45 protein-coding genes, 1 tRNA gene and 2 pseudogenes (1 of these 48 running past the window's edge) are annotated in these 57671 nt (G+C 67.1%); 26 read left to right on the top strand and 22 right to left on the bottom strand.

The features are described 5' to 3' along the window. Both QA600_RS04725 and QA600_RS04720 read right to left on the bottom strand, forming a co-directional pair. Positions 1-455, bottom strand: the 5' portion of a protein-coding gene (locus QA600_RS04725; protein ID WP_278290810.1) for a DUF2071 domain-containing protein. It extends 235 nt beyond the left edge of the window; 455 of the gene's 690 nt are visible here — the first part of the coding sequence; its start codon is at positions 453-455; the stop codon falls past the left edge of the window. Between the two features lie 247 nt (positions 456-702). Further along, a complete protein-coding gene (locus QA600_RS04720; protein WP_278290809.1) occupies positions 703-1443 on the bottom strand; it encodes an SDR family NAD(P)-dependent oxidoreductase in 741 nt (246 codons plus the stop codon). A gap of 110 nt (positions 1444-1553) precedes the next feature. Between QA600_RS04720 and QA600_RS04715 the strand changes: the two genes are divergently transcribed. Both QA600_RS04715 and QA600_RS04710 read left to right on the top strand, forming a co-directional pair. After that, on the top strand, positions 1554-2021 hold the full coding sequence (locus QA600_RS04715; protein ID WP_278290808.1) for a universal stress protein: 468 nt from the start codon (positions 1554-1556) through the stop codon (positions 2019-2021). A gap of 156 nt (positions 2022-2177) precedes the next feature. Continuing rightward, complete coding sequence (locus QA600_RS04710) at positions 2178-2642, top strand: universal stress protein (RefSeq protein WP_278290807.1); 465 nt, start codon at positions 2178-2180, stop codon at positions 2640-2642. A 13-nt stretch (positions 2643-2655) separates the two neighbouring features. Here QA600_RS04710 and QA600_RS04705 read toward each other — a convergent pair whose 3' ends face one another. Continuing rightward, entirely contained in the window at positions 2656-3108 is a 453-nt protein-coding gene (locus tag QA600_RS04705; protein WP_278290806.1) for a hypothetical protein, read from the bottom strand. Positions 3109-3222: 114 nt separating this feature from the next. On the opposite strand from QA600_RS04705, the gene QA600_RS04700 reads away from it, so the two are divergent. The 10 genes from QA600_RS04700 to QA600_RS04655 all read left to right on the top strand — a co-directional run bounded on the left by QA600_RS04700 (position 3223) and on the right by QA600_RS04655 (position 10878). Beyond that, positions 3223-4200 (top strand): ROK family protein, encoded by a 978-nt coding sequence (locus QA600_RS04700; RefSeq protein ID WP_278290805.1) that lies wholly within the window; start codon positions 3223-3225, stop codon positions 4198-4200. 349 nt (positions 4201-4549) lie between these two features. Then, positions 4550-4912 (top strand): NifU family protein, encoded by a 363-nt coding sequence (locus QA600_RS04695; RefSeq protein ID WP_049891344.1) that lies wholly within the window; start codon positions 4550-4552, stop codon positions 4910-4912. Between the two features lie 135 nt (positions 4913-5047). Next, entirely contained in the window at positions 5048-5614 is a 567-nt protein-coding gene (locus tag QA600_RS04690; RefSeq protein ID WP_278290804.1) for an amino acid-binding protein, read from the top strand. After that, positions 5614-6561 carry a homoserine dehydrogenase gene (locus QA600_RS04685; RefSeq protein WP_278290803.1) on the top strand — a complete coding sequence of 316 codons (948 nt, stop codon included), beginning with the start codon at positions 5614-5616 and terminating at the stop codon, positions 6559-6561. The genes QA600_RS04690 and QA600_RS04685 overlap by 1 nt, the downstream gene beginning before the upstream one ends. A 220-nt stretch (positions 6562-6781) precedes the next feature. Beyond that, a complete protein-coding gene (gene tuf / locus QA600_RS04680) occupies positions 6782-8044 on the top strand; it encodes a translation elongation factor EF-1 subunit alpha (protein ID WP_278290802.1) in 1263 nt (420 codons plus the stop codon). Next, positions 8045-8353 (top strand): 30S ribosomal protein S10, encoded by a 309-nt coding sequence (gene rpsJ, locus QA600_RS04675; protein WP_005552865.1) that lies wholly within the window; start codon positions 8045-8047, stop codon positions 8351-8353. A 108-nt stretch (positions 8354-8461) separates the two neighbouring features. Beyond that, positions 8462-9121, top strand: coding sequence for a rhomboid family intramembrane serine protease (locus QA600_RS04670; protein WP_278290801.1), 660 nt, complete (start codon positions 8462-8464; stop codon positions 9119-9121). Between the two features lie 121 nt (positions 9122-9242). Further along, a tRNA-Ala gene (locus QA600_RS04665) sits at positions 9243-9314 on the top strand. A 410-nt stretch (positions 9315-9724) separates the two neighbouring features. Beyond that, positions 9725-10189 carry a 2Fe-2S iron-sulfur cluster-binding protein gene (locus tag QA600_RS04660; protein ID WP_278290800.1) on the top strand — a complete coding sequence of 155 codons (465 nt, stop codon included), beginning with the start codon at positions 9725-9727 and terminating at the stop codon, positions 10187-10189. A gap of 50 nt (positions 10190-10239) precedes the next feature. Next, the gene (locus tag QA600_RS04655; RefSeq protein ID WP_278290799.1) at positions 10240-10878 is read left to right on the top strand and encodes a hypothetical protein; all 639 of its coding nucleotides are present in this window, start codon (positions 10240-10242) and stop codon (positions 10876-10878) included. 126 nt (positions 10879-11004) lie between these two features. On the opposite strand, the gene QA600_RS04650 is transcribed toward QA600_RS04655, so the two are convergent. From QA600_RS04650 to QA600_RS04640, 3 genes are all read right to left on the bottom strand, one after another. After that, complete coding sequence (locus QA600_RS04650; RefSeq protein ID WP_278290798.1) at positions 11005-11235, bottom strand: hypothetical protein; 231 nt, start codon at positions 11233-11235, stop codon at positions 11005-11007. A gap of 307 nt (positions 11236-11542) precedes the next feature. After that, a complete protein-coding gene (locus tag QA600_RS04645; RefSeq protein WP_278290797.1) occupies positions 11543-12895 on the bottom strand; it encodes a S8 family serine peptidase in 1353 nt (450 codons plus the stop codon). Between the two features lie 279 nt (positions 12896-13174). Then, positions 13175-13582 carry a CBS domain-containing protein gene (locus tag QA600_RS04640; RefSeq protein WP_278290796.1) on the bottom strand — a complete coding sequence of 136 codons (408 nt, stop codon included), beginning with the start codon at positions 13580-13582 and terminating at the stop codon, positions 13175-13177. A gap of 106 nt (positions 13583-13688) precedes the next feature. Between QA600_RS04640 and QA600_RS04635 the strand changes: the two genes are divergently transcribed. The 5 genes from QA600_RS04635 (at position 13689) to QA600_RS04615 (ending at position 21422) form a co-directional block, all read left to right on the top strand. Beyond that, positions 13689-15851 (top strand): hypothetical protein, encoded by a 2163-nt coding sequence (locus QA600_RS04635; protein ID WP_278290795.1) that lies wholly within the window; start codon positions 13689-13691, stop codon positions 15849-15851. Beyond that, positions 15844-16854 carry a PD-(D/E)XK nuclease family protein gene (locus tag QA600_RS04630; protein WP_278290794.1) on the top strand — a complete coding sequence of 337 codons (1011 nt, stop codon included), beginning with the start codon at positions 15844-15846 and terminating at the stop codon, positions 16852-16854. The genes QA600_RS04635 and QA600_RS04630 overlap by 8 nt, the downstream gene beginning before the upstream one ends. Further along, complete coding sequence (locus QA600_RS04625) at positions 16847-20461, top strand: UvrD-helicase domain-containing protein (RefSeq protein ID WP_278290793.1); 3615 nt, start codon at positions 16847-16849, stop codon at positions 20459-20461. Before QA600_RS04630 ends, QA600_RS04625 begins: the two co-directional genes overlap by 8 nt. Positions 20462-20601: 140 nt before the next feature. Next, positions 20602-21114 (top strand): 8-oxo-dGTP diphosphatase, encoded by a 513-nt coding sequence (locus tag QA600_RS04620; RefSeq protein WP_278290791.1) that lies wholly within the window; start codon positions 20602-20604, stop codon positions 21112-21114. Between the two features lie 80 nt (positions 21115-21194). Continuing rightward, on the top strand, positions 21195-21422 hold the full coding sequence (locus QA600_RS04615; protein WP_278290790.1) for a hypothetical protein: 228 nt from the start codon (positions 21195-21197) through the stop codon (positions 21420-21422). Positions 21423-21715: 293 nt separating this feature from the next. Here QA600_RS04615 and QA600_RS04610 read toward each other — a convergent pair whose 3' ends face one another. Both QA600_RS04610 and QA600_RS04605 read right to left on the bottom strand, forming a co-directional pair. Then, positions 21716-22687, bottom strand: a complete 972-nt coding sequence (locus QA600_RS04610) for an NADPH:quinone oxidoreductase family protein (RefSeq protein ID WP_278290789.1) — start codon at positions 22685-22687, stop codon at positions 21716-21718. 88 nt (positions 22688-22775) lie between these two features. Further along, positions 22776-24284 carry an alpha-amylase family glycosyl hydrolase gene (locus QA600_RS04605; protein WP_278290788.1) on the bottom strand — a complete coding sequence of 503 codons (1509 nt, stop codon included), beginning with the start codon at positions 24282-24284 and terminating at the stop codon, positions 22776-22778. Positions 24285-24467: 183 nt separating this feature from the next. Between QA600_RS04605 and proS the strand changes: the two genes are divergently transcribed. After that, positions 24468-25949, top strand: a complete 1482-nt coding sequence (gene proS / locus QA600_RS04600; RefSeq protein ID WP_278290787.1) for a proline--tRNA ligase — start codon at positions 24468-24470, stop codon at positions 25947-25949. Between the two features lie 385 nt (positions 25950-26334). Further along, positions 26335-30882: a glutamate synthase large subunit gene (gene gltB / locus QA600_RS04595; protein ID WP_278290785.1), complete on the top strand. Its 4548-nt coding sequence runs from the start codon at positions 26335-26337 to the stop codon at positions 30880-30882. Between the two features lie 116 nt (positions 30883-30998). Here gltB and QA600_RS04590 read toward each other — a convergent pair whose 3' ends face one another. The 3 genes from QA600_RS04590 to QA600_RS04580 all read right to left on the bottom strand — a co-directional run bounded on the left by QA600_RS04590 (position 30999) and on the right by QA600_RS04580 (position 33030). Then, entirely contained in the window at positions 30999-31796 is a 798-nt protein-coding gene (locus QA600_RS04590) for a hypothetical protein (protein ID WP_278290784.1), read from the bottom strand. Between the two features lie 182 nt (positions 31797-31978). Beyond that, positions 31979-32572: a peroxidase-related enzyme gene (locus tag QA600_RS04585; RefSeq protein WP_278290783.1), complete on the bottom strand. Its 594-nt coding sequence runs from the start codon at positions 32570-32572 to the stop codon at positions 31979-31981. 32 nt (positions 32573-32604) lie between these two features. After that, on the bottom strand, positions 32605-33030 hold the full coding sequence (locus QA600_RS04580; RefSeq protein WP_278290782.1) for a GIY-YIG nuclease family protein: 426 nt from the start codon (positions 33028-33030) through the stop codon (positions 32605-32607). A gap of 125 nt (positions 33031-33155) precedes the next feature. Between QA600_RS04580 and QA600_RS04575 the strand changes: the two genes are divergently transcribed. Together QA600_RS04575 and QA600_RS04570 are read left to right on the top strand one after the other, a co-directional pair. After that, complete coding sequence (locus QA600_RS04575) at positions 33156-34145, top strand: NAD-dependent epimerase/dehydratase family protein (protein ID WP_278290781.1); 990 nt, start codon at positions 33156-33158, stop codon at positions 34143-34145. Positions 34146-34228: 83 nt separating this feature from the next. Further along, entirely contained in the window at positions 34229-35290 is a 1062-nt protein-coding gene (locus QA600_RS04570; RefSeq protein WP_278290780.1) for an NAD(P)-dependent glycerol-1-phosphate dehydrogenase, read from the top strand. A gap of 77 nt (positions 35291-35367) precedes the next feature. Here the strand turns inward: QA600_RS04570 and QA600_RS04565 are convergent, their stop codons facing one another. The 3 genes from QA600_RS04565 to QA600_RS04555 form a co-directional block, all read right to left on the bottom strand. Further along, entirely contained in the window at positions 35368-36402 is a 1035-nt protein-coding gene (locus tag QA600_RS04565; protein WP_278290779.1) for a lysylphosphatidylglycerol synthase transmembrane domain-containing protein, read from the bottom strand. 168 nt (positions 36403-36570) lie between these two features. Continuing rightward, positions 36571-38667: a hypothetical protein gene (locus QA600_RS04560; RefSeq protein WP_278290778.1), complete on the bottom strand. Its 2097-nt coding sequence runs from the start codon at positions 38665-38667 to the stop codon at positions 36571-36573. A 412-nt stretch (positions 38668-39079) separates the two neighbouring features. Further along, positions 39080-40912 carry a S9 family peptidase gene (locus tag QA600_RS04555; RefSeq protein ID WP_278290777.1) on the bottom strand — a complete coding sequence of 611 codons (1833 nt, stop codon included), beginning with the start codon at positions 40910-40912 and terminating at the stop codon, positions 39080-39082. 182 nt (positions 40913-41094) lie between these two features. Between QA600_RS04555 and QA600_RS04550 the strand changes: the two genes are divergently transcribed. The 3 genes from QA600_RS04550 (at position 41095) to QA600_RS04540 (ending at position 44453) form a co-directional block, all read left to right on the top strand. Next, positions 41095-41700: a hypothetical protein gene (locus tag QA600_RS04550; RefSeq protein WP_278290776.1), complete on the top strand. Its 606-nt coding sequence runs from the start codon at positions 41095-41097 to the stop codon at positions 41698-41700. A gap of 137 nt (positions 41701-41837) precedes the next feature. After that, positions 41838-42563 (top strand): selenium cofactor biosynthesis protein YqeC, encoded by a 726-nt coding sequence (gene yqeC / locus QA600_RS04545; protein ID WP_278290775.1) that lies wholly within the window; start codon positions 41838-41840, stop codon positions 42561-42563. A gap of 150 nt (positions 42564-42713) precedes the next feature. Continuing rightward, entirely contained in the window at positions 42714-44453 is a 1740-nt protein-coding gene (locus QA600_RS04540) for an aldehyde ferredoxin oxidoreductase C-terminal domain-containing protein (protein WP_278290774.1), read from the top strand. Between the two features lie 53 nt (positions 44454-44506). On the opposite strand, the gene QA600_RS04535 is transcribed toward QA600_RS04540, so the two are convergent. The 4 genes from QA600_RS04535 to QA600_RS04520 are packed head-to-tail and all read right to left on the bottom strand — an operon-like array spanning position 44507 to position 49890. Next, positions 44507-45142, bottom strand: a complete 636-nt coding sequence (locus tag QA600_RS04535) for a molecular chaperone TorD family protein (protein ID WP_278290773.1) — start codon at positions 45140-45142, stop codon at positions 44507-44509. A 49-nt stretch (positions 45143-45191) separates the two neighbouring features. Then, positions 45192-46298: a dehydrogenase gene (locus QA600_RS04530; protein WP_278290772.1), complete on the bottom strand. Its 1107-nt coding sequence runs from the start codon at positions 46296-46298 to the stop codon at positions 45192-45194. A 6-nt stretch (positions 46299-46304) separates the two neighbouring features. After that, on the bottom strand, positions 46305-46907 hold the full coding sequence (locus QA600_RS04525; protein ID WP_278290771.1) for a 4Fe-4S dicluster domain-containing protein: 603 nt from the start codon (positions 46905-46907) through the stop codon (positions 46305-46307). A 10-nt stretch (positions 46908-46917) separates the two neighbouring features. After that, positions 46918-49890 carry a molybdopterin-dependent oxidoreductase gene (locus QA600_RS04520; protein WP_278290770.1) on the bottom strand — a complete coding sequence of 991 codons (2973 nt, stop codon included), beginning with the start codon at positions 49888-49890 and terminating at the stop codon, positions 46918-46920. Positions 49891-50400: 510 nt separating this feature from the next. Here QA600_RS04520 and QA600_RS04515 point away from each other — a divergent pair. Further along, positions 50401-51141, top strand: coding sequence for a hypothetical protein (locus tag QA600_RS04515; RefSeq protein ID WP_278290769.1), 741 nt, complete (start codon positions 50401-50403; stop codon positions 51139-51141). 145 nt (positions 51142-51286) lie between these two features. Here QA600_RS04515 and QA600_RS04510 read toward each other — a convergent pair. The 4 genes and pseudogenes from QA600_RS04510 to QA600_RS04495 all read right to left on the bottom strand — a co-directional run. Next, a pseudogene (locus QA600_RS04510) lies at positions 51287-53413 on the bottom strand (hydrogenase iron-sulfur subunit); the annotation flags it as partial. A gap of 163 nt (positions 53414-53576) precedes the next feature. After that, the gene (locus tag QA600_RS04505) at positions 53577-53975 is read right to left on the bottom strand and encodes a hypothetical protein (protein ID WP_005552824.1); all 399 of its coding nucleotides are present in this window, start codon (positions 53973-53975) and stop codon (positions 53577-53579) included. 126 nt (positions 53976-54101) lie between these two features. Further along, entirely contained in the window at positions 54102-55253 is a 1152-nt protein-coding gene (trpB, locus tag QA600_RS04500) for a tryptophan synthase subunit beta (protein ID WP_278290768.1), read from the bottom strand. Positions 55254-55301: 48 nt separating this feature from the next. Then, the gene (locus tag QA600_RS04495; RefSeq protein ID WP_278290767.1) at positions 55302-56729 is read right to left on the bottom strand and encodes an MATE family efflux transporter; all 1428 of its coding nucleotides are present in this window, start codon (positions 56727-56729) and stop codon (positions 55302-55304) included. Between the two features lie 254 nt (positions 56730-56983). Here QA600_RS04495 and QA600_RS04490 point away from each other — a divergent pair. Continuing rightward, a pseudogene (locus tag QA600_RS04490) lies at positions 56984-57671 on the top strand (hypothetical protein); the annotation flags it as partial.

The raw sequence follows: 57671 nt of genomic DNA, 5'->3' as shown, positions 1-57671 counted from the left end.
GGGTTCGGCGCGAACGGCTCGCCGACGGGTTCGTATCGACACGCGAACCGAACCGGGGTCGCGCCCGGGTGACGACGCTCGCTCGCGAACGAGACGTGTCTCGACCCCAGCCGCATCTCGATGCGCGCGTTGTAGTACGGGAGGCGGTGGGTGAGTCGGGCGGCGAGGACGCCGAGGAGGCCGTCGGCGTCGAGGCTGAAGAAGTAGACTCCCGACTCCCCGTCCCGGCGAACGTAGGTCCTGAGGTTGAGTTCGGGGAGCCCGAACCCCAGCCTCGCGGGCGCGCCGCGGGGACGGACGGCGACGTTGCGGTACGGAACGATCGAGAGCCACGCGCGTCCGTCGTAGGTGTCGGGCTCGAGACCGTCCGGAAGACGGGTGCCGACGAGCGCGGGCGCGACCGGCCAGCTCGCGAACAGGAGGTGGCGCCACCCCATCGCGACCGGAAGTGTCATACCGTCTCTCGGGACGTGCGCACCGAAAAAGCTCGCCCCGGAAACGAGTGCCTACACGGTCTTGGCCAGCCAGCCACCGTCGACCTCGAGTTCTCCACCTGGCTTTTTCCCCCTCGAGTCGGCGGTGCCGACCGCTCGCGGCAAAAACCTGTCCGACGAGAGCGTACGCGCTCGCTGACTGTTGCTTCGCTCAGCAAGAGCTCAAAATCCCGCGGTGCGACGCGCCGCGGTTCGCTCGCTCGTGCCGCTACACGTCCTCGGGCAGCCAGCCGCCGTCGACTTCGATATTTTCGCCGCTGACGTACCCGCTGTCGGGATCGAGGAAGAACAGAAGCGGGTTGACCAGGTCGTCGAAGCTCGCGGGGCGATCCCGCGGGAGCTCCTCCGGGAACTCGTCGGAGTTCTCGACGACGTACGGCGAGACGGCGTTGACGGTGATCCCGTCGTCCTGGGTGTCGGCAGCGAGCATCCGAGTGAACATCAACACGCCCGCCTTCGCGACGAAATAGGGGAAGTTCTTGGGGCTCACCAGGCCCTTCTCGGAGGAGGCGTAGCCGACGTTGACGATCCGAGCGTAGTCGGCCTCCCGCATCGCCGGGAGCGCGCGCTTCGAACAGAGGGCGGTGCCGTTGAGGTTGGTCTCGAGCACCCGGTTCCAGCGCTCGAACTCGATTTCTTCCCAGTGGGCGGGCGCGAAGTCGCCGACGTTGTTCACGAGGACGTCGACGTCGCCGAGCTCTGTCTCGACGGCCGCGAACAGTCCGTCGACGCTCTCGGGGTCGGTGACGTCGCCCTGCACGGTCATCGCCTCGGGCGCACCCCGGTCGCGGGCTTCCTCGGCGACCTCACGGGCGGCGTCGGCGCTAGTGTGGTAGTGCACCGCCGTCTTCGCCCCGCAGTCGGCGGTCGCGAGCAGGAGTTCGCGGCCGACGCCCCGCGCGCTACCAGTGACGAGGACGGTTCGGTCCGAAAGGTCAGGATCGTTCATACTCCGTTCGTCGGCAACAGCGGAGAAAAGCGACCCGGAACCGGTTATCAGCGCGCAGAACCAGCCCCGGAACTCCCGAATTTAAGTCGGCACCGAGACATAGGGACGGTATGACGTTACAAACGATTCTCCTCGCCGTCGGTCCGGGCGACGCCGACCGAACCGACGAGCTTGCGGAGACCGTGATCGAAGTCGCACAGCCCGCGAACGCGACGGTCGTTCTGGCCCACATCTTCACCCAGGACGAGTACAACGAGGTGCTCGAGAACCTCGAGATGGACGATGAGAGCGGCCAGGTCCGTCCCGACGAGGTTGCCTCCCGGCACTCGACGATCAGGGATCTGCGCCGGAAGTTCGATGAGGCAAACGTCGATTACGACATCCGCGGCGACATCGGCGACCACGGCTCGACGATCGTCGAGCTGGCGACCGGCGTCGCCGCCGACCGAGTCGTCGTCGGCGGCCGCCGTCGTTCGCCGACCGGGAAGGCCGTCTTCGGCTCGACGGCTCAGGAAGTCCTGCTCTCCTCACCGTGTCCGGTGACGTTCGTTCGCGGAGACGAGGAGAACGGCGACTGAGTCGCTCGGCCGAAACGCCGATCGGCCACTGCTTGGAGTCCGACTCATCGCTCTCGCGGTCCGTCGATTACGTGGAGGTGGTTCCTGGAGCGCTTGGCTGTGCCACCCGTTGCGGGATCGGGAATAGTTAAGCAGATAGCACCGCCACGTACTCACATGGCTATCGATACCGTCCTGCTCGCTGTCGGGCCGATGGACACCGTCCGGGCCGAGGAGCTCGCCGAGACCGTCCTCGAGATCGCGGCCCCGCTCGAGGCGACCGTCGTGATCGGTCACGCCTTCACCGAGGCGGAGTACGAGGAGTTCCGCGAGAACCTGGGCTTCGAGGAGCGCGTCGAGGACGTCGACCCCACCGCGGTCGCGGCCCGCCGGCCGCCGGTTCCCGACCTCGAGGAGCGTCTCTCGGCCGCGGGGGTCGAGACCGAGGTCCGCGGGGCGCTCGGCGACGTCGGCACCGAGGTCGTCGAACTGGCGCGGGCGGTCGACGCCGATCGGCTTATCGTCGGCGGACGTCGACGCTCTCCCGCGGAGAAGGCGGTGCTCGGCTCGGTCTCTCAGGAGATCCTTCTCGCTGCACCCTGCCCGGTCACCTACTACCGGGATCTCGACGTGATGGAGTGAGTGAAGCGGGCAGCTACCCGTCGTCGCCCGCGGTCCGTTCTGTCGGCCCGTCCCGATCCGCCCGCTCCTTCCACCGTCGTTCCTGTCGTCGCTCGGGAACGTGACGTCGGCCGTCGACCAGCTCCGCTCGGACGCGGGCCTCGAGCGCGGCCGTCTCGGCCAGCAGCGTCCCCTGAAAGTCCTCGAGGACGTCGTACGACCAGCGGTCGCCGTCGACGACGCCGTGGGGAAGCAGCGTCGTTCGGATCGCGTCAGCGAGTTCGTCGTGGCCGCTTTCTCTGAGCAGCCGTTCGGCGTCGTCGAGGTGGTCCATCCCGTGGCCCGTCGCGTGGTGGAACTCGAGCAGACAGCCCTGAGCGCGCTGGAGCCACTCGAGGCCGAGTTCGACCTCGTGGAGCGCCTCGATCTCCGCGTCGGTGAGCGCCGCACCCGGCACCGGATCGGAGTCGTACTCGTCGGTTGCCATGTGTTACCTATGACCTCACGTGGCATACCTGTAGCGCCCGATCGGTCTCGGTCGCTACTCGGGGTCGAGTGAAGATACCGGTAGTTAAGTACGACGACCGTGCTCTGCTGTAGTATGGTCTACTACGCGGGCGTCGACCTCGGCGCGACGAACGTCCGGGCGGCCGTCGCGACCGACGACGCGACGACGATCGGCATCAGTCGCAACGGGACGCCGCGGGGTCCCACCGGGATCGACGTCACCGAGGGGGTTCTTCGAACGCTTCGCGAGGCGTGTGGCGACGCCGGGGTCGCACCCGAGGAGATCGCCGCCGCGGGCATCGGTTCGATCGGTCCGTTCGACCTCGCGGAGGGAGCGGTGATCGACCCGGCGAACCTGCCCGACTCGATCGATCGCATCCCGCTGACGGGCCCGATCGAGAAACTCATCGACAGCGATGAGGTCCACCTCCACAACGATACCACCGCCGGCGTCATCGGCGAGCGGTTCCACGCCGCACGCAACCCCGACGACATGGTGTACATCACGATCTCCTCGGGGATCGGTGCCGGCGTCTGCTGTGACGGCGATATCCTCGCCGGCTGGGACGGCAACGCCGGCGAGGTCGGCCACTGCGTCGTCGATCCCCGAGGGCGGCTGACCTGTGGCTGCGGCCACGACGGCCACTGGGAGGCGTACTGCTCGGGCAACGGCATCCCCGACTTCGCACGGCTGCTGGCCGACGACGATCCGACCGTCTCGACGGAACTCCCCCTCGAGAGTCCCGACTTCACCGCGAAGGACGTGTTCGAGCTGGCCGGCGAGGACGAACTGGCCGACTACACCATCGAGCAGCTCGCCCACTGGAACGCGATCGGGGTCACGAACGTCGTCCAGTCGTTCGCGCCGATCGTCGTCTCCTTCGGCGGGGCCGTTGCCCTGCACAACGAGGAGCTGGTCGTCGATCCGATCCGCGAACGCGTCTCGGGGATGCTGTTGAACAACGTCCCCGAGATCCGGGTCACCGACCACGGCGACGACGTCGTCCTCGAGGGAGCGATCGCCAGCGCCCTGACCGAGGGGACGGGCGACAGACAGCGAATGCGAAGCTGACACCGGCCGTTGTCCGTGACTCCGGCGCGCTTGTGGACCGTCGGCCACACATGCCGGGGTCGGGTTGTATTTTTCTCGCGCGCTCGAGGCGCCGGCCGCGCCGTTTCACTCCCGATCCGAACTCCCGCCAGACTGTAGTGGCAGTACTCGAGGGACGTCGAGAACCGCCCTCCGACCACGAGTCACCTCGGCGCACGTTCATCACGGACCGCAAGGCGACGCGGCCCCGCGGGGTGACGTTCGACCCGCTGAGCGCGTCCGAACTGGAACCGGTCCGTCGGCGCTGTATCGAACGATCGTGAAGGTTTCGGGCCAAACCTATTCATCGCTCGAGTCCCTAGGTCGGGCGATGACTGACTCCGAGGACGACCCGCTCAAAGACCGAGTCGAGGCGTGGCTGACGCGCGAGATGCCGATCATCCAGATGCACGGGGGGACCAGCGCGGTCCGGAAGGCCGACCCCGACGACGGCGAGGTCATCATCGAACTCGGCGGCGGCTGCAAGGGATGTTCGGTCGGCGACATCACGACGAGCAACATCGAGGCCGAACTGATCACGTGGTCCGAGATCGACGAGGTCACGGTTCGCATCCCGGACGCCCGCGAGAGCCTCGGCGGCCCGGACCAGGCCGAGTCGATCATGGGCGTCGACCGCACCGAGGGCGGACGGGGCGACTGGGGCTCCTCGAACCCCGGCGAGGACCACCTCTGAGTCCGATCTCGAGTGGCTGTGCCGGCTGTTGACACGCCCGGAGAGTTTTGGGAAGTCCTATATCCTTTTACACGCCCATTACGGAGTCACAGAGTATGACGACGCCTGGACGCCCGCAGTTCGGAGGTGACGACGATGGCTGACGTGCCCGAGCCCGAGTCCGACGAGGAAGAACCCGAGACCGACGGCGGCGTACGCGCCTACACCGTCCGCCTCGAACTGGTCGACGAGCCCGGCGAGTTGCTCCGCGCGCTCGAGCCGATCTCGGCCAACGGCGGCAATCTCCTGAGCATCCACCACGAGCGCGGCAATATCACGCCGCGGGGCCACATCCCCGTCGAGGTCGACCTCGAGAGCCCGCCCGAGCGCTTCGACGGAATCGTCGACGCGCTGCGAGACGCCGGCATCAACGTGATCCAGGCCGGCGCGGAACACTACGGCGAGGAGCTATCTGTCGTGCTGGTCGGCGACCTCGTCGAGACCGACCTCTCGGAGACGCTCTCGCGGGTCGAGAACGAGGCCGACGCAGTCGTCAAGGACCTCTCGCTTGCGGCCCCCGAGGGGACGAACGCGACCGCGAGCGCGCGACTCCGGCTCGCGATCGACTCCGGCCGCGCCGAGCAGGTCTTCGAGGCGATCCGCGCGATCGGCACCGACAAGGAGCTGACCGTCGTCGAACCGCTGCTCGGAGGTGAGGCCTGATGCGACTCGCTATCGTCGGGGCCGGCGACGTCGGTCGATCGGTCGCCGACCTCGCAGGTGAGTACGGCCACGACGTTGTCGCGCTCGCCGATTCGAGCGGCGCGGCCGTCGACGCCGACGGGATCGACGTCGAGGGCGCCCTCGAGCGCAAGGCCGGGGGCGAGCCCGTCGGTACCGCCGACCCCGCCACGCTCTTCGAGACCGACTACGACGTCCTCGTCGAGGCGACGCCGACGACGCTGGGCGACGCCGAGCCCGGCTTCACCCACGTCGAGCGCGCGCTCGAGACCGACCACCACGTCGTGTTAGCGAACAAGGGACCCGTCGCCGAGCGCTACGAGGAGCTTCGCGCGCTCGAGGCCGACAGCGCGGGGTCGATCCGCTTCGAGGCCACGGTGGGCGGTGCTATCCCGGTACTGTCGACGATCGAGGACTGCACGCCCCAGGCGGTGACGGCGGCCCGAGGCGTGCTCAACGGCACCGCGAACTTCATCCTCACGCGCATGGCCGCGGAGGGACTCGACTACGAGCACGTGCTCGCGGAGGCCCAGGACCTCGGCGTGGCGGAAGCCGATCCCACCTTCGACGTCGACGGCACCGACGCCGCGCTGAAGTTCGTCATCCTCGCGAACGTGCTGGCCGACGGCGGGTTCTCGCTCGAGGACGCGACCGTCGAGGGCATCCAGTCGATTCCCGGCAGCGCGCTCGAGCTCGCGGCCGAGGACGGCCGGACGATCCGACTCATCGGCGAGGCCTCCCGCGATGGGGTCCGCGTCGGGCCGCGGCTCGTCCCCGAAAACGGCGCGCTCGCGGTGACGGGGACGCGAAACATCGTCCAGCTCGAGACCAAACACGCGGGCAGCCTCCACAACAGCGGCCGGGGCGCGGGCGGTCCCGAGACCGCGACGGCGGTGCTGTCGGACGTCGGCCGACTCCCGGAGCTGTAGTCGCCGTCTGCGAGCCGCTGCACTCCGGTATCGTCGGTCGACGGTAGTTCGGCGGTTCGACTTCCCTCACCTCGACGCCGTCGTCCGGTAATCGAAACCGTGCGTACAAGGCACAAACCGCAAGCCGGCGTCGGGTTCGGTCGAATACGCTTTCGAAATGGTTTTAACCGCAACGAGCAAAAGATACCGACATAAGCGCCTTTGCGCGTGAGCTACAACAATGAGCGACAAACGACACCAGAACCTGGCCATCATCGGTCACGTTGACCACGGGAAGAGTACGCTCGTGGGACGCCTCCTCTACGAGACGGGGAGCGTACCAGAGCACGTCATTGAACAGCACCGCGAAGAAGCGGAAGAGAAGGGCAAAGGCGGCTTCGAGTTCGCCTACGTCATGGACAACCTCGCGGAGGAGCGAGAGCGCGGTGTCACTATCGACATCGCCCACCAGGAGTTCTCGACCGAAGAGTACGAGTTCACTATCGTTGACTGTCCTGGTCACCGTGACTTCGTCAAGAACATGATCACTGGCGCGAGCCAGGCCGACAACGCCGTCCTCGTCGTCGCTGCTGACGACGGCGTCGCACCCCAGACCCAGGAGCACGTCTTCCTGGCCCGAACCCTGGGTATCGACGAGCTGATCATCGGCGTCAACAAGATGGACGTCGTCGACTACAAGGAGGACACCTTCGACGAGGTCGTCGAGGAAGTCAACCAGCTGCTCAAGCAGGTTCAGTTCCAGACCGACGGCGCCTCGTTCATCCCGATCTCGGCGTTCGAGGGCGACAACATCGCCGAAGCGTCCGAGAACACGTCGTGGTACGACGGCCGTACCCTGCTCGAGGCCCTGAACGACCTGCCGGAGCCGGAGCCACCGACGGACGCGCCGCTTCGACTCCCGATCCAGGACGTTTACACGATCTCCGGCATCGGTACCGTCCCAGTCGGACGTATCGAGACCGGTATCATGAACATCGGCGACGACGTCTCCTTCCAGCCCAGCGACGTGGGCGGCGAAGTGAAGACGATCGAGATGCACCACGAGGAGGTCCCCAAGGCCGAGCCCGGTGACAACGTCGGATTCAACGTCCGCGGCATCGGCAAGGACGACATCCGCCGCGGTGACGTCTGTGGCCCCGCCGAGGACCCGCCAAGCGTCGCCGAGACGTTCCAGGCCCAGGTCGTCGTCATGCAGCACCCCTCGGTCATCACGGCCGGCTACACGCCGGTCTTCCACGCCCACACGGCCCAGGTCGCCTGTACCATCGAATCCATCGACAAAAAGATGGACCCCGCAAGCGGCGAGGTCGCCGAGGAGAACCCCGACTTCATCCAGTCGGGTGACGCTGCTGTGGTCACCATCCGACCACAGAAGCCCCTCAGCATCGAGCCGTCCAGCAAGATTCCCGAACTCGGGAGCTTCGCCATCCGTGACATGGGTCAGACCATCGCGGCCGGCAAGGTCCTCGAGGTCAACGAATAAATGCAGCAGGCACGCGTTCGACTCGCGGGCACCAGTCCAGAGGACCTGGACGACATCTGCGACGACGTCCGCGAGATCGCGAGCAACACCGGCGTCAACCTGAGCGGTCCGATCCCGCTGCCGACGAAGACCCTCGAGGTGCCGACCCGGAAGTCGCCTGACGGCGAGGGCACCGCGACGTGGGAGCACTGGGAGATGCGCGTCCACAAGCGCCTGATCGATCTGGACGCCGACGAACGCGCACTCCGCCAGCTCATGCGCATCCAGGTGCCGAACGACGTTTCGATCGAGATCGTCCTCGAGGACTGATCTCGACCGCGGATTTTTCGTTTTTTCGCGCCCCGATAGCCACGGTACTGTCACAGCAGGCGAGTGTAGGCCGCGTGAACTTTTACTACCGTAACCCATACCGGGAGTATGGTGACCCGCTCGCGCCGCAGCTCCGATACCGACTCCCGCTCCGGGAGTCCCATCCTCGAGGTGCTGGTGATCTTCGTGGTCGTGCTCGTCGCCCAGACCATCACCGCAGCTATCAGCGCCGGGTTGATGGCCGGGCTGTTCGTCCTCGGACCGCCGCTGACCGTAAACCCCTGGACGATCGTCACTAGCGTCTACGCCCACAGCGGGCTCGGCCACCTGCTCTCGAACAGCGTCGGGCTCGTGCTGTTCGGCTGGCCGATCGCCCGCGCGACGACGCGGCTGCGCTTTCACACGTTCTTCCTCGTGACGGGGGCGCTCGCCGGAATCACGCAGGTGGTGACGAGCAGCTTCTTCGCCTCGATCGGCGTCGGCGACCCGACCGCAGTGCTCGGCGCCAGCGGCGCGGTGTTCGCGCTGGCGGGCTACCTGATCGCCGGCAACCGCCTCTCGGATGCGTTCGCGTCGGTCGTCGAGATCCCCCGGTGGGCCGCCGTGGCCGTCTTCGTCGTCCTCGCGGCCGTGATCACGATCGCGACGGGCGCGCCCGGCGTCGCCCTGATTGCCCACTTCACGGGCTTCCTGCTCGGCCTGCTCGCTGGTCGGGCCGGCGTTCTGGACGTAGGCTCGAGGAGGGCTCGAGCTGGTTCGACGGCGTGATCGGGGTTGGGCTCGAGGTCGGGTGTGGGAGGTGGAGCTCGAGGGCCGTCGCGTGTGCTCGCGGCCCACGTCGTTTCCGAAACGCAAGCTACAAGTAGAAACCACGGGTAGAAACGGTCGCGGGCTCGTAGATCAGTGGTAGATCGCTTCCTTCGCAAGGAAGAGGCCCTGGGTTCAAATCCCAGCGAGTCCATAATTCTGCGCCGCGAGCAAATTCGCGAGCGGCGTAAATTATCGTCGATGCTGGGATTTGAACTAGACCAGTCGCAGCCCGGGAAGCGAGCGCAGCGAGTGACCCGGAACGTCTGGGCGTAGTTCAGCATCCCAGCGAGTCCACTTTTTCCGCTCACTTCGGCCGTTCCCTCGGAGAGACCTCTGACTCGAGGGTTGCCCTCGTCGAAAACTTCGAACCAGCGTCTTCCCGCCAATTACGATGCTCGAGCAGCCACCTTCGAGCAGAGAACCGTCTCTCTCGCAGTTCGTGAACTAAGGACGCGTTCTCGTGCAGCACGAGAGCTGTGGCCTCTTCAAAACCAAGGTTGTTCCCTGCTCGATAGAATTCGAGAGGGATATTTTCGGGCTCCTGCTGGTGTGTCTCCCTGTATGACCGACTCACCACCCAGCTCCGCTCGAGCGGACGCCTCGTCCTGCCCGGTGAAAGCGCGGTTCGACCTCGAGCGTCGACGCGTCCTGCTCGCGGCGGGAAGCGCTGGGAGTATCGCGCTCAGTGGCTGTCTGGATGACGAAACCGACGACGAAGCGGAGGACGCTGCGGCACACGACATCGTCTTCCTCGAGGACGGAACGGAGACCGAGGTGACGATCGAGGAGACCGAGGAACTGTTGTATCCGGCTCTCGAGGCGGACGTGGACATCCCGTACTCGTGTGAAGTCGGGAGCTGCGGCGAGTGTACCGCGAGATACGACGGGGACGCCACCGACGTCGTCAGCCACGATGGAAACGAGTACCTCGATGAGAACCAGATCGCCGACGGGTGGCTGTTGACCTGCGTTGCGTATCCACGAGACGGTGCCGAACTCGAGGTTACGCATTCGGACGATGCCTAACACCGTGTTCAGTTCTCACCGACAGATGAACCCCGACCGAGACTCGAACGATGACAGTTGATCCGTTCAACCGAAGCAAGCACCACGCTGCCGTCGTCGGCATCAGCGTCGCGATGGCGATACTCCTGTGGGCAGCAGGCTACGCCTTACCGCGGATAATCGCCGCCGTCCCGTGGTTTCTCCTGTTTTTGGTCATGATCATCGGGCCGCTGATGAAGCTCTGGCCGTCGATCAACCAGCAGTTCTCCGGCAACTTCCCGTTGAACTGGCGGTCCGAACTGGGGATCTGGTTCGTGATCTGGTCGCTGGTGCACGTCGTCGCCGTGTTCGATTCCATGGGTTGGGCCGTGATCGACTTTGTCGTCGGTATGAGTGCCTGGGCGTTTGCCGCTATCGTCGGGGTGATGATCGCCGTGATTTTGGCACTCACCTCGAACAACGCAGCCTACCAGTTCATGGGACCGAAAGCCTGGAAATGGCACCAGAGCCACGGCACGTACGTTATGTTCTGGCTTCTGACGATTCACATCTACGATCAGGTCTTCGCTCCGGACAGAACGCTGCCGGCAGATCCGCTCCATCTCCTGTACACGGCTACCATCGTCGTCATCGTGGCTCTACACGTCGGCGCCTTCGTCAAGGTCGTCTCCCACTACCGAACGCACGGTGACTATCCTGGGAGTATCTGATCTCGCTTTTCGGCGACGGAGCGAGGACGATCATTGGGCGAGTCCAGGACGACACGGCTCGGGAAGGCGTTCACAAACGTGTGGCCTCCGTCGGGACGGAAAACGAGTGTGTCGGCAGGACCTCCTTCAGTCAGTTCCTGCAAACCCATCCGAGCGAATATCCAACACCCGATCCGACGGATAGTACCGCACGCCGCATCCATCGAATGGCTCGCTCCCTCGGAGCCACCCCGACTCGAGGATCGTCACGCGTTCGAAGGTTCGGACCAGCGTCTCCCCCCGCTGATCGCCCCACTCGAGTTCGAATTCGACCTCGATACCCCCCGTTTTACTGGCTCGGTGATCACCGTCGGCCATCGTCGTCCTCCTCTACCGCCGACACGTATCAATCCCAGGACACGGGCAAAACGGGCGGCGAGCGCTCGAGCGCAGTCGTCGGCTCCGATCGCGGGACGGCAGCGGCTCGACGCTCGAGAACAACGGGGAACGGACCCCGTGCTGGTGGGTGGAGGACGACACTACGTATCTCTGACGCCGGGACCGTTCTGGGTTCTCTCTGCGAGAGAAATAAACGATAGCTGTTTGCCAAATATTGCCGAGTCCCGACGCGCCCGAAGTGATCGCTCGAGGCGGCTGCCACCGTTCCGGCCGTTCGGCTCGCCGCCTACGACCGACCCGGACCCGCCGTGTCCTCGACCGCCGCCAGCGTGTCGAGGTAGCCCCGGCCGTAGTACTTGCGCTCGTACTCGTCGGGCACCGAGGCGGTACGCTCGAGGGTCGTCCGCACCTGGTTGGCGTTCGCCCGTTCGTCGACGCTCCTGACGAGCGCGACGGCACCCGCAACCTGCGGAGCGGCCATCGAGGTGCCGGCCAGCCAGTCGTAGCCGTACTCGGCGCCCTGGTACTCGCCGTCGTCGTCGAACTCCGGCACCGCGATCGCGTTCAACACGTCGTCGTGGTCGTACTCGCCACCCTGCCCGCCGGGTGCGGCGAGATCGATCGCGCCGACCCCGTGGGTCGTATACGTCGAGGGCGTGTAGGGCGGAGCGTCGTACTCGCCGGTGTCTGGAGCGAACCCGATCGGTCCCGTCGAGCTCGTCGTGATCCCGCCGGCGGTCTCCGAGGAGTCGGTCTCGTCCTGGTTGAACTGGATGCTCTCACCCCAGTTGCCCGAGGCGTGGGTGTGGAGCGTCCCCTGCCGTCTCGCGTACGTCCCGACGCGCTGGTGGGCCCTCCCCCAGAGTTCGCCCGCCCCCTCGGATCGCATCAGCCACGTCCAGCCGAGGCTGAGGTTGGCGGCGTCGCAACCGATCTCGGCCGCGTAGACCAGTGCCGCGAGCACGGAGCTCTGGAACGCGTCGCCCAGGTGCGACGGCGGGAGCTCCGCCCGATCCGCGCTCGCCGGATTGGCGGCAAACACCCGCAGATCGACGAGTTCGGTTCCAGGCGCCGAGCCGACGACCCCCGTCCCGTCGTCGTTCGCACCGACGATACCCGCAACGTGTGTCCCGTGGCTCCCGCTGTAGGGCTCCCCGACGCCGTACTCGTCGTCCGTGAAGTTCCGCGAGAGCTCGAGGTTGACCTGGTCCTCGAGGTCCGGGTGGCCCGCGGCGATCCCCGTGTCGATGATCGCGACTCGAGTCCCCTCGCCGCGAGTGTAGTCGTGAGCCTCCGGAACGCCCTGATCAGCTTTGTCCCACTGGTAGTCGGACAGGTCCTCGTCGCCCGCCACGGCCGACTCGAGCTCTCGCCGTCGAGCCGGCCGATAACCGTCCGTCTCGAGTCGGACGTCGGGGGCGAACTCGGCCCCCTGGTTCTCGAGTTCGTCCTCGCTGGATCGGACGACCAGCAGGTCCACCGGCGCCAGCTCGTGGACGATCTCGAGGCGGTCCTCGTCGCGCAGGCTCGAGCGATCGACGAGGAACCGGTCGGTCGCTTCCGTCGCCGTCGCGACGGAGCCGAGCGCGATGGTGCCGAGCGATACGCCGCTTGCCGTGATGAAGGTGCGTCGGTCCATGGTTCGAGCGGTCGGCGACGCGGGTGCCGACTCCCTACCCAGTGCAGGTGCGGGCGTTCCGATACGTGTTGCCGCCCACATCTATTTCTGAAAAGCTCGGCAAAATTTATGCCGGAGGCGGAAAATCCATCTCTGCCGAAACTCAGTTTAGTGTCGTACCCTGCGGTCCGTAACGCGAACGCCTCGAGCGACCGGGCCGTTCGAGACGAGAGGAAGTCGCGGCGCTACCCGGTCGGTCCGCCGGCGGTACCCTACCGACCGAGAACGAAACGGGGGCGACTACGCCTCGGGGCTCGGCGACTGCACCCGCGAGAGGTAGGCGGTCAGGTCCGTCGTCGTTACGATACCGATGACTCCCTCCTCGTCATCGACGACGGGAAGGTGGTGAAAGCCGTGTTCGACCATGAGATCCGCGGCGTCGCGGATCCCCGCCTGAGCGTCGGTCGTGATGACGTCCGTGGTCATATACCGCGACACGGAGGTCTCGGCCTTCGGCTGGCTCTCGGCGACGATGTCGACGAAGTCGGTCGTCGTCAGGATCCCCTCGAGGCGGTTCTCCTCGTCGACGACGATGACTGATCCTACGCCGTGATCACGCATTATCTGTCCCGCGTCCTCGACGAGCGTTTCCGGTGTTACCATCTGCAGATCGGTCGACATCACTCGCGCGACGAAAATATCGTCCATACGGGGCGATTGGTACTGTAATTCATAAGGGTTGGCCAACCGGCCAACGCGTGTCGATCGGACGGCGCAGGTTTAAGTACGGAATCGGACATAGTCGGTACCGTTGATGTCTTCGCCGCCCCGTCTCTCCGGTTCCTGCAAGCTGCTCCCCGGTCCCGAGAGCGACCCGCTCGCGGCCGCGACCGAACTGTACGCGGAGCTGGCCCCACGCCACGGAGATCGGAACGTCCTCGTGCTCAAGCGACACCCGACGGGCCTCGACCGACTCGCCGAGGCACTCGGCACCGACGACGCGCCCCGCTCGCCCCGCGTCGAGTCTCTCCCCGAACACGCCTCGAAGGCGATCGAGGCCTACGATCCGACCCTCGACCGCCTCGAGTACGAGGAGCGGATCGAGCTCATCTCGCTGGTGATCGACGGCGCCAGCCGCGATATTCCCGACTACCTCGAGCGCGCGGCCGACCGCGACGGATTCGCCCGCGACGTCGGCCAGCTGCTGCTGGGCGCGACCCGCCAGCGGCTTCGGCTCGACGACCTCGAGGACCCCCACGACTGTCTGGCCTTTCTGTACGCCATGAACGACCGCTTCCATCAGGTGCTCGAGCAGCGAGGGTACGTCGAGCGGGCCGACGTGGTCCCGCGGGCGGTCTCCCTGCTCGAGGACGACGCGGACGGCGTTCGCGGGCGGGTCACCGATTCCTTCGACGCCGTCCTGGCCGTCGAATTCGAGGAGTTCCGCCGGCTCGATCGGCGGTATCTTGCCGCCCTCACCGACGACGCCGAGCTGGTCTGTCTCGGCCAGCGCCACGCCAGCGTCGAGCGCACCGGGGTCGAGCCCGGAACCGTCGAGTCGATCGCGAGCGAGACGGGTCTCGAGATCGAGCCCTTCGAACCCAGCGACGAGGACGCCCAGCCCCACCGCGCGATCACGCGGTTTCTCGCGACTGGCGAGGCGCCGACGGCCGACGGAGCTGGCGAGCCCGCGTCCGAGGCCGAGACCGGACGCGCCGAACGGATCCGCACCCGCACCGCCCGCGAGCAGGTCCGGACTGTCGCCCGGGAGATCCAGGCCCTTCGGGATCGCCACGGATGGAGCTACGACGAGTTCGCGGTCGCGGTCCCCCGAATCGAACGCGTTCCCCAGACCAGACGCCGGCTCCGCGAGGCCGGAATCCCGACGGCGACGATCGGCACGCCCTCGCTCGCGGAGGACCCCGTCGTCAACGAGCTCTACGCGTTCGTCACGCTCCAGGCCCGCCGGGAACGCGGCGCCCGCCCCCTCGAGGACGATGACTCGACGAACCGACTCCGCGCTCGCGTCCCCGAGTTCGATCGGTCGCTGCTCGAGGCCTGCACGGACTCGAGCGTCGCGGCCTCGCTCGAGCGCTGGATCGAGCGCACGGACCTCAAGGGACGGATCGCCCGCGAGGAGTCCTGGGTCGACGCCCGCGAACAGTTCGCGAGCGTCGAGCGCGTACTCGAGATCGCCGGCTTCGTCGAGGAGACGGATCTGGTCGGCCCCGACTGGCGGGGGCTCCGTCGGATGCTCCGTCGAACGATTCGGTACGACGCCCCCTACGTCCACGCGGTCGAGACCCGTCCGCCGACCGGGGGCGTCGCCGTCTGTGCGGCCGACGACCTGAAATACGACTCTCGGGAGGCCGTCTTCCTGCTCGACCTGCTCGACGACCACTACCCCGGCGACGGACACCTCACGCGGCTGTTCCCGCGGGCGTGGCTCGAGTCGATGCCGAACTATCCCGCCGTGACGGATCCCTCCCCGGAGACGGTCGCCGACACGTTCGCGCCTGTCGCGGACCCGAGCGAGGTGACTAACCCTTTCGACGCCTACCACGCCCAGCGCTCGCGGCGTCGGCTCGCGCTGGCAACCCGCGCGGCCCGGTCGCGGCTGTACTGCTGTTCGTACGAGCGGGGTTCGGGCGGGCTCCGACGGACCCACGAGGAGTTGCGCTACCTGCAGCTTGTCGCCGACACACCGGGACTCTCTCTCGCGGACGCCGACACCGGCACGGCGCGGATCCGCGGCGAAGCGGCCGCGACCGAGGCGCTGCTCGCACAGCCTCGCGGGGAGCTCGAGCGCGTCCTCCGGGAGGCGAGCACCGGGGGGCAGGCCGACCTCGGCGAGACCGAGGAACTGTTCGAGGAGATCGCCCTGCTGCTCGCCGACGACGATCTCGACCCCGTACTCGCGGAAGCGATCCGCTCGCAGTTCGAGTTCGCGGCGGGCGAGGTGATTCGCAATGAGTGAGCCGACGCTGACGGCCGACGGCCTCGAGACGTACCTGCACTGTCCCCGACGCTACGAGTTCGCACACGTTCACGGGCTCGAGGGCGAGACCGACGACGCCTCGCGCGATCGGGTCGACCTCCTTCGGGAGGCGATCTGTACGGCGCTGCGCTCCGGTGCGACCGATCGGGAGCGACTCGAGGAGATCGCCGGAGATCGGCTCTTGGAGCTGTGGGCCGGCCACGACGAGCCGTTCCACTCGCGGAGCCAGCGGAACCACGAGCGGGCGGTTTTGGATGCGGTCCTCGAGGGGTACCTCGAGGCGGTCGGCACCGACCACGCAACCGGAATCGAGCGCCTCGAGGCGTCCGCGACCGAACTCGTCGGACCCGCGCTTCCGCTCGCGAGTACACGCTCGCTGCCGGAGGAAAGCGACCGCGAACGGGTCCGGATCGACGCGACCGTCGACTACGTCACCCTCGAGGAGGCGAGCCTCGTCGGGGTCAACTTCGTCCCGACGCTCGCGCCGCTCGGACTCCTGCGCTACCGCTCGGACTGGGAGGGCGACGTCGCCGCGCTGTTCGTCGACCACTTCGATTCCGGGTCCGACGCGTTCGAACCGCGGGCGGTCGGCGCCCTGCTCGAGACGAGCGTCGTCGTCGACGGGCTCCGCCGGCTCCGGGAGCGCCTCGGGCTCGAGGCGAAGACCTGCCGGTACGTGCAGGTCCCTCTCGCCGATCGGCACCGAACCGCGGTCAACTGGGTTCAAGACACTGTCGACGCGACCGTCGAGCCCACCGACCTCACCGACGTCTACATCGACCACCACACCTACGCGATGACGCACGAACACCGCAACGAGACGGTCGACTCGCAACTCGTCGACGTGGCGGGCGACGTCCTCGCGGGGTCGTTCGATCCGACCCCACGGTGGGACGAGATCGCCTCGGAATCGTGCCCCGACTGTGAGTACGCCGTCGGCTGCCAGGACTGCCTCGCCGCGGAGGTGCGCTTCGATGGATAGCTCGAGTCCGCCCGGCGACCCCGAAACGCTCGAGCCCCGGGGTAGTCAGCGAGCGGTCATCGAGAGCGATCGAGCCTGTACGTCCGTCGACGCGGGCGCCGGAACGGGGAAGACGACGACGATGCTCATGCGGATCGAGCGGGCGATCGAACGCGGCGCCGTCGATCCCGAGGACGTGCTCGTCGTCACCTTCGCCAACGAGGCCGCCGCGAGCATCCGCGAGGCCGTCGCCGACCGGCTCGAGCCAGACGTCGCAGCCGCGATCACCGTCTCGACGTATCACTCGCTGTGTCACCGGCTCGTCCGGGAGTATGCCTACTACCTCGGCTACTCCCCCGAGTTCGAGGTGGTGACCGAGCGCAAACGTCGCCGGATCGTCGGCCGGCTGCTCGCCGAACGGGAGTACGCGTTCGCGGCGACCAGCGTCGGCGACGGCTCGCCGACCGACCTGGCCGACGCCGTCGATCGATTCGTGGCGACGATGAGCCGGGAGGACGTCACCCCCGACGATCTCAGGAACCGACTTCCCGAGACCCGAACCCTCGAGCTCTGCCAGGAGTTCGTCCACTGGCTCGAGCGCCGGGCCGAGGCGGAGCTCTCCTTCGACAACGAGGCGCTCCGGTACTTCAACCGGGAGGAACACCTCGAGGCGGCCCGCGAGGGGCTCGTCGAGTACGGCACGCTCATCAGCTACTGCCGGGAGAAGATCGCCGAGGCGCCCGCGGTGTTCCGCGAGGACGACGTCGTCCGGGATATCGACGCCTACCTGCGGATCCTCCAGCGGTGTGTGACCAACGCCTACGAGGCGCTCTCCCTCGAGGAGCCGACGACGAAACAGCTGCCGCGGGCGCTGTTCGGCAACCGGATCGGCGGCACGGGAACCGAACGGATCGAGCAGACCCCGTTCGGCCGGCTGAAACACTACGTCGAGTTCCTCCGGCTGGCCCGCCACTACACCGAGGTGTACGCCGACTACCACGCGACCCTCGAGCGCGAGCGCGCGTTCGACTTCGACGAGCTGGTTCGCACCGCGACCGACCTGCTCGCCGACGAGGCCGTCGCCGACGAGATCACCGGCCAGTGGGAGCAGGTCTACTGCGACGAGTTCCAGGATACTGACGCGACGCAGTTCGAGCTCATCGCCGAACTCACCGACGGACCCGATCGGCCCGACCTGCTCGCGATCGGGGACAAGGACCAGGCGATCTACGGCTGGCGGGGCACCGACCGCCGGGGACTCGACCGCCTCGCCGAGCGCTACGACGACCACGCGGGGATCGAACTCGAGCTCAACTTCCGGTCACGCCAGGAGATCCTCGAGCTGACGAACCGCTGTGCGTACGCCGACGGCTCGAAGACACTGCGCGAGGACGGCCGCGAGCCCGGCACGTACGACCGCGAGAACCCCCCGGATCGGGTCGTCAAGGTCGAGAGCGATGAGATCGACGACCCGACGGCCGACCAGGTCGCGACCACCGTCTCGCGGCTGCTCAACGGCGCCTGCGAGAACGTTCCCGAACGATCGCTCGGAGATATCGCCGTGATCGTCCGGACCAACCGCCACGCCCGCCTCGTCGCCGACGAGCTTCGGGATCGCCAGATCCCCCACGAGGTCTCGGGCTCACCCCGGGGCGAGATCTCCCCCGGCACCCGGACGCTGCTGTCGTACCTCCGGGTGCTGGTCGAACCCGACGCCGACGTCCACCTTCGCCGGGTGTTGCTCTACCGCTACCGACTCCCCGAGACCGACCTCGCGACCCTCCAGAGCCGGTCGGGATCGCTGTACGACGCCGTCTTCGACGTCGACGCCGATGACCTCGAGGCGACGACCGAACTCGAACAGGCCCGGACCCACCTCGAGCGTCTCGCGTCGCTTCGGGACGTCTACCCGCTGTCGGGACTGCTCACCAGGCTCCGCGAGCTCACCCGTCTCGAGTGGTTCCTCACGAGCGAGGAGCGACGCCAGCTCGAGCGGATCGACCGATTCGTCGAGCGCTACGACGCCGAGAGCGTGGTTCGCACCCTCTCAACGGAGTTCGTCGACGCGCTCGAGTCGACGCTGCGGGGCGGAAGCGCCGAACGCGACAGGGGAACCAGCTCGGACGACCGCGTCGACGTCATGACGGTCCACCAGGCGAAGGGCCTGGAGTTCGACATCGTTCTCGTCCCCTACCTCTCCGACGAGGAGTGGTGTGTCGAGCACGACTACGCCCGTCGCGCCCGCACCCGGCTGCTCGCGGCGACCCTCGAGGAAGACGTCGCCTCGCCCCTGTCTGCCGACATCGCGGCCGAGACGGTCGGCGAGGAGTGGCGGGTGCTCCACGTCGCGCTCACGCGGGCGGAGAACCACCTGTTCGTCTTCGGGAGCGAGTACGACTACGACGGCGACGAGGGCGAGCTGGCGGTTTCCACCGCAGACGCCTGTCTTGATCCCGCCATCGAGTGGTCGGTCGCCGGCGAGCGCATGGAGCTGTGGTCGACCCTGTCCGAGAGCTTCGAGTCGGTCCGGGAGACCTATCCCCGTACCGTGGTCGACCGAACCGACGAACTCGCCGTCGCGGCCGACGAGCGCCCGGGGACGATCACCTACTACGCCGGCTACGAGGACCGGTCCGTCGAACCCCTCGAGACACGGGAGGCGATCGAGACCGTCCACGAGCTCGGCCGGCTGTTGCGGAACGGAACGTTGCTTCCGGCGGCCGACGCCTCGAGCGAGGAGCCGTCGATCCGGGTGCCGAGGGAACGACGGGCCGGGTCGCTGACGGCCGACACGAGTCGATTCCCGCTCGAGGCGCTCTCTGGCGACGGTCGGCTCCCGGTCGCGATGCGCCACAGCTACACGGCCATGGAGAGCTACGAGGCCTGCACTCGGAAACACTACCTCGAGCACGTCGTGCGGGCGATCGACGATCCGCCCGCCGGCGGGGGCGGAATCGACGAGTCGGGTGCGGCCCCGCGGGTCGTCGGCTCGGTGTTCCACGACGTCGCGGAGGAGGCGTTCCACCGCGGGTACGAGAGTCGAGCCGACTGGCGCGAGGCCGCGGTCCGCCAGCTGACCGCCCGGGACCTGCTCGAACACCGCGAGGCGGTGCTGGCCTGCGTCGATCGGTACTTCGAGGCGACCGCACCGGGGGTCGACTCGCCGACCGCCGACTGGGAGACGCTCGCGGCGGAGCTGCCGTTCGCCCTCGCCGACGTCGCCGGGATCGACGGCGACGTCGTCGGTTACGTCGACACGATCCGGCGACTGCCCGACTCCGCGGGCGGCGGGCTCGCGGTCCTCGACTACAAGGCGACCGCGACTCGGATCGATCCCGAGAAGGCGACCCAGCTCGCGCTGTACGCCCGCGCCTGCGACAGCCGATTCGACGAGCCGATCGCGGCCGTCGGCTACGTCTACGTCGGCGGCGTCGACGGCCCCCGGGTCGACCTGTTCGAACCCGAGGCGCTGCCGTCCTGGGAGTCGGTCCGCGAGACTCTCGAGGGCGTCGACGATCCCTCCTATCGGGAGACGACGCCCGGAGAGCACTGTCGTCACTGCGCCCACCGGTCGCTGGGCTGTGCGCCCGCGGAGTACGTGCCCGACGTCGCCGCGGACGACGACTGAGACGGACCGCTGTACCGATTTACCGGCGTGACCGCAGAACGGCTCGCGGTCGCGTCGGAACCGACAACAGCGGTTCGTCTGACGCGACGTTCGAGGCGGATACCGAACTCGTTTATCCCGTGCCGGACGAACCTGCGGCCATGATCGAGGCGACGCTGTGTTTTCCCCTCCGGGACGTCGGCGGAACCGAGGAGGTGCTCCTGATCGAGAAGCGACGCGGGCTCGGCGAGGGCTGGTACAACGGCCCAGGCGGGAAACTTGAGGGCGAGGAGACGCCTCGAGAGTGTGCGGTCAGAGAGACTCGCGAGGAGGTCGGTCTCGAGATCGATCCCGGCGATCTCGAGAAGGCGGGTGAGCTCGAGTTTCGCCTCGACGGTGATCGGCACACCTTCTGTCACGTCTTCCGTACGCGGGCGTTCGCCGGCGAACCCCACCCCTCCGAGGAGGCCTACCCGGAGTGGACCCCGGTCGAGGACGTCCCCTACGACCGGATGTGGGAGGACGACCGGCTCTGGCTGCCCGCCGTCCTCGCGGGCGAGACGGTCGTCGGCGAGTTCCGGTTCGTCGGCGGCGAGCCACTCGACGAGGCCGAGTTCGCGGGCCACGACCTCGAGCGGGGCGTCGACTTCGACGCTATCGGTCGCTCCCGGTAGATGTCGGTTCGCTCGGGTTGCGGCATTGTATCGCAACGGCAACCCACTTTCGACGCCGACGGGTAGCACGACCGATTACGATGATCGACAGAAACCGTCGACGACTGCTCTCGGTCGCGGCCGTCGGAGCGGTCGGTGCGATCGCCGGCTGTGCCGAGGGCGACGAGGAGGAAGGCGAGGGCGACGAGGACCTCGACGACGCACCGCCGGACGAGACCGAACAGGAGGACGACGACCCGATGGACGACGTCGACGAGGGGACCGAGGGCGACGAAACTGACGACGATCCGGACGAAGACGACGAGTAGCGCTCCTGCCGAAGTGAACGCACCGAACGGAACGCGCTCGGCGAGTCCGGCCTTCTATTGTAGCGTCAATTCACTCCTCTCACTGGTCAGTACCATCTCCAGCCACGATGAATCACACAGGTCGCCGAGCCGGATACTCTCCAGAGCAGATGTTTCGATAGTACTGCCGACCTCTGTTATCGACGATCCAGGTGTGTCGGTACGTGGTCGATACGGTCGTCGCTGACTACTCAACGGTATCGCTCCCGGAGTAGGGCGCGGTCGACGGCTCGCCGGCTACAGCTCGTTGGTAACTACGGCTTCAACAGGACCTTTCCGGAGCTCTTGCGATCCTCGATGTACCGGTGGGCGTCGGCGGCCTCCTCGAGCGGGAACGACTCGCCGACGATCACCTCGAGGTCGCCGCTCGCGAATCCCTCCGTCAGGTCGGGGACGGCCTGCATGATCCGACTCGGGTCGTGCATCGCGGCCTGGCCGAGGTGGAAGCCGCGGACGCTCTTGTTCTCGAACAGCAGGCGCCTATTCTCCGCGCTCGCGGGCTCGCCGCTCGCCACGCCGAAGGTGACCATGCGACCGAAGTGTGCCATCGCGTCGAGGCTGCGCTCGAAGACGTCGCCGCCGACCGACTCGAGGACGAGGTTGACGCCCTCGCCGTCGGTCTCGGCCTCGACGGTCTCGCGGAAGTCGGTCTCGGTGTACTTGATCGGGTGGTCACAGCCCAGATCGGCCGCGACCTCGAGTTTCTCCTCGCTGCTGGCCGTGCCGAACACCTCCGCGCCGGCGTTCGACGCCAGCTGGACGGCCGCCGTGCCGACCCCGCCTGCGGCGGCCTGGATCAGCACTGATTCGCCTTCCTCGAGTTCGCCCCACCCGAACAGACACGAGTGGGCGGTGAGGAACTGGACGGGGAAGCCGGCGGCCTCCTCGAAGCTCATTCCCTCGGGGATCGGGAACAGCATCTGGGCGTTCGCGGTGGCGTACTCCGCGTAGCCGCCGCGGTCGAGCATCGTGACGACCCGGTCGCCCTCGTCCAGATCGACGCCCTCGCCAGTTGCATCAACTGTCCCTGCGGCCTCCATGCCGGGAACGTAGGGCGCCTCGGGGCCGCCCGGGTAGACGCCGCGTCGCTGCATGACGTCGGCGAAATTGATCCCCGCGGCCTCGATCTCGATTCGAACCTCGCCGGCGTCGGGCTCGGGTACGTCCCGATCGACGAACTCGAGTTCGTCGCTGTCGCCGTACTCCGTTACCTCGATGGCCTTCATAGGTTACCACTCGTAACGAGCGCGTATAAACGTCCGAGAACAGGAAACGGGATGTCGAGCGTTTCTTCGCGACCTCGACCTCGATTCCTCAGTCGTCGTCGGACAGGGGCTCCGGATCGGCGGGTGGCGCCGGCTCGCCCGGTGGGTTGGGATCCGCGGGCACACCGTCATCGGGCGCGTACATTACCCACCCCTCGGCGGGGACGGTGATCTCGACCGCACACCGGGCGTCGGTCCGCACGTCGTCGCCGTCGCCGGCGAAATCCGCGAGTCGCTCGTTTCGCCAGTCGGTCTCGACGGTCACCGTGCGATCCTCGTCGGTCGTGTTGATTCCGGCCAGCAGGTTCCCCTCGCGCTCGAAGACGTAGAGGTTTTCGTCGACGTGACGGTCGATCACGTCGCCTCGAGCGAGGGTTCGCGAGACCTCGACGAGCGCCCGGAGGTCGTCGTCCTCGAGTTCCGGTCGGTCCTCGGCGCCGCCGCGGTAGAGCATCGGCATGCCGGCATACGCGAGGACGAACGCCTCGGCGAGCTCGACGGCCCGTCCCTCGGGCTCGTTCGGTTCGACCTCGGGACCAACCGTATCGTGGTTCTGGACGAACGTGACGGCGGCCTCGGGTCGTTCGTGGACGACGCCACGCGCGGTCTCCTGTGAGAGCTCCTCCATGCTGCCGTCCTCGAAGGCCTCCATGATCGCGTTGTACAGCGGGAAGTCGAAGACGGTCATCCCGGTGTCGGCGAACTCGAGCAGGTGACCGACGTCGTCGTCCCAGACCTCGCCGACCCGCCAGAGATCGAGTTCGTCTGCCCACCGGTTGACGTACTCCTCGAAGTACCACGGCCAGACGTGGGCCGCGGCGTCGATCCGCAGCCCGTCCGCGCCGAGGTCGGCGATCTTCCGGAGGTAGGCCTCGTGGGCCTCTCGTACCTCGGGGTGCTCGACGTCTAACGACGGTAGGGCGAGCAGATCGCACTCGTACATCTCCGCCTCCTCGCCCTCGAGTTCGCAGCCGTCACCCAAGGTGCCGTAGTCGTGGAAGTGCTCGTCGAGGTCGAACTGCGGGTACTCGACCTCGCCGTCGGGGCCGTCTGGGTTGGCCATGTGGTTCAGGACGATGTCGACGATCACGTCGATGTCGTGGTCGTGGGCGGTCTCGATCAGCGAGGCGAGCTCGTCCTCGGTGCCGTGGGCGGAGTCGAAGTCCCGGAGGTCGACGGGCTGGTAGCCCAGCGGCGGATGGGGGTCCCGTTCGCGACCGTAGACGGATTCCTCCCCCTCGTAGAACCCCTCCTGGTCCTCGTAGGTTAGATTTTCCCAGCTGAGCTTCGAGACGGCGGGCTGGGGGATCCAGATCGCGCTCACTCCGAGTTCGGCGACGCGCTCGAGGTCGGCCTCGATCTCGGTCCACTCGCGGTGGAAGTACTGGTAGCCGACGCCGTCATCGGGGGCCGTCGCCCCCTCGGAGCGGGCGGCCGCACTGGTCGACCCGATCGTTACCCCTGTAAGGGCGAGCGCGCCGACGGCGGCGCTCGAGCGCAGGACGCTCCGTCGGTCGATACCTGCCGCATCGCTCGTGTGGCTGTGATTCCGTCGCATTCGTTCCCTGCTATAATCTATGGTGTAATAATACATAATGATTTTAATTCGGTTTCGAACGACAGTTATCAACGGCCGAAATACTTCATCGAACGAATACGCCCGGTCGAACGAACCGACGCGATCGGCGGCGGGCGGTCCCAAACGGGGCCCATTTATTGCTCCGGTCACGAAGATGGCGGTATGAGCGACGAGAGTCAGGAGCTCGGGATTACCGAGACGAAATCGCACAAGCCCGGCGAGTGGTACGCCGAGGTCGTTCAGAAGGCGAACCTCGCCGACTACGCCCCGATGGGCGGCTTCATCGTCACGAAACCGCGCGGGTACGCGATCTGGGAGGGGATCCAGGACGCACTCGACAGCCGATTCAAGGCCACCGGCGTCGACAACGTCTACTTCCCGATGTTCATCCCCGAGAGCTTCCTCGAGCGCGAGAAGGACGTCGTCGAGGGCTTCGACCCCGAGGTCGCCTGGGTCACCCAGGGCGGCCACGAGGAACTCGAGGAGCGACTCGCCGTCCGGCCCACGAGCGAGTCGATCATCGCCCCGTTCATGGCCGACTGGACCCGCAGCCACCGCGACCTGCCGCTGCGAATCAACCAGTGGTGCTCGGTCGTCCGGTGGGAGGCCACCGAGACGAAGCCGTTCTTCCGGACGAAGGAGTTCATGTGGCAGGAGGGCCACACCGCCCACGCCGACGACGAGGGCGCCTGGGAGGAGGTCTGGACCCGTCTGGACCAGTACGAAGAAGTGTACGAGGACGTCCTGGCGATCCCGGTCTTGCGGGGCAAGAAGCCCGAACACGACAAGTTCCCCGGCGCCGATACGACGACGACCGTCGAGGCGCTGATGCCCGACGGGAAGTCGGTCCAGGGGGCGACGAGCCACAACCTCGGCCAGTCCTTTGCGGAGGCGTTCGACATCACCTTCGCCGACGAGGACGAGGACGAACAGACCGCCTACACGACCTCGTGGGGGCTGTCCTGGCGCGCGATCGGTGCCCTGATCATGACCCACTCGGACGACCAGGGCCTCGTGCTCCCGCCGACGATCGCGCCGACCCAGGTCGCGATCGTTCCGATCTGGCAGGCCGACACCAAGGAGGACGTCCTCGAGTACTCCCAGGAGATCGCGGACGAGCTCGAGGACGCCGGCGTTCGGGTCGAACTCGACGACCGTGACGAGCGCAACCCCGGCTTCAAGTTCAACGAGCACGAACTCAACGGCGTCCCGCTGCGACTCGAGATCGGCCCCAACGAGGCCGACGACGGCGAGGTGACGCTGGTTCACCGCCCCGACAGCGAGAAGTCCGTCGCCGACCGCGAGGGGATCGTCGACACCGTCGACGACCACCTCGACACCGTCTTCGACAAGCTGTACGACGCGGCCGAGGAGAACCTCGCGGAGAACGTCCGCGAAGCCCACAGCCCCGAGGACATCCTCGGCACGATCGGCAAACACGGCGGCTACGTGAAAACGCCGTGGTGTGGCGATCAGGCCTGCGAGGAGGCGATCAAGGAGAAGATCGCCGCCGAGATCGTCATGCAACCGCTCGAGGACGAGGGCGGCCAATCTGCGGGCGAGGTCGTCGAACCCGACGACGACGAGTGTGGCGTCTGCGGGGAGTCCGCCGATGAGGTCGCCTACTTCGCGAAGAGCTACTGACGAACACCCCGTCTTCGGGCGATTGCCCGGTCCGTCCGTCTCTGGATGCCTAACTCTTTAACCAAATAGTCCTTACCGTCCAGGAACGATGTACGAGTGTGGTGTTCACTCTGGTGGGTGAACACTACGTGCCTCTGACACCTTTCCGTGCTACCCGTCCGACGATAGCGACTGATTTCTCCGTCGTTCGAACGGTCCTCGTCCGATCGCCCGAAAACCGAATCTCCCAGCTGACGCCGTTTCGAACCTGTCATCGGACGAATGACACCTGCCGGGTCGTGCAGTATAAATCATTCCATTATAGATTATACTCCCTTATATGTGTTTATAATACACTTAGTCATTATGGAGCACCCTCTTATAGGAGATCTCCAAAGGAGAGTGCATGTCACAGCCACACATTCCGAACACCGATCGTGCTTCGGGGCTTGCCGACCCGGCGGACGAACGATCGAACTGCGGTGTCGGCGTCGTCATGGATCTCGATGGGGAGGGCGGTCACGACGTCGTCGCGGACGGATTGGATCTGCTGGTAAACCTCGAGCATCGCGGCACGACCGGTGCCGAGAGCAACACTGGTGATGGCGCCGGCATCATGCTTCAGCGGCCCGACGCCTTCTTCGCCGACGTTCTCGATGCGGCTCTCCCCGACACCTACGCGGTCGGTTCGTTCTTCTTCCCGACCGACGAGGCGGCTCGCGAGGAACTCGCCTCGATCGTCGAGGACGCCCTCGCCGACTACGACCTCGAGGTTCTCGAGTGGCGCGACGTCCCCACCGACAACGCCGACCTCGGCGCAACCGCGCTCGACTCCGAACCCGATGTCTGGCAGATGGCTGTCGCGCCCACAGACGACGTTTCCGGCGAGGCGTTCGACCGCCGACTGTACGTTGCCCGGCGGGCACTCGAGAACGCGGTTGCGAACGCCGACGTCGAGAACAAAGAACGGTTCTACGTCTGCTCGCTCGACTCGAAGACGATCGTCTACAAGGGGCTGCTCAAGGGCGAGCAGGTCGCCTCCTACTACCAGGATCTGACCGACGAGCGCCTCGGGTCGACGTTCGCGATGGTCCACGAGCGGTTCTCGACGAACACGCTCGGAGCCTGGCACCTCGCTCATCCCTACCGCAACATCATCCACAACGGCGAGTTCAACACCATCAGGGGGAACATCAACTGGATGCGCGCCCGGGAGACGGACCTCGAGAGCGAGGCTCTCGAAGATCTCGAGGCCGTCAAACCGATCATCGACGACCCCGATCAGTCGGACACGGCGAGCGTCGACAACGCCCTCGAACTGCTGATGCAGGACGGCCGGGACCTCGAGCACGCGCTTCGGATGCTCGTTCCCGAGGCCTGGCGTGGCAACGACGCGATGGACCAGGACCGCAAGGACTGGTACGACTTCCACGCCTCGCTCGTCGAGCCGTGGGACGGTCCCGCACTGGTCGCGGCGACCGACGGCGAACGCGTCGGTGCGGTCCTCGACCGTAACGGCCTGCGACCGTGTCGCTACGACGTCACGACGGACAACCGGCTGATTATGGCCAGCGAGGCCGGCGCACTCGAGACCGATGCCTCGGAGATCGCCGAGCGCGGTCGACTCCAGCCCGGACAGCTGTTCCTCGCCGATCCCGAGGAAGGACGGGTCATCCCCGATGACGAAGTTTTCGAGGACCTGACCGACGACCGCTACGGCGAGTGGGTCGAGCGAGAACAGGTCGACCTCGACGACATCGTCGCGACTGGCGACAGTTCGCCTCGACAGTCGGTCGCCGCGCTCCGGAACCAGCAGGCGGCCTTCGGCTACACACACGACGAACTCGAGAACATGATCGAGCCGATGACCAAGAAGGGGAAAGACCCCGTCGGCTCGATGGGCGACGACACGCCACTGTCCGTCCTGACGGAGTTCAACCGGCCTCTCTTTACGTACTTCAAGCAGCTGTTCGCGCAGGTGACGAACCCGCCGCTTGACTACATCCGCGAGGAGCTGGTCACCTCGATGGAGAGCCGGCTGGGCTACCAGCGAAACCTGCTCGCCGAATCGCCCGAACACGCCCGCCAGCTCGTGCTCGATTCGCCGATCCTCACGGACGCCGAACTCGAGTCGATCCGCGACTGCTCGGCCAACGGTATTACGACGGCGACGATCGACATCACTTACGAACTCGAGAGCGACGAGCCGGGCGCGGATCTCGAGGCCGCTATCGAGCGCGTCCGCGAGGATGCTGTCGACGCGATCGAGGCGGGTCACGAGGTACTGATCCTCTCGGATCGCGGCGTCGACGCCGATCGCGCGGCGATCCCGAGCCTGCTGGCAACCGGTGGCGTCCACCACCATCTCGTCCGCAACGGACTTCGCAACCACGTCGGCCTCGTTGTCGAATCCGCCGACCCTCGAACCGTCCACCACTTCGCGACGCTTGTCGGCTACGGCGCGGGCGCGGTCAACCCGTACCTGGCCTACCAGACGATCGCGGACATCACGGCTGGCCCGGACGGCGCCGAGACCGAACTCGCGATCGACGCCTACGTCGACGCCGTCGAGGACGGCCTCCTGAAGGTCATGGCCAAGATGGGAATCTCGACGGTCGAGAGCTACCAGGGCGCCCAGATCTTCGAGGCTGTCGGCCTCGACAGCGACCTGGTCGACGACTACTTCGAGGGCACCGAGAACCGGACCGAGGGCGTCGGACTCGCCGAACTCGAGGCCGACGTCCGCGAGCGCCACGAGGCAGCCTTCGGCGGCGAGGAGTCGAAACTCGACCGCCACGGCGAGTTCGAACATCGCTCGAGCGGGATCCACCACCAGTGGAACCCCGACACCGTCGGCGCGCTCCAGCAGTCGGTACGCGCGAACGACTACGAGCGATACCAGGAGTTCGCGGCCCAGATCAACGACCAGAACGAGAACCTCCAGACGCTACGGGGCCTGCTCGAGTTCGACGCCGATCGGGAGTCGATCCCGGTCGAGGAGGTCGAGCCGATCAAGGATATCGTCACGCGATTCTCGACGGCCGCGATGAGTCTCGGGAGCCTTTCGCCGGAGGCCCACGAGAACAACTCGATCGCGATGAACCGCATCGGCGGCAAATCGAACTCCGGCGAGGGCGGAGAACCGCCAGAACGGTTCGATACCGAACGCGAGTGTAACGTCAAGCAGGTCGCCTCCGGCCGCTTCGGCGTTACCTCGACGTACCTCTCTTCCGCCGACGAGCTCCAGATCAAGATGGCCCAGGGGAGCAAGCCCGGCGAGGGCGGCCATCTCCCTGGCGAGAAGGTCAACGAGATGATCGCCCACGTCCGAAAATCGACACCGGGCGTCGGCCTCATCTCGCCGCCGCCGCTGCACGACATCTACTCGATCGAGGACCTGAAGCAGCTGATCTTCGACCTCAAAGCGGCCAACGAGGACGCCGACATCAACGTCAAGCTCGTCAGCGAGGCGGGGATCGGCACCATCGCGGCCGGCGTCGCGAAGGCTAACGCCGACGTGGTCCACATTTCGGGTCACTCCGGCGGCACCGGGGCATCGCCCCGTACCTCGATCAAGAGCGCCGGCCTCCCCTGGGAGCTCGGCCTCGCTGAAGCGAACCAGATGCTCCGCCAGACGGGACTGCGCGACCGGATTCGGGTCTCGACCGACGGCGGGATGAAGACGGGCCGGGACGTCGCCGTCGCCGCCCTCCTCGGTGCGGAGGAGTACGTCTTCGGCACTGCCCCGCTTGTCACCTCCGGCTGCGTGATGGCCCGCCAGTGTCACAAGAACACCTGCCCAGTCGGCGTCGCGACCCAGCGCGAGGACCTCCGGAAGCGCTTCCCCGGCGAGCCCGAGCACGTCATCAACTACATGACGTTCATCGCCCAGGAGCTACGCGAGATCATGGCCGAGCTCGGCTTCGAGACGGTCGACGAGATGATCGGCCACGTCGAGGTGCTCGAGCAACGCACCGACGTCGAGCACCCGAAGGCCCGCAACGTCGACCTCTCGGCCGTGCTGGCCGAGCCCGCGGGCGACGTCCGCCACAAGATCCGCGATCAGGATCACGAGCTCGAGGATCAGGTCGACCGCGACCTGATCGAGGCCGCGAGCGAGGCGATCGAGGATCAAGAGCCCGTCTCCCTCGCGGCCGACGTGACTAACGTCGATCGCACCGTCGGCGCGATGCTCTCGAACCGCATCACCGACCGCTACGGCGAGCCCGGACTGCCCGAGGACACCGTTACCGTCGACCTCGAGGGCACCGCCGGACAGAGCTTCGGTGCGTTCCTCGCCAGCGGCGTCTCGATGCACCTCGAGGGCAGCTCCAACGACTACGTCGGCAAGGGGCTCTCGGGCGGCAAGATCACCGTTCGGACGCCCGACACCGCCGCCTACGACCCGACCGAGAACGTCGCGATCGGAAACGTTGCGCTCTATGGTGCGACCGACGGCCAGCTGTACGTCAACGGTGTTGCCGGCGAGCGCTTCGCGGTGCGTAACTCCGGCGCGAAGGCCGTCGTCGAGGGCGTCGGCGACCATGGCTGCGAGTACATGACCGGCGGCGTCGTCGCCGTGCTCGGCGACACCGGCAAGAACTTCGCGGCCGGGATGTCCGGCGGCGTCGCCTACGTCTACGACCCCGACGCCGACTTCGCCGACCGCGCCAACACCGGGATGGTCTCGCTGCACGACAACCTCGAGGAGCGCGACGTCGAGATGCTGCGCCGACTCGTCGAGAACCACGTCGCCTACACGGGCTCCGAGCGCGGTCGCGAACTGCTCGAGAACTGGGAGCGCGCCCTCGAGTCGTTCGTGAAGGTGATGCCCGAGGCCTACCACGAGGCGATCACCGAGCAGGGCAGCGACGACGTCCGCAGCGAACTGCCGGGCGCGCCCGAGACGCCCGCCGACGCCGAATCGACGGAGTTCGCCGCGAGCGACGACTGATCCGCGATCGAGCCTCTTTTTCTCTAGTCGTCGGCGTTCATGTACGACATCGCGTAGGCGACCAGCGCGCAGTTGAGCGTGACCAGGGCGCCGCTCGGGAGAGTCGCGGTCACCCGTCAATCGTCTCTGACGTCGACGGCTATAGAGTCGAGCGTAGCTGCCAGTACCGCCATTAGGCCGGCGAGAACCGTGACGATAGCCACGAACCGATCGGCTCGAGTCGTGGTGGTGTGAACCCGCGGCGACGCACGACCGGAGACGATTCCGGGCGAAGGCACGGCCTCGGCGGACCGATAAGCGGGCTCCCGCCGGTCCCACTGCGACGAACAGCGCTCGTAGTCGTACGAGGATACCAGCGGAGACATCGAAATTTTGTCGTCGGTGATCGACACAGTGACCCCGTCCATCACTTCGACTTTGGGTGCCGGAACCTCCCACGACTTCGTCTCCCGCCGTCCGTCCTCGAGTTCGATCGCGACGTCGTAGGTGCCGAACGCGTCGACCGTGGGCACGTCTTGCCAGTCGTCGGGAGCGACCGTCGTGCCCTCCTCGAGGAGTAGTTCGCCGTCTCCACCGTCGGTGACCGTTACCGTCGCCGCGATCGTTTCGTCGGTCTCGTTTCGGACGGTGACGTCTCGTGGCGAGGCGAACGCCGTCCGGCGTTCGAACGAGAGCCGTCGGGTCTTACCCTCGTGATCGTGTGGGCCGTCGTTCTTCCAGAGCGGTACACCGTCGCCGACGGCCCGGCGGTACCGGAGTTCGCCGTCGGTTTCGTACGCGCCGTCTTCGAACGCGGGGTCGACCTCGGCCGCGAGGTAGTCGGGGACCTCGTCGTAATCGACGAACGGCGCATTGCACTCCGCGTATTCACCGCCCCGAATTCCGGGATCGTCGGAACGGTCCCGTTTTGACATTGTCCGTATCCGTCGTCGGGGAATTGTCTGCTCTCGAGGCCGCGTCGAGACAGCCTCCGACGACGAGACTCGTAGCTGCTGCACCGAGGAGGGGACGTCGGTTCATGTCGGATATCGGACTTGCGGGCCGATCGAACAAGTACTTTTAGAAGGGTGAAACGTGCGTTTGAGCGTCGCGGCCGCTACCGCCCGAGCGTGTGGAACTCGTCGTTTGGGCGCATCCCGGCGAACATCGCCAGCCGGTTGCTCAGGTTGTAAAACGCCGTCACCGAGGCGATGTCCCACAGCGCCTCCTCGCTGAAGCCGGCCTCGCGCAGCGCCTCGAGATCCTCCGCTTCGACCTCGGTCGGTCGCTCGGTGAGTTTCACGGCGACGTCTAACATCGTCCGATGGGTATCGTTGATATCGGCGGTTCGGTAGTTCGCGACCAGCTGGTCGGCGAGTAACGGATCGTCGGCGTAGATCCGCACGAGCGCGCCGTGGGCGACGTTGCAGTAGTAGCAGTGGTTGACGCCGGAGACGGCGACCACGATCATCTCGATCTCCTCGCGCTCGAGGGCGGTGTCCTCGACCAAGGCGTCGTGGTACTCGAAGAAGGCCCGGAAGTGCGAGGGCTTGTAGGCGAGCGCGGAGAATACGTTGGGTGTGAAGCCGGCACGCTCGGTCTCCTCGGCGATCCGCTCCTGGAGATCCTCCGAGAGGTCCTCGTAGTCGGGAACTGGGAATCGATCCATCGCGTCGTCGCGCAGTTCGGGGTCGGCGTCCGTCTTGGACATGGTTCCGGGTTCGCGGGCGACCCGTATAACGTCTAGTCGGCTCGGGACCGGGTCTCGAGAACGCCCCCTGCCTCGTCGGCCGCATCGAGCAGCGCCTCGAGACCGGGCGTCTCGAGCAGGTGTGATCGACAGTCGCAGTCCGAGGCGCCGAACTCGGGGACCGTTTCACCCGGAAGCACACCGGCGAGTTCGCACTCCCGGTCGGCGTCGGGAAACCGTGCGGTCGCGGCGAGGCTCGTCGCCTCGTGACCGAGCAGGTAGTCGACGTGCCAGTGGCGAACGTCGCGTTCCCCTCGAGCCAGTTCGCGATGGCGGTCGAGGCGAGCGAACCCGCCGGGGCCGAACGCGCTGCCGACGTAGGCGTACGTTTCGGCCACAAACTCGAGCATCCCGAGTGCGCCGACCTCGAGGCTCAGCGGTCGATCGACGCCGATCGCGAGGACGTAGGTCCCGCCCATACCCGATCTCGACTCGCCCCGACCAAAACGTCGCCGACTCGACTCGAGCGCCGCACTCGGCCACGACGGTTCGCCCGAACCGTCGGCTTCGCTACCGTTTTCCGTTCCAGCGACGACGACCGCACATGGACGACGCACTCGTTATTGGCGGCACGCGCTTCATCGGTCGTCACCTCGTCGAGGAACTGCTCGAACACGGCTACGACGTGACGCTCCTCAACCGCGGGAGTCACGAGAACCCCTTCGCCGACGACGACCGCGTCCGTCGGATCGAGGGCAATCGAACGAACGACTCGGCGCTCGAGGCGGCTGCGCTCGAGGTCGACCCCGACGCCGTCTTCGACTGCGTCGCCTACTACCCGAAGGACGTCCAGGCGGCGACCCGGATCTTCGACGACTGCGAGGCGTACGTCTTCGTCTCGAGCGGGGCGGCCTACGGCCGCGAGGAGATCCCCAAGCGGGAGGACGAGACCCCGCTCGCGGACTGCAGCCCGGAGCAGGCGGTCGACGACTCCGGCGCGACCTACGGTCCCCGCAAGGCCGAGGGTGATCGTGCGGTGTTCGCCGCCGCGGAGCGAGGCGTCCGGGCCATGTCCGTCCGACCCTGCATCGTCTACGGCCCTCACGACTACACCGAGCGACTCGACTTCTGGATCGACCGCGTCAACCGCTTCGATCGGGTCGTCGTCCCCGGCGACGGGACGAACCTCTGGCACCGCGCGTACGTCGGGGACGTCGCCAGTGCTCTGCGGATCGTCGCCGAACGCGGCGACGCCGGCGAAGCCTACAACGTCGGCGACAGGCGGCTCGTCACGCTCGAGGAGATGGTAGTCCTGATCGCCGACCAGCTGGACACCACGGTGGAGGTCGTCACCGCCGGTCCCCGCGAGCTCGAGGCGGGCGCCATCGAGCCCGACGACTACGTGCTCTATCGGGAGTATCCCCACGTCCTCTCGACCGCCAAACTCGCGGCACTTGGCTGGGAGTCGACGCCGATCGGCGAGGCGATGGCCCGCTCGGTCGAAGACCACCTCGAGAGCGACCGCGACGGGAGCGAACACGAGCCCGACCGCGAGAGCGAAGAGCGCGTGCTGGGGATTCTCGACACCTTCTGACTCCCGACTGCGTCTCGAGTCCTCGTCGCCGGTCGTGTCGGCGAGCAACAACACGTATATCCCGGTGGTGACTCAGCTACCGTATGTTCGAGAAGTCCACGTGGATTCGCCTTCCGCGGAACGTCATCGTCGGCCACGACGTACTGTCGGGTGTCGTCGACGCCGTGGACGAACTCCACCTGCAGGGACGGCCGCTGTTCGTGACCAGCCCGACGCCGCGTCGGGTCGCGGCAGAACCGATCGCGGCCGACTTCGAGGCCGCCGGCATCGAGCCCGCGGTCGTCAGCGTTGAGTCCGCGTCGTTCGACGCCGTCGAGGAAGTGATCGAGACCGCCGAGGCCGAGGAGGTCTCCTACCTCGTCGGCATCGGTGGCGGGAAGGCGATCGACATCGCGAAGATGGCCAGCGAACACCTCGAGATGGGGTTTCTCTCCGTGCCGACCGCGGCCAGCCACGACGGGATCGTCAGCAACCGCGGCTCGGTGCCCGACGGCGACACCCGCCACAGCGTCGCCGCCGAGCCGCCGCTCGCCGTGATCGCCGACACGGGCGTCCTCGCGGAGGCCCCCTGGGAACTGACGACGGCGGGCTGTGCCGACATCATCTCGAACTACACCGCCGTCATGGACTGGCGGCTGGCCCGTCGGCTCCAGAACGTCGAGTACTCCGAGTACGCCGCCGCGCTCTCGGAGATGACCGCCGAGATCCTCGTCGACAACGCCGACCACGTCCGGCCCGGGCTCGAGGAGTCGGCCTGGATCGTCACCAAGGCGCTGATGTCCTCGGGCGTCGCGATGAGCATCGCCGGCTCCTCGAGACCCGCCAGCGGCGCCGAGCACCTCTTCTCACACCAGCTCGATCGTCTCGCGCCCGGAACGGCCCTGCACGGCCACCAGGTCGGCGTCGGCTCGATCGTAACCGCCTACCTCCACGGCGGCGAGCGAGGCATCTGGAAGGACATTCGGGACGCGCTCGACAGCATCGACGCGCCGACGACGGCGGCCGAACTCGGCATCGACGACGAGACGGTGATCGAGGCGTTGACGACCTGCCACGAGATCCGCGACCGCTACACGATCCTGGGGAACGGGATGAACGAGCGGGCCGCTCGAGAGGTTGCGACGAAGACGGGCGTCATCGACTAGCGTTTTGAGCGCCGAATGCAGGGACGAAGCGAACCTCGTCAACGGGTTCGCCACTGTAGTTCGGGCTTGAGACGCTATCAGAGGCCGCGATCGATCGGAAGCGCGGGCTTCGTTCCGAACACCGAGACCAGCACGGCCACAGCCCCGCTGATCGCGAAGTGTGCCCAGTAGGTCGTCAGCCGGTAGAGGATCGCCCCCGCGGTCGCGACGTCGGCTGGAACCCCGGCGGTCGCGACCAGCAGGCTCGCCAGCACGACCTCGATCCCGCCGCTGCCGCCGGGCAGCGGAACGATCCCGCCGAAGGAGGCCAGCGGCGCACAGACGAGCACCAGCGCCAGCGGAACGTCGACGCCGAGCGCGAGCAGTCCGAAGTACAGAGGCAAGGCGTTGAGCAGCCAGCTCGCGACCGCGATCCCGAACGCAGCGACGAGCGTGCGTCGGGAGGCCTGGATCGCCTCGAGCGTTCCGAAGAAGCCGTCGATCCGGTTCGTGAGATGCCCCTCGACGCTCGGAAGCCGCGGGAGGGAGCCGATGGCGGTCTCGCAGCGGGCCGCGAATCCGAACGAGACCCGGCGTGCGACGCCGCGGTTGAACATGACGACCAGGGCGCCGGCGGTGAGCAATCCGCCGCCGCCGGCGACCGCGAGGCTGCCAATGACGGTATCGATCGACCCGCCGCCGACGGTGGCGAAGATCGCGATGCCGATTCCGGCGAGCACCAGACTTCCGACGAGGTTGAACCCCTCCGCGGCGGCGACGACCGCCAGGTTGTCCTCGAACTCCGAGTCGGAGTCCCGCGCGAGCAGGAACGCCATCACAGGCGTTCCGGTCGAACGACCCCACGGAAGGGCACTCCGGGCAAAATAACCCGAGAGGTACGCCGTCGCGAACGTCGTTCCGCTCGCCGCGCCGTCGATCGGCGCCAGCAGCCGTTTGACCAGCGCGCCCCGAAGTGCGAGCATCCCGAGACCCGCGACGAGGGCGCCCGCGAGCGTGACGGGATGCGCCGCTCGGACGTGTTCGAGCACCTCGTTCCAGCCGACGCCGGTGACAAACAGTCCCACGACGCCGACTGCAACGACGAGTCCGGCGACCGCTCGCCGCCACTGCATGGACGCCCCTACAGATTCGACGCTAAAAACGTCGGTGGAATCGGAGTCCTGAATGTCTCTCTCGAGTGTGTGTTCGGTGACTCGAGAGGTTGATTGAGGTCCCACTTCGGAGATGAGATTCGCGCGGGGCCACTGGCTGGTACGGCGGGTTCGATCCGACCGGAACGGTTACCGACGGTCGCGCTCGAGGACCGTCCCCTCGCCGCCGACCGCGATATCGAGGAAGTCGTCGGTCAGGACGACGTCCCGTAGCTCGGCGTCGGTCGGCGTCTCGTCGGCCTCCCAGCCGTACAGCCGTCGGGTGGCCGCCGTTCCGCTCGCGCCGACGGCGACGCCGCGGTCGTTGCGTCGGTCCACTCCGAGGAGTTCTCCGTCGGCGGCGGCCTTCTTCGTCCAGACGGCGCCGTTGTACCGGAACGTCGAACCGTCACCACCTGCGGCGTGAACGTCGTCGTCGCTCGCGGCGACGTCGGTGAGCGCGACGCTCCCCCCGTCGATACCGATCTCTTCCCAGCTCTCCCCGGCGTCGTCGCTGCGGTAGATTTTCGAGTTCGTGTCGGAGACGTAGACCGTCGCGTCGTCGAGGAAGCTCGCTCCTCCAACACTGGAGCCGCCGCCGGGTTCGACGACGTCGCCCCAGTCGACGGACTCGCCGTCGTACTCGCCGGGAAGGACCTCGCCGGAGCCGTTCGCGAGGACGACCCGCTCGCTACCCGCGTCGCCACCGACGGCAACCGCTTCCCAGGTACTCGTCATCTCCATCGGTGCGGAGAAGTCCTCGAGTTCGTCGTCCGCGAGGTCGTAGCGGCCGACGACGCCGCTACCGCCGGCGACCCAGGCGACGTCGCCGTCGGCGGTCGCCGCGGCGTCGTTTAGCGGGCTCTCGTTACCCGTCGGGCCGTCGTCGGCGACGACGTACCACTCGCCGTCCTCCCGACGGAGTACGCGACCGCCCTCGCCGGCGGCGATCGGCGAACTCGCGGCTGCAGCGCCGTACAGCGCGCTCCCGATCGGGACGTCTACTACCGACCACTCCCGGTCGGAGAGACGCAGTGGCGACACCTCGAGCCCGTTGACCGAGACGTTCAACTGCGGAAGTGGGCCTCGAGAGACCTCGAAGTCGTCGATTCGACCGTCGAAGGCGAACTCGTGTTCGTCGCCGTTGCCGAGAGTCCCCTCGACAGTGCCGTCTTCGATCTCCGTATCCGCATCGAGCGCCGCGATCTCGCCGTTGACCTCGAGGGTGTACTCGATCGGTGCGGGGACCTCCTTCGAGAGCGTGATCGTCTGTGGGAGGTCCGTCCCCTCGGGATAACTTCCCTGCTCGATCGCGGTCGCGGACGCGCCGACCGCGACGTCGAGGAAACCGTCGGTACCGAGCGCCGCACCCCGGAGGTCGCTCTCGGCGGGCTGTACAGTTTCTTCCCACGTTTCGTCGTCCGTCCGCTCGTAAACGAACCCGCTGGCGCCGACGGCCAGCCCGTCGCCGTCGTTCCGGGAGACGGCGAGGACCGTCTCCTCGCCGACGTCGGCCTCGTCCCAGCCGGGATCGTTGTACTCGTAGATGAAGCCGCTCTCGCCGACTGCGGTTGCGTCGCTCTCGCCTGCGGCCGCGATGTCCTCGAGTCCGACCTCGGCGACGTACACGCCCTCCTCGCTCCAGGACTCGCCGCCGTCGGTCGTCTCGTAGACCGATCCCTCGGAGTCGGCGACGAAGCCAGCGTCGCGCTCGTAGAGCGCGACGCCGGTGATCGTCGTTCCGGCTCCTGGTTCGATCACCGTACCCCAGTCGACGCCGCCGTCGTCCGTGAGTTCGCCGGGGAGAGCCTCGCCAGAACCGTTCGCGAGAACGACCCGTTCCTCGCCCGCGTCGCCGGCGACGTCGAGCGCTTCCCAGGTGCTGGTCTTCTCGCTCGTGTCGCCGTCTTCGTCCTCAACTTCGGGCGCGGAGTAGTCGGTGAGCTGGTGGGCCTCGACGTCGTAGCGGCCGATGACGCCGCTACCCCCGGCGAACCAGACGTGGCGCCCGTCGTCGGTGACCGCGATATCGTTCAGGGGGTTCGACTCCGTCGTCGGACCGACCTCGATGATCGGCTCCCAGCCGGTGACCCGGCGAGCGAGGACGACGCCGCCCTCGCCGGCGGCGACCGGTCCGTGGCTCGAGATCGCCGTACCCGAGAGTTCCACGTCCGACGGGACGTCCGCTTCGGTCCAGTCGTCGTCCGACTCCGCGCTCGCGGGGCCGGCGCCGAGTCCCCCGGCCACGAGGGCCGCTCCGGTCAGCTTCAGCACGGTACGACGCGTCGTGTTTCCGTCTCTGGTAACCATCGTTGGAATTAGTGTCTACTCGGCCGGTTTCGCGACGATTCCTCTCTCGGATCGGACTGTCTGGTTCCCGTGTCGTTGCGTCTGAGAGGAAAACCCGATGGGAATAAAATAAACGTTTGGCTTGAATGAATATAGTTGTTTGATTATCTAGCGAATCGTGGAAAATTGCCCCAATTTCCGAACACCTAACAAAACAGTGTTTCGTTCGAGCTACTTCCAGAGGTGAGAAATGTTGGGCGTCTACAGTGTGCTTGACGCATCCGGAGACACCGCTACGCGGTCGGTCTCACGCGAGGACACTGGTGTTGGCGGATCCGCAGTCGTCGAAACGACGAGTGGGAAGGGATCGTCAGACGTGCTCGTCGAGGAAGTCGGCGATCGCCGAGTAGGCCTCGATGCGGTTCTCGAGCTTCGAAAAGCCGTGGCCCTCGTCGTCGAAGATCAGCTTGCGGACCGGGACGCCCTGTTGTTCGGCCTGCTCGGCGATCTGTTCGGCCTCGCCGACCGGCACGCGGGGATCGTTCTCGCCGTGGAGGACGAACAGCGGCGCCGCGATGTGCTCGATGTTGCTGGTCGGCGAGATCTCCTCGAGGAACTCGCGGTCCTCGGCGAGGCTGCCGTACTCGGCTTCACGCAGCTCGCGGCGCCAGTCGCCGGTGTTCTCGAGGAACGTGACGAAGTTGGCGATACCGACGATGTCGATCCCTGCGGCCCACAGGTCGGGGTACTCGGTCATCGACGCGAGCACCATGAAACCGCCGTAGGAGCCGCCCTTGGCGACGATCCGGTCGGGGTCGACAGCCTCGTGGCCCTGCAGCCACTCGACGCAGGCCCGGATGTCGGCCACGGAGTCCATCCGCTTCTCGACGTCGTCTAAGGCGGCGTAGTCGGCGCCGTACCCCGCCGATCCCCGGACGTTGGGCTCGAAGTAGGCGTAGCCGCGATCGAGGAAGTACTGCTTGACGCTCGAGAACGACGGCCGGCGCTGGCTCTCGGGGCCGCCGTGGATGTCGACGATAACGGGGACGCCCTCGCCGGTTTCGGTCTCGCTCGCCTCGTCTTCGCTGGGAAGCGTGAGGAACCCGGGCACTCCCAGTCCATCGAAACTCTCGACGTGGACGAGTTCCGACTCGTCGAACGTCTCGGGCGGGATCCCGCCCGTCGGCGCCGCCGTCCAGCGCTCGGTCTCGCCGGTCTCGACGTCGACCACGAAGGCGTTCGTGTTGACCGTATCCCCGGTCGTCGAGATGGCGAAGCGCTCGGCGTCGGGATCGAAGCTTACGCCGCCGGCAACCCCGCCCGGCAGATCCGGTTCCGGGAAGGTCTCGAACTCGGTCGGCTCATTGGCGTCGAACTCGCCGACGGTGAGGTCGGTGTAGCCCTCGACGTTCTTCGAGTAGACGAACCGGCCCGTCTCGTCGTCCAGCGCGATCCCGTCGACGTTCCACTCCCCGTCGTCGACGACCGTTTCGAGCTCGCCGCTTGCAAGGTCGAGGTACGCGAGGTAGAGCGTGTCGGCGTCGCCCTCGTCGGTCACGAGATAGATCCCCTCGCCGTCGGGCGCCCAGCTCGCGCCCTGATAGCGGACGTCGCCCTCGTGGGGCGTGAGGTGTTCGAGTTCCTCGCTCTCGAGGTCGAGCACGTAGAGGTCCTGATCGAAGTTGGAGTACGCCTGCGAGACCAGCAGCCGGGAGTCGTCGGGGCTCCAGCCCGCCAGCGAGAGCCAGCCGTCGCCCTCGTAGACGAGCTCGGCCCCGTCTCCGATCGCGTCGCGATCCTGGACGTAGATGTCGAAGACGGACTCGTCGCGACGGTTGGAGGCGAACGCGAACCGCTCGCCATCGTGGCTCCAGCCGCCCCAGCGGTGTTTCGCGTCGGGCATCGCGGTCAGGTTCTCGATCTCGCCGGTGTCGGCGTCGAGCCGGTAGAGCTGGGCGCGCTCGTTGCCGCCCTCGTCCATCCCGAAGATCAGCTCGGGGCGCTCGGGTGACCAGGAGACGAAGGTCACCCGCTCGTCGTAGAACGTGCGCTGCTCGGGCCACTCGCGGGGTCCCTCGAGCGTCCAGACCTGGGCGGTGCCGGTCGTGTCCATCAGGAAGGAGAGTCGCTCGCCGTCGGGACCGAAGGAGGCCCCGTAGGCGCTGCGAACGTTGAGGTAGCGTTCGATGTCGTAGCGTCCCATGGGACGGTGGTACGAACGCGACCCGGTAGTCGTTTCGGTCCCGGAACCCGGCGACCGCCCCGGGTAGTCGCCGCCTACGCCCGACGACGCGGAGCCGACCCGTCGACGCTGTCGTCACGTCTCAGACGAGCGAAGGTTTGCGGTGCTTAACAATACCGATCAGGGTGCGTACGTCGAGTACGATGTCGGGAACGCGCGGGTACGACCGGGAGCCGGACGGGGGATCCGTCGGCGCGCTGCTCGTCACGACGGTCGCCGTCCTCGTCGTCTTCGGGATGACGATCGCCGGCGTTACCCTCGGGCTCGGGGTCAGCGGCGACACCTCGAGCGCCGAGACGGACGCGGAGACCGAGGACCTGCCGGGACTCGAGGACGATCCCGCCGAGATGATCGACGCCACCGATTCGGACGACGAGGCCGAGGATGACGAAGACGAAGACCCCGAGGACGAGGGAGGCGATGACGACGACAACGAGACGGAAGAGATCGACTGGGACGAGCTCGAGGACGACGGGAACGAAACCGACGACGGGACCGACGGCAACGAGACGGCCGACAACGAAACCGACGGGAACGAATCGGCGACTGACGACGACGATGACGATGAAGCGGATGACGACGAAGACGACGACGAGGCAGATGATGATGGTGACGATGAGGAAGACGAAGAGGACGAAGCGGACGACGACGATGAGGACGATGACGATGACGACGATGACGATGGGGACGATGACGATGACGACGACGATGATGATGAGGACGACGACGACGACGATGACGACGACTGACGGCAGGGGATCGAGCACCCTCGCCGATCACGTGAACGAGGCGACGGACGCGAGCTAACCGACGCAGCTCCCGTCGGCGCCGCGTCGGTCGAACGCGCAGCTACAAGTGCGCCCGCTTCGATGCTTCGGGTATCGCTATGGATCTTCCCGAGGCGCTGACCGCTCGCGGCAACGTCACCTGCGTCGTCGGCGCGGGCGGCAAGAAGTCGACACTGTACGCGCTCGCGGACCGACTCGAGCGTGCGGTCGTCACCGCCACCGTTCGCATCCCGCCGTTCGAGGAACAGGTCGAGGACGTGATCGTCACGGATCGTCCGCTCGAGGCGATCGACTCGGCAGAGTCGTGGCCGATCGGTCTCGTCGCCGGCCGCGAGGGATCGGACCGCTACCTCGGCTACGATCCCGAAACGGTCGACGACTTCGTGGCCGACCTCGGGCCGGAGACCTCGGTGGTGGTCAAGGCCGACGGCGCCCGCACCCGCTGGTTCAAGGCGCCGAACGACGACGAGCCGCAGCTGCCGACCGCGACCGACGTCGTCGTCCCCATCGCGAGCGCGAAGATCGTCGGCGAGCGACTCGTCGAGGAGCACGTCCACCGCCCCGAGCGGGTCGCGGCGCTCACCGACCTCGAGCCCGGCGATCGGATCTCGGCGAGCGACGTCGCGACCGTGGTGACGAGCGACCGAGGCGGCTGCAAGGACGTGCCCGACGGCGCCACAGTGATCCCGCTCGTGAACATGGTCGACACACCCGAACTCGAGGAGACGGCCCGCGAGATCGCCGACGAGATCCGCGAGCGACGGGACGTGCCCCGGGTCGTTCTCGCGCAGTTGCTCGAGGATCGGGTCGTCGACGTCGTCTGATACGGTTTGCTGTAACGATTTACCGGTGGGACCGCGATCCGTCCTGCGGTCCCACCGGAAATGACTTACAGCAGACAGTATGAATCCAGGCGACGGCGCTCGCAGCCGAGAGCTTTAACTATCGCTCGGCGGTTACGATTACGGGACTGCATGGAAACGGGGGAGACTCTCGTCCGCGTCGATCTCGCGGCCGAGTCCGTCGCGTCCGAACCGGTACCCGAATCGTGGCGCCGAAAGTACGTCGGCGGGAAGGGACTCGGCGCCCGCTACCTCTACGAGGAGCTCGAGCCAGGGACGGATCCGTTAGGCGACGACAACGTCCTGTTGTTTCTCACCGGCCCACTAACCGGTCTCCTGCCGGGCGAGCAACGCTCCGTCGTCATCACCAAATCGCCGCTGACCGGAGCCTTTCTCGACTCCTACGCGGGCGGCTCGATGGCCGATCGGCTCGCGGGCTCGCTGGGCGACCACGTCGGGATCCTCGTCACCGGTCGGGCGGACCGCCCCGTCAGACTCGAGATCGAAGGTGGCGAGGTCTTCATCGAGCCGGCCGAGGACTGGTGGGGGCTCGACGCCCGCGAGACCGACGAGCGAGCGGGCGAGGCCGCGGTCGCCTGCATCGGCCCCGCGGGCGAGAACGGCGTCTCCTACGCAACGATCGCCTCCGACGGCGGCGACCACCACGCCGGCCGGGGCGGCGCGGGCGCGGTGATGGGTGCAAAGCGGCTGAAGGCGCTGGTCGCCCGCGGCGATCCGCCCGAACTCGACGCGGATCTCCGCGAGCTCCACCGGCGGTACGAGGAGGCGTTCGCGACCGACGACACCGGCCGCTGGCAGGCCGCCAGCGAGACCGTCGAGACGCTCGACTTCGCGAACGAGGTCGGCGTCCTGCCGACCCGCGGCTGGCAGGAAGGCCGGTTCGACGGCGCCGACGGGATCGGGATCGAGGCCGTCCGCGACGCCGCCCACGACCGCGAGCGATCCGACGAGCCGGTTCCGGGCGGGTTCCAGGTCGAGAGCGACGACGGCGACAGCGTTCCGCGAGGATCGACCCCGATCTCGCTGGGCGCGGGCCTGGGGATCGACGACTTCGACGCCGTCGCCACCCTCGGCTCGGTCTGCGATCGGCTCGCGCTCGACGTCATCTCGGGGGGCAACGCCGTCGCCTGGGCGATCCGCGCGAGCCAGGAGGGGCTGATCGATCGCGACCTCGAGTTCGGCGACGAGGAGGGTGCCCGCGAGCTGATCGAGGAGATTACCCACCGCTCGAGCCCGCTGGGCGAGACGCTGGCCGACGGCGTCGACGCGGTCGCGGCCGAGTACGGCGGCGACGACCTGATCCCCTCGGTGAAGGGGATGGCGCTACCGGCCTACGACCCCCGCGGCGCGTCCGCGATGGCGCTTGCCTACGCGACCAGCGATCGCGGGGCCTGTCACCGCCGCGCACGACCGGTGGAGGTCGAGGCGCTGGGCGGCACCGACTGGAACGCCGTCGACCGCGTGAACAGGGTGATCGCCGAGCAGGACCGCCGCGCCGTGCTCTGGAGCCTGATCGCCGACGACTTCTTCGGCGAGGCGCTCTCGGCGACGCTGGGTGCCGACTGGCTCGCGGCCGTCGACCGCGAGTACGAGCCCGAGGAGCTGCGTCGGGTCGGCGAGCGCATCTGGACGCTGATCCGACTGTTCAACTGTCGCGAGGGCTTTACGCGGGAGGACGACACGCTCCCCCAGCGGCTCACGGAGCCGCTCGAGGGCGGCCCCAACGACGGTGTGGCGATCGACGCGGCCAGCTTCGAGGAGACCCTCGAGCGGTACTACGAACGCCGGGGGTGGGACGACGGCATCCCGACCGACCGAACCCTCGAGCGACTCGACCTCGAGGAGCTGTAGCATCGGCTACTGTGCGCTGTAGCGGGTGCCGTGCCGATCGGAGAAAAGCGGCGCTACTCGCCGTTCGTGGAGAGCTGTCCGTAGCCCGGCGAGAGGTCGTCGGGGTCGAGGCCGAGCAGGTAGGTGTCGGCCTGGAAGACCCCCTCGAGCAGCCAGCCGACGCCCTCGTAAAAGGGGTTGTCGGTCATCTCCTGGATGTCGCGGGCCAGCTCCCGCAGCCACCAGCCGTGGGCCTGCAGGAAGGCTCGTCGGTACTCGTCGTTGCCTCCACGGGCCAGGATCTCGAGGGCGGCGAGTTCGACGGCGGCGTGGTCGGCTTCCTCGCGGAGCTCCGTCGACGGCCGAATGCCGAGGTCGCGGTAGGAACTCTTGACGGCCGCGAGCGGTTCGCCGAGGTAGTCGTCGGCGTACCAGGACTCGTGGATCTGCATTCGCGGACGCGGTCCGACGAACAGTCGGGTGTGGACCCGATTCAGCTCGGCCGCCTCCGCCTCGGGATCGTCGACTCTGGCCCGCCACTTGTCGAGCAGCTGGTAGCCGGTGTCGAGCGCCTGGGGCGACGCCTGCCGCGGAAGCTGTTCGGCGCTGAGCCGTTCAACGGCCGTCTCGTCGGGCGGATCCGCGAGAACGCCCGAGAGGAACGCGTATAGATCCGCGAGCTCGTTCGTGGGGTCGCTGGTCCGTGTCATACTGGGTACGAGGGTGTAGTTCGGGTTAAAACAGTTGGCTCGAGCCCGCCTACAGCGGAAGGATGAGCGGTTCGAACTCGGCGGCGAGCAGGTAGCTCAGCGCCAGCGAGATCTTGCCGACGACCGCGAGGAGCGCAACGGTAGCGTACGTCGCCGTCGCCGCCGTCGGCGAGAGCGCGTCGCGTCGCTGGCCGACGACCGCGCCGACCGACAGCAGGATCGGGACGACCAGCCCGCCGATCACGGCGAGACCGACGAACGGAACGGCGTAGGTGGTGAGCAGGTTGTTGATCCCCGGCTCAGCTGCGGGGCTCTGCCCGGGCAACAGGACGATCGTCGCGACGACCATCGCCAGCGTCGCTGCTAGCAGTCCGGCGATCACGAGCGAGTACTGCCGAACCGCACGGCCGGGGTTTCGGCCAGCCACCGCCGCCAGCCCGACCGCTCCCGCCAGTCCCACGCCGAGGCCGCTGAAGATCTGGACCGGGAGCAGGAACGTCTTGTCCCACAGCGCGACCCGCTCGGTCATTCCGGAGCCGTAGGCCATCGCCGAGTAGATCAGGACGCCGGCCGCGGCGATCGAGAACACGCCGCCAAGCGCGAGCCGAACCGTCTCCGAGGGACGGGTCGTGTCGGCGAGCGAGTCGACGAGATCGAGCAGTCCGACGCGGTCGGCGACGCCGCGCAGTCCGTCGGTCCTGTCGGTGGTCGCGGCCCTGGCGGCGTCGCGCTCGGTTCCGCCGTCGGCGGCGACGGCGCCGGAGTCGGCTCGCTCGGGTGCGTGCGGTCGGTTCCGTCCGAACGCGACCCAGACGAACATCAGGAACGCACCCAGCCCGAGTCCGCCGAGCAGGTACGCACCGATGGTCATCCACGAGTCGAAGTTCGTCATCGTCAGCGGGATGAGCATCGCCCGGAACGGCGTTGCGAGGTGTGACAGCAGGATCGGCGGCCCGATCACCAGTCCGAGCAGTCCGACCAGGTAGCCGTACTTCGCGACCTGGCCGTGCCCATGGGCATCTCGCCGCGAGGCCAGGAGGTCGGCGACGTACCCCATCAGGTACGCCCCGCTGGCGATCCCGATCATCGCGATGTAGACGCCGATCTGCCAATTCCACTGGGAGTACGGCAGGTCGAACGTGACTTCGGTTGCCATCGGCGGTTAGTCCCCCATGATCTCGTCCGCGTCCTCGCCGAAGACGATCTCGGCGGCCTCGTCGTTGAACGGCGTCGAAACGCCGTCCTCGTCGAGCTTCTCGGAGAGCTGCTCGGGCGTGCCAAACAGCAAGGCGTCGGTCGGACACTCCGAGGAGCAGGCGGGCTCGAGCCCCTCCTCCTGACGCGGCTCGCAGGTCGTACATTTGTCCATCAGGCCGCCGCTTCGGGATCCCATCGGCTCGGCCTCCTCGGCATTGGGAACCTCGGCGTCCGGGTACTGCGGTGCGCCGAACGGGCAGCCGACGCCGCAGTAGTGACAGCCGATACACATGTCGGCTTTGACACGGACGCTGCCGCTGTCCCGGATGCGCAACGCGTCGGTCGGACAGACCTCGACGCAGGGTGCCTCGACGCAGTTGTAACACTGCATCGGCTTGTTCGCCTCCTCTTCGGTCCCGTGACCGAGCGCGACGACCTGGATTCGGTCGCTCTCCGGGGGGAGATCCCAGGTCCGCTGACAGGCGACCTCGCAGGCCCCGCAGTCGATACATGACTCCCAGTTCGGGATGACTCGTGCCGGTCCGCTGTTAGATTCTTGTGTACTCATTTGATCTCACCTATCGCTTGTTCCGATCCATGCGCTGTTCCTGCCACCTGATCTGTCGATCCGACAGCTCGGGGATCTCGCCGTCGTCGGCGACCCTGATGTTACACAGCGTCGTCTTGGTCTCTTGCATCTGGGTCTCGCGGTCGTAGGCCGGTGCCGTGCCGCAGTTGATCGACTCGCCGATCACCAGGGGCTCCATCCCGTCGGGGACGCTATCCATGACTCGCTCGCCCTCGAGGATACCGCTCCAGTGATAGGGGGCAAACGCGTGGTCGGATGCGACCCGTCCGGTCGGCCTGGCCTGGACGAGCATCTCGGCGTGTGGCGTCGTGACGACGATCCAGTCGCCCTCCTCGACGTCGATCTCGGCTGCGACGTCCGGATGGATCTCGAGATACATCATCGGGGCCCGCGAGGCGGTTCCTTTCGTACTGCGGGTTACCGCGCCCGCGCCCTTGTGCTCGACCTGTCGACCCGAGGTGAGCACCAGCGGGTCGACGTCGCCGACCTCGACGAGTTCGTCGATGGCGTCGATGTTGTCCTGCTGGACGCCGGCGTTGTCGAGTTCGACGCGCCAGTGGTCCTCGACGCGTTCGTTACACGGGAAGTCCTCGACGAGGTCGGGCCGGGGCGTCACCGCGGGTTCGCGGTGGACCGGGATCTCGTCGGTGAGGTTCCAGGCCTTCATCCGGGCCCGACCGCGGCCCCACGGAGCGTCGGGCTGTGGGTTGTCGAACTCCTCGTAGATGTCGAGGTCGACGTCGTACCCCTCGTCGTCGAGCTGCTGGGCGACGTCGGCGACCGAGGTGTCCTCGTCGAACGCGCCCTCGATCGGGATCGTCGCCGCAGCGGGGTTCTCGGGGTCCGGCAGCACCGTCGAGAACATCGGATACTGGGGCACGCCCTCGATCTCGCCGTCCCACCACTCGGGTTCGTACGGATCCCGGAGCTGATCCTCGGGGTCGACGTCGGGATCGTCCTCGTCCCACCAGTTCGCCCGGAAGTCCATCCCGCCCTCGGAGGGGTGCAGCGAGGCGTCGTAGAGGATGGGCGTTCCGGGGTGGTCCTCGTGCCAGCACGGCCACGGCAGCCCGTAGTACTCCCCGTGGAGCTCGTGATCCTCGTCGACCTCGGCCTGGATGTCCTCGGCGCTGAACACTCCGGAGTTCTGCTGGTGGGCCTTGAGCCGCTCCGGTGTCTGACCGACGTAGCCGACCGAGCGCGTTCCGAGGTTCCACTCCCGGGTGACGTCCTCGACCTCGTCGTAGTCGAAGTGCTCGCCGAAGCCGAGTCGCTCGGCGAAGTCACACATCAGCTCCCAGTCCGTTCGGGAGTCGTGGCGGGGTTCGATCGCCTGCGAACGCCACTGGACCTGTCGGCCGGTGTTGGTGACGCTGCCGGCTTCCTCGACGTTCGTACAGACCGGCAGCATGTAGACGTCGGTGTCGTCCTCGGCGAGCTCGGCGACCTGGTTCGGGAAGACGTCGACGTTGACGATGAAGTCGAGCTCGTTGACCGCCCGCTTGACCTTCTTGTACTCGGTGAGCGAGGCGAGCCCGTGCCCCCAGAAGATCGCCGCCCGGAGCGGGTCGGGCTGGTAGATCTCCCACTCGTCGTCGAGGACGCCCTCGTACCAGCGGGCGACGGTAAACCCGTTTTTCTCCATCAGCTCGGTGTCGTGGAACCGATCGTGGAGATCCTCGTAGCTGACCTCCCCGGAGGTGCTCTGAGTCTGAGTCCAGACGTTGGCCCAGTGTTCCCAGGCGTCCTCGTCGAGCCCGTAGTAGCCGGGCAGCGTACTCGAGTCGACGCCGAGGTCGGTCGCCCCCTGAACGTTGTCGTGGCCCCGGAAGATCGGGGTGCCGCCGCCGGACTGGGCGGCGTGGCCAAGCGCCAGGTTGAGCATCGCGTAGGCCCGGACGTTCCCCGTCGCGTTGTTGTGCTGGGTGCCGCCCATCGCCCACTCGACGCAGCTGACCTCCGCATCGGCGAGCTCCTCGGCGAGCTCCATCAGCTCCTCCTCGGAGATGCCACAGATGTCGGCGACGGTCTCGAGGTCGTACTCAGGGAGGACGTCGTCGCGGAACTCCTCCCAGGTGTCGACCATCACGCGGCTCTCGATGAACTCCTCGTCGTGGGCCTCGAGGTTCTCGACGATGTGGTAGATCAGCCCGTAAATAAAGGCGACGTCGGTGCCCGAACGGAACTGGTAGAAGTCGTCGGACGCGGCCGCGGTCTTGGTGTACCGTGGCTCGGCGACGATGTGTTTGCCGCCCCGCTCCTGGGCCTCCTGGAAGTACTGCCAGGCGACGGGGTGGCTCTCGATCGGGTTGTGCCCGATGATGAGGTTGACGTCGACGTTGCGCATGTCGTTCGAGTTGTTCGTCATGGCGCCGACGCCCCAGACGTTCGCGATCCCCTCGACGGTCGTCGAGTGACAGATCCGCGCCTGGTGGTCGATGTTGTTCGTTCCGTAGAACGCGGCCAGCTTCCGAATCAGGTAGGCGGCCTCATTGCTGTGTTTAGCCGATCCCACCCACATCGTCGAGTGGGGACCGGTCTCCTCGCGGATGTCGTCGAGTCGGCCCGTGATCTCCTCGAGGATCTCGTCCCACTCCATCTGGGTCCACTCCCCGCCCTCGAGCTTCAACGGCTTCTTCAGGCGCTGTTCGGAGTTGACCGACTGGGTTAATGATGCTCCCTTCGAACAGAGTCCCCCACGGTTGACCGGACTGTCCTCCCAGGTTTCCTGGCCGACGACTGCGTCCTCTTCGACGGACATCTGTATCCCGCAGCCGACCGAACAGTGCGTACAGACGGTCTTTACCAGTTCGTCCCCCGCTTCGGGATCGACGACGTCGTCCTCGTCGGCGGCGGCGCGCTGTTGAAGCAGTGTTCGTCCCCCGACCGCAGCTGCGAGAGTTCCACCGGCGCCGGCTTTCAGGAACCCTCGACGATCAAGGTCGAGTGATGACCGAGACATAGAAACGCGAAAGTGGTCCCGAGTTATTAATCCTTGGGATACTGGTAACTAAAATAGGTTACTTCCTGACTAACTCCCAACAAGTCGGATGATAAGTTAATAATCAATCAGTAGTACGACATTAGGATGGACGCTGGGGTGGCGAAGTTCTCCGCGTCGCTGGCGACCGTAACGGAGCGGCAGACGCCGCTTCTCGTTCCGTCGTGTGCTTAGAAGACGAAGCGATCTGCCGAGTAAGCGGAAGCCTCGCTCTTACCATTGCTGCTCGTCCACCACGCTCGCTGCGTCGCGCCCCCAGGGAGAACGCAGCCCGCAAAAGTTAATCCCTTCACACCGCGAACTACCGACGATGGCCGTGACAACACTGCCGATCGACCGGGCGTTCCGCACCCGGACGGACGATTGCGCCGAGGAACGGTCAGCAGCCGCCGGAACGAGGGCGGCACTCGCCAGCCACAGCCGCCGATGCTCGACCGTTTGCCGGCCGCTCGAGGAGGTCGTCCGTCGCCGATGACCGACAGCATCGACCTTGACGAGATGGACGTCGGCGAGGATGAAGAGGACGGCGAGACCACCAACCACGGCGACTGGCTCTGGCGAGGCGAGGGCGATCCGGAAGACGAATCGGATCCCGTGCGGAGCAACGCGCCCGTCGACGGGGCGGCCAACGGCGACTCCGAGAGCGACAGCGGGAACGACGCCGAACCGTCCCGACGCGTTCCCCAGGTGCCGGGAGCGACGGAGGGACCGGTCGGCGTTCCGGAGGACCGCGGTGGCGGTGGCGCCGGCAGGAGCTCGGACGCAGAGTCGGAGGCCGAATCGGGAACGGGCGAGTCGACGTCGGCCGACTCCACGCCCCGAACGACCGATCACGGCGAGGCGACGACGGCCGACGAGATGACCCTCGCCTTTACTTACCAGGCGATCAACCGGCTCGAGGATCCACAGTTCGTGGTCGGCGACGCCAGGGGGTGGGCGGACTGGATCGGGATCGTCGGCACGGTGTCGACGCCGGCGATCCGGAAGTTCCAGCGCGACGAGCGGATCGAACTCGACTTCTTCGGCGGGTCCGAGACCGGTCCGGCCGAGCGCCTCGCGGACGTCACGCCCGACTCGATGTTCTACGCCGATCGGACCGTCGTCGTCGGCTGCAGCGACGAGGAGTGGATCGCCGACGACGCCGGCTGGGAGTTCGTTCCGCTCGCGACGGCCGCCGAGAAGGCCGACTGGACGATCGAACATCCGGAGTAGTACGAACTACTATCCATCAGTTCTGGAGCGACCGCAGGACAGCTCGGGGTCGATCCGAAAATTCGACACGGGAAATCGTTCGAGAGCCGAGACGACGCCGCTTGAAGACTGCGGCTGTCGTCGCCTCCCGCGGAACCGCTTAGACATCGTGAAGCAGCCGCGCTCGGCACTCCGGACAGTACTGGAAGATACTCTCCTCGGACTCGGGGGCGAGATCGGCGACGACGTCACCGATGCGGTCCTCGATCGCGTCGGCTGTCGCCTCGCTCGTGAACTGCTTTCCGCAGCCGGCACACGACAGCATCGACCCCTCGTACACCCGCTCCCAGGCGGGATCCGGCTCCTCCGGCTTGTTCTCCGGCAGCAGCGACAGGTCGAGCCCGTCCTCGACGTTCATGACGTTCTCGACGCAGACCTCCTCGCAGAGCCCGCAGTTGACACAGCGCTCGTGGTTGAAGTCGAGGCCGTTCTCGGTGCGCCGGAGCGCGTCGGTCGGACAGTAGCTCGTACAGGTCGGCGTCAGCGTACAGCCCTCCGCGACCTCGACGATCCCGAAGTCCTTTAGCCCGCGGATCACCTCCCGCTCGGGCTCGACGTGCTCGAGGATCGCGCGGACGCTCTCGAGGGTCCAGCCGTGACTGTCGAACGGCGGGTTCTCCCGCTCGGGGTCGTCGATCCCGCCGTCCGCCTCGTGCTCGCCGGCGGGGATCGGCGACGCTTCGAGCTCCGCGACGGCAAACTGGGATACCTCCTCGACGAACGCCTCGGGCTCGTCGGGATCGGGCGCGAAGAAGGAGACTCGCTCGCCCAGTCCCAGATCGGCTGTCGCTCGGTTGACCCGCTCGACGAGCTCGGCTTTCGGATCCGGGCCGGAGTGGAGACAGCTCCCGCCGCAGCCGACGATCGCGACGCCGTCGGCGCCGGCCGCCAGCGCGTGGAGGACGTGGGCCTCGCCGACAGTGTCGGCGCAGTTGACCGAGACCGGGAGGATCGGCGGGTACTCAACGTCGGCACGTCCCGCGGCCGCCAGGCGGCCGTACTCCCGGAGCGCGCTCTGTGCGTGCTCCGAACAGACGAACGCGATCATCGGCGTCTCGATGCTCGCGCTCGAGCCCCCGAGCAGTCCGCTGACGAACCCGCCGTCATCGCCCGTCGGCGCCAGCAGCGCCTCGACCTCGCGGGCGAGACGCTCGTTGTTCGGCTCCTGGAGCCGGGTCGCGCCGGTCGGACAGGCGCTGGTACAGGCGCCGCAGTTCTGGCAGCTGTCGAGGTGAAACTCGACCTCGTCGATCGCGGCCCGCTCGACGGCGTCGTGGGGACAGGCCTCGACGCACTCGTTACAGCCCATCTCGCCGGACGTGCCGGCGGCACAGACCTCCATCTCGAGGTCGAGGAAGTCGATCCCCTCGAACCCGCCGAGCAGGCGTTCGACCTCGTTGACCGTCGCCGGGTCGAACTTGGTGTGATAGCCGCGCTGGCCGCCGATCGGCCCCTCGCCGCCGGGGTGGATCACCTGATCGCATTCGATCGTCCGCTCGACGCCCTCCATCTCGATGGCGTCGGTCGGGCAGACCGTCACCCACTCGCCGACCGGGGCCTCGGGGTGGATGTCGACCGGGTAGCGGGTGACCATCCCGTCGGGGCCCTCGTGGACGCACTTCATACAGGAGACGCAGTCGTCGGTGACGAGCGCCTCGACGGTCAGCTCGAACTCACCGTACTTGCCGTCGACGTCGACGACGCGACCCCGCTCGACGTCGACGTTCTCGAGGTCGGCGTCGGCCGTCGCCAGCTCCTCGCCGTCCGCGAGCAGCGTCACGTCCGCGGCGTCCGCGATCGCCGCGGCCGCGTTCGGATCGCCGACGACGACGACGTCGTAGCCGGCCCGGTGGATGCTCGATCGAGGGCGCCGCTCGGTTTCGCGCCCCGCGTTCGCCGCGTTGACCAGCCGCGCGGTCTTGGCGGTCGCGGCCTCGCGGTCGTGGACCCACCCCGCCCCCTCCCGCTGGTCGACGAACTCGATGTCGTCCGCCCGGAGCCCCTGTCGCTCGGCCGCGGCCTCGATCTTCTCCTGGGCCTTGGCCTCGGGACAGGTGACGATCATCTCGTCGAGTTCGTACTCCTCGATTACCTGCTCGAACGCCTCGAGCTTGTCCTGGCAGAGCAGCTGCGAGCTCGCGGCGACCTCGACGTCCTCGATCCCCTCTCTGGCCTCCTCGAGATCGATGTCGCAGGTTCCGGCGCAGGAACAGACAAACGCGCCCTCGTTCATCGCGAACAGGTAGCGATGGCACGGTTGTAAAGCTGTCGTGACGAAAACGATTTGGAGGCAGCGGCTTCGGACCCGCCGGGAACGGTCGGAACCGGGTCCGTGGCCGTGTTCGGGAAGCGAACGGGACGGCGCGGCGCTTCGTCGCGAGGGACGGACGTCGACCTTAGGTGATCAGTTCCGCGCTGTCGGCCGAGATGTCGACGACGACGTCCTGGCGGGTTCGCTCGTTGATCTGGTCGAGGTTCCGGGTCAACACCTCGAGGATGTCCGCCGGCTCGGGGTAGACCAGGACGCTCCCGTCCTCATCCTCGATCACGAGCTGGGTGTCCCGCAGCGTGATCGTGTCGTCTTCGATCCCCGCGACGTTGATCGGCAGCTCCTCGGAGCCGCCGACGTCGCCGGCCTCGACCTTGGTGATGTAGACCGCGTCGAGCGAGAGGAGGTCCTTGTACTCCCGGACGGCCTCGGCACAGGCGACCATGTCCGTCGTGATCGCGGTTTTCTGTTCGTTCCCGTGCTCCCCGGTGTAGCAGTGTTTGCACACCCGCAGTTCCATCCGCATACGCGTCGGTTGGCGACGAGTCGGTATGACGATTACGAACTGTGACCTCGCGGGCTCGTCCGGGCCGTGATCCGGGCGGGCCCGCGGCGAGTCGCGACACTGTCGGAGTCGGCTGCGGTGACCGTCTCAGAGGTCGAACTTCGCTGCCGCCGTCTCCATGTCCTTATCGCCCCGTCCCGAGAGGTTCACGAGAATCGTCTCGTGGGCGCCGTCCTCGGCGAGTTCGATCGCGCGGGCGACCGCGTGGCTCGACTCCAGCGCCGGGATGATCCCCTCGGTCTCGCTCAGCTCTCTGAACGCCGCCAGCGCCGCGTCGTCGGTGACGCCGGTGTACTCACAGCGCCCGACCGCACGGAACATGGCGTGTTCGGGGCCGACGCCGGGGTAGTCCAGCCCCGCGGAGACGGAGTGGACCTCGACGTCGTCGTCGATTACCCTGGTACGCATCCCGTGGAGGGTGTCGTCTCTCCCCCTCGCCAGCGGCGCCGCGTGTCGGCTCGAGTCTGCGCCCTCGCCGCCGCCCTCGGCGCCGTAGAACTCGACGGGATCGTCGCGGAAGGCGTGGAAGAGTCCGATCGCGTTCGAGCCGCCGCCGACGCAGGCGACCGCGGCGTCGGGCAGGTCGCCGGTCCGCTCGCGGAACTGCTCGCGGGCCTCCCGACCGATCACCGACTGGAAGTCCCGGACCATCCGCGGGAACGGGTCGGGGCCGACGACGCTGCCCACGAGGTAGTGGGTGTCGTCAACGTTCTCGGCGAAGTCCTCGAGGGCGGCGTCGACGGCGTCGGCCAGCCCCGCGTCGCCGCGTTCGACCTCGTTGACTTCGGCGCCCATCAGGCGCATTCGGAAGACGTTCATCTCCTGGCGGGCGACGTCCTTCGCGCCCATGTAGATCTCCGTCTCGAGGCCCAGCAGCGCGCCGGCCATCGCCGTCGCGACGCCGTGTTGACCCGCGCCGGTCTCGGCGATCAGCCGCTCGCGCCCGGCCCGTTTTGCCAGCAGCGCCTGCCCGAGCACGTTGTTGATCTTGTGGGCGCCCCCGTGGAGCAGGTCCTCGCGTTTGAGGTAGATTTCGGCGCCGTAGCGCTCGCTCAGGTTTCCAGCGCGGTACAGCGGCGTGGGGCGGCCGGCGAACTCCTCGAGGTGGTCCCGCAGGTCGGCCTGGAACGCCGCGGTCGAACCGACCTCGTCGTAGGCCGTCGCGAGCTTCTCGAGCGGCTCGCGAAGCGGTTCCGGAACGTGTCTCCCCCCGTAGCCCTCGAACTCTCCGTCGGACATGATCGACCGTTTCTCGGAGACAGTAAAGTAAGTTCCGCGGCCCGGCAGTCAGTCGTCCGCGTCCGTCGAGCCCTCGCCGAAGCTGCCCCGTTCGCGCATCATCGAGGTACCCCGTTCGACCCACCGCCGTCGGTAGAAGACGACGCCGAGGTAGACGACCCGAAACGCGAAGTCGAGGATGATGGCGGCGTAGGCGGCGACGACACCGTAGCCGAGTTCGACGCCGACGACGTAGGTGAACCCGAGCAGGAACACGAACGTCCCGATGACCCGCGAGACGAACGGGACGACCGTCTCGCTGCCGCCCCGAAGCGAGCCAGCGAGCGTAATGTAGGCGGCGATCAACAATGCAGTGATGGCGTACGCCTGCGCGAAGCCGACCGCGTACCCGACCGTCGTGGGATCGCGCGTGAACACGAGGACGAACTCCTCGGCGAACGTAAACAGCAGGGCACAGAGCCCGCCGACGGTGAGCGTGCTCAGGGCCGTCGCGGCCAGCCCGTTGTAGTAGGCGGTCGCCCCCTCGCCCCGGCCGAGGGACTGGCCGACCATGATGTTCGCCGCGACGCCGTACCCCCGCGCGAGCGGCGAGGCGATCTGCTGGTACATCCGGCGGCCGATGTGATAGGCGGCGTTGACCTCGGTGCCGAACGCCAGCAGGATCGCGTTGAACGGGAACTCGGCGAACATCTCCGTCACTCCCTCGGCGATCCGGGGCCAGCTGATCAGGATCAGCTGCTTCGTGATGACGAGCTGTCGGGGGACGACGTACTGAATCCCGCTGCGCGGCGTGGCGAGGATCGCGAGGAAGGCGGTTGCGCCGAGCGTGTCCGCGGCGGCGGTCGCGACGGCGATCCCGATAACGCCGAGCTCCGGCAGCGGGCCGAGACCGAACGCCAGCCCGATCGTCGCGAGGATGTTGAGCGCGTTGACGACGCCGTTGACGTACATCGGCGTCTTCGTGTCGCCGGTGCCCTGGATCGAGCGAGCCGCGATGAAGTTGACGTGGATCGCGGGCGCCGAGATCATGATCACCATCAGGTAGACACTGCCGTACTCGACGACCGCCTCCATCGCCCCCTCCTCGGTCAGCGCGCCCAGTACCGAGATCGCGTACTCGTTGACCAACAGCCCGAAGACGATGAACGGGATCCCCCCGAGCAGGCCGAGCAACAGCGCCTGCGAGACCGCCTCGTCCCGGTTCGCGGTGGCATCGGCGCTCGTGTCCTGACTCGAGAGGGCGATCGCGCCGTCGCCGATGCCGATGCCGAACCGCAGCGGAAAGCGAGCGTAGATGTCCGCGAGGCCAACCGCCGCGACCGCCGCCGGCGAGAAGAGGCCCGCGACGATCATGTCGGTCGTCCGCATCAGTGTCCGCAACACCTGCTCGGCCATCACGGGCCAGGAGAGGCCGAACACGCGCTTCCAGACCCGCCAGAGCCGACGGTCGGCGAGCGAGAACAGAACGACGAACACGGTCGCGGTTCTCGCGGTTGCCGATTAAGGGTTGAGTTGGCGGAAACGTGGCCCGGTTGAGGTCCGGTACCACCGCCCGCTCGAGGGTTGTTGTCTCAAGCTCGGACTGCTCGGGTCCCGCAGCGGTCGACCCTGCCGGCCACAGTACTATCCGCCGATCCGTGGTATTCCGACCAACCGATGATCGACGACGGTCGACGACCGGTTCCGCCGCAGACGGCAGAACCGGTGCGACGGTTCGAGGTGAGCGACCGATGAGGCTCTCGCGGCTGTTCGCCGACGAGGAGTCGACCCCCTACGGACTGCCGAACTTCGACTCGACGACGGTCTTCGTCCGGGCGGCCGCCAGCTCCCTTCGGGGTGAGCCGTTCCCGCGACTGGGGATGATCCACCCCAAACTGACGCCGCTCGCAAAGCGGGTCAACGGCCTCTCCAGGGAGACCCGCGCCAAGATCTACACGACGGGCGGCGCCAACGAGGGGATCGACCCCGACGACCTCGGCGACATCGACGTCGAGCGCTTCCGGGAGTGGGTCGTCGACCAGTACCCCGAACGGGGCTATCCCGCCGTAATCGTCGGCTCGAGCAACGGCGCGGCGGTCCATCTCGCGGCCCTGCTGGGAGTGCCGTTTCTGCCCCAGACGTTCCTCCTGCCGATCCGACGCTCGATGGGCGCCGACGAGATCCGCGAGGACATCGAGTGGGGCGCCGAACACGCGCCCGACTTCCTCGAGAACAACCCCGACGTCTCGCTGGCCCAGATGCACGACCCGAACCAGGATCGGCTGATGGTCCGGAAGCTGGCGTACTTCCGGGTCAAATCCCGGACCCTGGGGGAGGCCTACGAGGAGTTTCTCGACACCGTTCTCGAGCCCGGCGGCACCGTCATCTCGCTGGAGTGCGAGTACGACTGGCCGGGGGGGGGCGTCGACGACCGCCCCA

The organism is Natronococcus sp. A-GB1 (assembly GCF_029688845.1).
GTDB lineage: Archaea > Halobacteriota > Halobacteria > Halobacteriales > Natrialbaceae > Natronococcus.
This window is presented reverse-complemented; position numbering and strand designations above follow the sequence as displayed.

What these genes read in the sequence shown, in the direction of transcription:
- QA600_RS04720 (WP_278290809.1), bottom strand. Translation starts at nt 1,443, where the DNA reads ATGAACGATCCTGACCTTTCGGACCGAACCGTCCTCGTCACTGGTAGC.
- QA600_RS04715 (WP_278290808.1), top strand. Translation starts at nt 1,554, where the DNA reads ATGACGTTACAAACGATTCTCCTCGCCGTCGGTCCGGGCGACGCCGAC.
- QA600_RS04710 (WP_278290807.1), top strand. Translation starts at nt 2,178, where the DNA reads ATGGCTATCGATACCGTCCTGCTCGCTGTCGGGCCGATGGACACCGTC.
- QA600_RS04705 (WP_278290806.1), bottom strand. Translation starts at nt 3,108, where the DNA reads ATGGCAACCGACGAGTACGACTCCGATCCGGTGCCGGGTGCGGCGCTC.
- QA600_RS04700 (WP_278290805.1), top strand. Translation starts at nt 3,223, where the DNA reads ATGGTCTACTACGCGGGCGTCGACCTCGGCGCGACGAACGTCCGGGCG.
- QA600_RS04695 (WP_049891344.1), top strand. Translation starts at nt 4,550, where the DNA reads ATGACTGACTCCGAGGACGACCCGCTCAAAGACCGAGTCGAGGCGTGG.
- QA600_RS04690 (WP_278290804.1), top strand. Translation starts at nt 5,048, where the DNA reads ATGGCTGACGTGCCCGAGCCCGAGTCCGACGAGGAAGAACCCGAGACC.
- QA600_RS04685 (WP_278290803.1), top strand. Translation starts at nt 5,614, where the DNA reads ATGCGACTCGCTATCGTCGGGGCCGGCGACGTCGGTCGATCGGTCGCC.
- tuf (WP_278290802.1), top strand. Translation starts at nt 6,782, where the DNA reads ATGAGCGACAAACGACACCAGAACCTGGCCATCATCGGTCACGTTGAC.
- rpsJ (WP_005552865.1), top strand. Translation starts at nt 8,045, where the DNA reads ATGCAGCAGGCACGCGTTCGACTCGCGGGCACCAGTCCAGAGGACCTG.
- QA600_RS04670 (WP_278290801.1), top strand. Translation starts at nt 8,462, where the DNA reads ATGGTGACCCGCTCGCGCCGCAGCTCCGATACCGACTCCCGCTCCGGG.
- QA600_RS04660 (WP_278290800.1), top strand. Translation starts at nt 9,725, where the DNA reads ATGACCGACTCACCACCCAGCTCCGCTCGAGCGGACGCCTCGTCCTGC.
- QA600_RS04655 (WP_278290799.1), top strand. Translation starts at nt 10,240, where the DNA reads ATGACAGTTGATCCGTTCAACCGAAGCAAGCACCACGCTGCCGTCGTC.
- QA600_RS04650 (WP_278290798.1), bottom strand. Translation starts at nt 11,235, where the DNA reads ATGGCCGACGGTGATCACCGAGCCAGTAAAACGGGGGGTATCGAGGTC.
- QA600_RS04645 (WP_278290797.1), bottom strand. Translation starts at nt 12,895, where the DNA reads ATGGACCGACGCACCTTCATCACGGCAAGCGGCGTATCGCTCGGCACC.
- QA600_RS04640 (WP_278290796.1), bottom strand. Translation starts at nt 13,582, where the DNA reads ATGGACGATATTTTCGTCGCGCGAGTGATGTCGACCGATCTGCAGATG.
- QA600_RS04635 (WP_278290795.1), top strand. Translation starts at nt 13,689, where the DNA reads ATGTCTTCGCCGCCCCGTCTCTCCGGTTCCTGCAAGCTGCTCCCCGGT.
- QA600_RS04630 (WP_278290794.1), top strand. Translation starts at nt 15,844, where the DNA reads ATGAGTGAGCCGACGCTGACGGCCGACGGCCTCGAGACGTACCTGCAC.
- QA600_RS04625 (WP_278290793.1), top strand. Translation starts at nt 16,847, where the DNA reads ATGGATAGCTCGAGTCCGCCCGGCGACCCCGAAACGCTCGAGCCCCGG.
- QA600_RS04620 (WP_278290791.1), top strand. Translation starts at nt 20,602, where the DNA reads ATGATCGAGGCGACGCTGTGTTTTCCCCTCCGGGACGTCGGCGGAACC.
- QA600_RS04615 (WP_278290790.1), top strand. Translation starts at nt 21,195, where the DNA reads ATGATCGACAGAAACCGTCGACGACTGCTCTCGGTCGCGGCCGTCGGA.
- QA600_RS04610 (WP_278290789.1), bottom strand. Translation starts at nt 22,687, where the DNA reads ATGAAGGCCATCGAGGTAACGGAGTACGGCGACAGCGACGAACTCGAG.
- QA600_RS04605 (WP_278290788.1), bottom strand. Translation starts at nt 24,284, where the DNA reads ATGCGACGGAATCACAGCCACACGAGCGATGCGGCAGGTATCGACCGA.
- proS (WP_278290787.1), top strand. Translation starts at nt 24,468, where the DNA reads ATGAGCGACGAGAGTCAGGAGCTCGGGATTACCGAGACGAAATCGCAC.
- gltB (WP_278290785.1), top strand. Translation starts at nt 26,335, where the DNA reads ATGTCACAGCCACACATTCCGAACACCGATCGTGCTTCGGGGCTTGCC.
- QA600_RS04590 (WP_278290784.1), bottom strand. Translation starts at nt 31,796, where the DNA reads ATGTCAAAACGGGACCGTTCCGACGATCCCGGAATTCGGGGCGGTGAA.
- QA600_RS04585 (WP_278290783.1), bottom strand. Translation starts at nt 32,572, where the DNA reads ATGTCCAAGACGGACGCCGACCCCGAACTGCGCGACGACGCGATGGAT.
- QA600_RS04580 (WP_278290782.1), bottom strand. Translation starts at nt 33,030, where the DNA reads ATGGGCGGGACCTACGTCCTCGCGATCGGCGTCGATCGACCGCTGAGC.
- QA600_RS04575 (WP_278290781.1), top strand. Translation starts at nt 33,156, where the DNA reads ATGGACGACGCACTCGTTATTGGCGGCACGCGCTTCATCGGTCGTCAC.
- QA600_RS04570 (WP_278290780.1), top strand. Translation starts at nt 34,229, where the DNA reads ATGTTCGAGAAGTCCACGTGGATTCGCCTTCCGCGGAACGTCATCGTC.
- QA600_RS04565 (WP_278290779.1), bottom strand. Translation starts at nt 36,402, where the DNA reads ATGCAGTGGCGGCGAGCGGTCGCCGGACTCGTCGTTGCAGTCGGCGTC.
- QA600_RS04555 (WP_278290777.1), bottom strand. Translation starts at nt 40,912, where the DNA reads ATGGGACGCTACGACATCGAACGCTACCTCAACGTTCGCAGCGCCTAC.
- QA600_RS04550 (WP_278290776.1), top strand. Translation starts at nt 41,095, where the DNA reads ATGTCGGGAACGCGCGGGTACGACCGGGAGCCGGACGGGGGATCCGTC.
- yqeC (WP_278290775.1), top strand. Translation starts at nt 41,838, where the DNA reads ATGGATCTTCCCGAGGCGCTGACCGCTCGCGGCAACGTCACCTGCGTC.
- QA600_RS04540 (WP_278290774.1), top strand. Translation starts at nt 42,714, where the DNA reads ATGGAAACGGGGGAGACTCTCGTCCGCGTCGATCTCGCGGCCGAGTCC.
- QA600_RS04535 (WP_278290773.1), bottom strand. Translation starts at nt 45,142, where the DNA reads ATGACACGGACCAGCGACCCCACGAACGAGCTCGCGGATCTATACGCG.
- QA600_RS04530 (WP_278290772.1), bottom strand. Translation starts at nt 46,298, where the DNA reads ATGGCAACCGAAGTCACGTTCGACCTGCCGTACTCCCAGTGGAATTGG.
- QA600_RS04525 (WP_278290771.1), bottom strand. Translation starts at nt 46,907, where the DNA reads ATGAGTACACAAGAATCTAACAGCGGACCGGCACGAGTCATCCCGAAC.
- QA600_RS04520 (WP_278290770.1), bottom strand. Translation starts at nt 49,890, where the DNA reads ATGTCTCGGTCATCACTCGACCTTGATCGTCGAGGGTTCCTGAAAGCC.
- QA600_RS04515 (WP_278290769.1), top strand. Translation starts at nt 50,401, where the DNA reads ATGACCGACAGCATCGACCTTGACGAGATGGACGTCGGCGAGGATGAA.
- QA600_RS04505 (WP_005552824.1), bottom strand. Translation starts at nt 53,975, where the DNA reads ATGCGGATGGAACTGCGGGTGTGCAAACACTGCTACACCGGGGAGCAC.
- trpB (WP_278290768.1), bottom strand. Translation starts at nt 55,253, where the DNA reads ATGTCCGACGGAGAGTTCGAGGGCTACGGGGGGAGACACGTTCCGGAA.